Here is a 46,984-nt window from a genome sequence, read left to right on the forward strand (position 1 = left end):
GCATGCCCTCCACCAGCAAGGCAAACGCCAACGGCCCCGGCCGCTTCAGCAATTGCAGGTCGAGCCGCAAGCGCCCCATTTTCAACAATTGCCGATGCAGGCGCTCGATCTCCAGTTCTTCATTCAACACTTCGTCCCGCGCCTGGCCCAGCAGCAAGTTGCCAGCGTCATGCTTGCGGAAAACCTCGTAGAACAGTCCGCTGGAAGCCTGGATCTGCCGCAGGCTTTTCTGAGCCGCCGGGTAGCCGCCAAATACCAGCCCGGCAATCTGGGCAATCTCGCGGAAACGCCGCAATGCCATTTCTCCTGCGTTGAGGCTGGCCAGCACATCGTCCAGCAGGTGCTCGGTAGCCAGTGCCTGCGGCAGATGGGTCGCCCAATCCACCTGGCTGGGGCTGAGCAGTTCGAACCCATAGTCGTTGACGGCGATCGAAACCGACAGCGGCTGTAAGCGGCTCACCCGCCAGGCAATCAGGTTGGCCAGACCCAGGTTGGCCATGCGCCCGGCAAACGGATACAGGAACAGGTGCCAGCCCTGGCGGGATCTGAAGGTTTCGGCGAGCAAGGTGTCGACGGAAGGCAGCGCCGACCATTGGGCCTGCAAGGCCAGCAGCGGCCGTGCTGCACGCATCTCCGGGCCATCGAAGTGCCCGTGCGCTGCTGCATCGAGTTGCTCGACCAGGGCGTCGGCCAGTTCGCTGGAAAGCGGCATGCGGCCGCCATTCCAGCGGGCAACCGCCGCCTTGCGTGCGCTGCTGCGGCGCACGTAGGCGGTCATGTTCTCCACTCGCACCAGTTCCAGCACACGCCCGGCGAACACCAAGGTATCGCCAGGGCGCAAACGGGCGATGAACGCTTCTTCGACGCTGCCCAGCGCCTTGCCGCTGCCGCCCTTGCTCCAGTACTTGAGCTGCAGGCTGGCGTCGCTGACGATGGTGCCGATACTCATGCGGTGACGGCGAGCCAGGCGTTCGCTGGCAACCTGGTAAACGCCGTCGGCCTGGCGCTCGACGCGCTGGTAGTCGGGGTAGGCGCTGAGCGAGCTGCCACCATGGCAGACGAAGTCCAGCGCCCATTGCCACTGGCTGTCGCGTAACGCTCGAAATGCCCAGGTGCTGCGTACCTCTTCGAGCAGCAGTTCGGCCTGAAAGCCACTGCCCAGGGCCATGCTGACCAGGTGCTGCACCAGCACGTCCATGCACAGGCGTGGCGAATGGCGGGCCTCGATGTGCCCGGCGGCCAGGGCCCGCCTGGCGGCGGCTGCCTCTACCAGTTCCAGGCTGTGAGTAGGCACCAGGGTAACCCGCGAGCGTCGCCCCGGTGCATGGCCGGAGCGCCCGGCCCGCTGCATCAGGCGGGCAATGCCCTTGGCCGAACCGATCTGCAGCACGCGCTCGACTGGTAGAAAGTCCACGCCCAGGTCCAGGCTGGAGGTGCAGACTACCGCTTTCAGGCTGCCCTGCTTGAGGCTGCGCTCGACCCAGTCACGCGTTTCACGGGCCAGTGAGGCATGGTGCAGGGCGATCAGCCCGGCCCAGTCGGGGCGGGCTTCGAGCAGGGCCTGGTACCAGAGTTCGGCCTGGGCCCGGGTGTTGGTGAACACCAGGCAACTGCTGCTGGCATCGATCTCCCGGCTGACCTGGTCGAGCATTTTCAAACCCATGTGCCCGGCCCACGGGAAGCGTTCGATGGCGGTTGGTAGCAGAGTATCGACCAGCAGCGGTTTGTCCTGCCGGCCTTGTACCAGCAAACCACCCTGAGGCAGCAATACATCCAGTGCATGCTGCAGGTTGCCAAGGGTCGCGGACAGGCCCCAGGTGGGCAGGCCCGGGCGCCAGCGGCGCAGGCGCGCCAAGGCCAGTTGCAGTTGTACCCCGCGCTTGTTGCCCAGCAGTTCGTGCCATTCGTCCACTACTACCAGGCGCAATGTGGCGAAGTCGTTGTGGGCTTGTGCGCGGGTCAGCAGCAGGGTCAGGCTTTCGGGTGTAGTGACCAGCACGCTGGGCAGGCGCCGCGCCTGGCGGGCACGTTCGGCACTGCCGGTATCGCCGCTGCGCACGCCCACGCTCCACGGCAAGCCGAGCTCGTCCAGCGGCGCCTGCAGGGCACGGGCGGTATCGGCGGCCAAGGCTCGCATCGGCGTCACCCACAGCACCTGCAACGGCGCAGCCTGTCGCCCCTGGGCTTCGGCCTTGAAGGCACGCAGCGCGGCAAGCCATACCGCGTAGGTCTTGCCGGCGCCGGTACTGGCATGCAGCAGGCCGGATTCGCCGCGTGCCACGGCGGCCCAGACACGGCGCTGGAAAGCGAACGGCTTCCAGCCACGCTTGGCGAACCAGGCGTTGGCGAGGTCGGTAGCGGCGGGCATGGGGCATGGGTCCTTGGCGGGCTGTGTCTCTACAGACAACCCGCCAGCTGCAATGGTTTTACCCGGTCAGTTACCCAGCAGGTAGCCGCTGCGGCACACCTGCGCGCCGGCCACGTGGGCGATGACCATGCCAGCGGTAGCCATGCGCCGTACGCTGCGCGCATACAGCAGGCCTGGCTGGTGGTTGCGCACGGCAGTCACGCGGTCGCTGAGCGGGTCGATGACTTCGGCAATCAGTTGGCCAGCCTCGAGGGTTTGCCCAGGCTTTGCGTGGTACACCAGCAGCCCGCCCAACGGCGCTATCACAGGCTCGACCGCGGCCAGTGGCGTAGCAGGGTTGCGCAAGGCAGGCAGAGCAGTGGCGGCACCTTCGATGACCCCCGTGTGGGTCAGGAAATCGAGAAGCGCCTGGCAGTCCTTGCTGGCCAGCTCATGGCTGACATCGGCCTGGCCACGCAACTCGACCGTCACCGAGCAGCAGCCCAGCGGGATCGGGAAGCGCTTGCCGAAGCGCTGCTGCAACTGCCACCAGACCAGGCTGAAGCATTCATCGAACGACTGCCCGCCCGAGTCGGTGGCCAGCAGGCTGGCCTGCGCGCCCAGGTAGCGCGCCAGCGGTTCGATCTGCGGCCAGGCGTCTGGCGTGGTGTACAGATGCTCCACGGCCTCGAAGTCACAGTGCAGGTCCAGCACCATGTCGGCATCGCAGGCCAGGCGCTGCAAGATCAGGCGCTGGGCCTGCAGCGGTGTGCGCGCCGGGTGTGCGTCCAGCCCGCGGCGCAGGTACTCGCGGATCAGGGCGAGGTTATGGGCCGGGTCTTGAGTCAGGTGTTCTTCGATCTGGTCGCCGATGCTGTCCGACAGGTCGACGAAATTGCGGTTGAAGTTCTCGCCGCTTTGCAGTTCGAAACGCCCCAGCGGTGCATCTAGCAGTACCTGTTCCAGGCCGACCGGGTTGGCCACCGGCACCAGAATGATCTCCTGTAGCAGGCGGCCTTGCTGTTCCAGTTCGGCCAGGCGGCGCTTGAGGTGCCAGGCCACCAGCATGCCGGGCAGTTCGTCGGCATGCAGCGAGGCCTGGATATACACCTTGCCGCCACCACGGGGGCCGTAGTGGAAGCTGTGCAACTGGCGGGTGATACCCGGAACGGGGGAGAGCAGGTCGTGGGTTGAATGGTGCATGGTCGTCCTGATTGCGTGGCGAAAACGGTCTGCGACACGGGTCGGCACACAGATAGAAGCATAGATTCCGTGACTGCGCCTCATCCGCTACCTGCAGGGTGAGCGCGCGGGCTTTTTCGCGGTCCGAATCGTCTCAAGCCAGCAGTGCCTGCAGGGTCGCCAGGTCATCCGCCTCTTCGACTGGCTTGTCCAGCCGCCAGCGCAGCATCCGCGGAAAGCGCACGGCAATGCCGCTCTTGTGCCTGCGGGACAGGGCGATGCCCTCGAAGCCCAACTCGAATACCAGCGTCGGCGTCACGCTGCGCACCGGGCCAAAGGTTTCGACCGTGGTCTTGCGGATGATGGCGTCGACCTTGCGCATCTCTTCATCACTGAGCCCTGAGTAGGCCTTGGCAAAAGGTACCAGCGCCCGCCCCGGCGTGCCGGCCGGCGCGTCCCACACGGCGAAGGTGTAATCGCTGTACAGGCTGGCCCGCCGGCCATGGCCGCGCTGGGCATAGATCAGCACGGCATCGACGCTGAACGGGTCGATCTTCCACTTCCACCAGGTGCCCATGTCCTTGGTTCGCCCTACGCCATACAAGGCCTCGCGCTGCTTCAGCATCAAGCCTTCCACCCCCAGGCTGCGTGACTGTTCGCGCTGGCGGGCAAGGTCGGCCCAGTCCGCGCCCTCGAGCAGGGGAGAGAGCACCACGGGTGCCAATGGGTGCTCCTCAAGCACCTGCTCCAACTGGCGGCGGCGCGCGTGCTGCGGCCGGCTGCGCCAGTCCTCGCCCTGCCATTCCAGCAGGTCGTAGGCCTGTAGCACTACCGGCGCATCGCTCAGCAGTTTCTTGCCCAGGGTCTTGCGGCCCAGGCGCTGCTGCAACAGGGCAAAGGGCTGTACCGCCAGTTCATCCGCCGAACTGCCCGGTTTCCACACCAGAATCTCGCCATCGAGCACGACCCCGTCGGGTAGTGTCTGCGCCAGGCTGTGCAGCTCGGGGAAGCGCTCGGTGACCAGTTCCTCGCCACGCGACCAGACCCATAGCTGGCCTTCGCGCTTGACCACCTGGGCACGAATGCCGTCCCACTTCCATTCGATCTGCCATTCGCTCGGTGGGCCGAGCAGCGTATCGAACTGTTCGCTCGGCACTTGCAGCGGGTGAGCCAGAAAGAACGGGTAGGGCTGGCCACCACGCTGGCCATGTTCATCGTCTGATGCCGGGGCGACCAGATGCTGGTAGCTGGCGGCGGAGGGGCGGTGGCTGATGTCGGTGTAGCCGACCAGGCGCTGGGCCACGCGTTTGGCATCCAGCCCGGCCAATTGTGCCAGGGCACGGGTGACCAGCAGCTTCGATACGCCAACGCGAAAGCTCCCCGTGATCAGCTTCAGGCACAGCATCAGGCTGGGGCGGTCCAGCTTTGCCCACAGCGGTGGCAGGCGTTGCTGGAGCTGTTCGACTGGCAGACCACGTAATGGCAGCAGATGCTGTTCGACCCAATAGGCCAGGCCATCGTCGCTCACGTGGTGGCTTTCCGGCACCAGCAGGGAAATGGTTTCGGCCAGGTCGCCAACGGCCTGGTAGCTTTCCTCGAACAGCCAGTCCGGCAGCCCCGCCAATGCACTGGCCAGCTCGCGCAACACCCGGGTTGGCACCAGCTGGCGAGGGCGACCACCGGCCAGGAAGTATACGGCCCAGGCGGCATCCTCAGCCGGGGCGTTGCTGAAGTAGTCACGCAAGGCCTGCAGCTTGGCGGCGCTGGAGGTGGTTGCATCCAGCCTCAGGTACAGGTCGGCAAACGCTTTCATGCGCCTGGCTCCGTGGCGACAGCGTCGTCTTCCTCGCCGTATTCGGTTGCGAAGGCCCGGGCATCGAGGCCTTGTTCGTTCAAGTAGCGCACCAGTACGTTGACTGACCCGTGGGTGACCATTACCCGTTCCGCGCCGGTCTGGCCGATGGCCCATAGCAACCCCGGCCAATCGGCATGGTCCGAGAGTACGAAGCCACGGTCCACCCCGCGCCGTCGGCGGGTGCCACGCAACAGCATCCAGCCACTGGCGAAGGCATCGCTGTAATCACCGAAACGGCGCATCCAGCTGCTGCCACCGGCCGATGGTGGGGCCAGGACCAACGCCTGGCGCAGCAGCGGGTCGTTGCGCGGGATATCACCGGCGTAGCGGGTCTCTGGCAAGTAGACGCCAGCTTCCCGATATACCCGGTTGAGCGGCTCGACGGCGCCATGCACAAGGATCGGGCCAATGCTGGCGTCCAGCCCGTGGAGGATCCGCTGGGCCTTGCCGAAGGCGTAGCAGAACAGCACGCTGGCCTTGCCCTGTGCGCAGTTGGCGCGCCACCAGGCATTGATCCCGGAGAAAATTTCGCCTTGGCTGGGCCAGCGGTAGATGGGCAGGCCGAAGGTCGACTCGGTGATGAAGGTGTGGCAGGGCACCGGTTCGAACGGTGCGCAGGTGCCGTCCGGCTCCACTTTGTAGTCACCGGAGGCGACCCAGACCTCGCCCTGGTACTCCAGACGCACCTGCGCCGAGCCCAGGACATGCCCGGCCGGGTGCAGGCTCAGGGTAACGCCATGGTGCAGCAGGCGTTCGCCGTAGGGCAGGGTCTGCAAGTTGATGTCCTGGCCGAGGCGGCTGCGCAGGATGCCGGCGCCAGGGCTGGCGGCCAGGTAATGGCCATTGCCGATGCGGGCGTGGTCGCCGTGGCCATGGGTGATCACAGCTCGGTCCACGGGCCGCCACGGGTCGATGTAGAAATCACCGGGCGGGCAGTACAGGCCTTCGGGGCGGGCGATGACGAGGTCCATGGCTCAACGTCTGCAATAGGGCTTGCTAGCTCAGAGTGCCGAGGGCCGCGGCAAGTTCGATGTGTGAGGCAGCCCTCTGGAGGGCTGCCCGTACCGCGTCAGGCAATAGCGATCTTCCAGCCTGATTTTCGGGCTTCTTCGATAGTGATCTTGGCAATGCGGGAGATGTTCAGGCGTTTGCCATCATGCATCAGGTAGGGGGCAGTACGGAAGTAATCCCATGTGGTCTCGGCGCTGCCTGGCAGCAGGTCCTTGGTGTCATAAGAGATTTCCAGGGTGGCTGGTGAAGTAACCGCAGGGGCGCTGGCATCTCCGTCGCTGATCATGCAGTAGTCGGCGTTGGCGGTACCTACCCAAAGTTGGGCATTGACGGTGGCGCCAGCAGGAACTTTGAGGGTATCAGGCCAGGAAATCTCGATTTTCAGGGTTTCTGTAGTCATGTTGGTCATCCTCTTGATGGAAAAAAGTGCCGCAGCTGTCCGGGAACAGTGCGACACCGAGGATGCTAGGTAGCTGGGTTGCTGCGGGTAAGCGGGAACTGCTCCCTAGCGACCGGGCACCAGCGTCAAACGCTGGTTGCCATACGCCTGCCCGAAGTTCCGCTGCTGCAGCGGCAGGCTCATGAAGTGCCCCTTGAACCAGGCATCCAGCCCGTCACCGTAATGGGCACTGGCCGGGTTGCCGGACTGTCCGCTGCTGGTCAGCACCTGTAACGGCTCGGCCTGGCCGAAGTCGACGATCATCCGTGCCGAGGCCGGCAGGCGGGCATCGAAGTCGCTGCCCCAGGCGTAGGGCGTCAAGCCCAGGGTGGTGAAGTCACCACCGGCGGGCTGCGGCGAACGGTGGATGGCATCGCCCAGGCCATGGTAGGTCGGTGCTGGCCAGCGGTACTGGTGCAGCTTGCCCCACTGCCAGGCGCGGCGATCGGCCCCCAGTTGCGTGGTGCCGGCATCGATGGCGCCAGCCAGGCTGCGGGCCAGGATGGCCGGCTTGTCTTCTTTCTGCGGGGTGTTGCGGTCGTCCCACAGCGGGCTGTCGTCGCGCCCCAGCAGGTGGTCGGCTTGCGCCGAGAATGACATCCGCGCATTGCTGACGAAGGCCTGCCAAGCCGCGCCGGACTCCGGGCCGAGGTCGTCGAGGAAGGTCTGTCGCGCCACTTCCTGAAGGAACAGTTGGTACAGTGCGGCATCGGCCGACACCGGGCTCAGGCGGCCATCGAAGGCCTTGAGCCGGGCCAGTGCTTCGCGGGCCTTGTCACGCTGTGCGGCGGGGAGGGCATCGATCGCCTGCTTCAGCGGCTGGGCCATGCCAGGGGCGTCGAACACCTGCTTGAGCTTGTCGGCCAGCAGGGTGACCTGGTCGTTCTGCAGGGCCATCAGGCTGCGGCTGTCATGGCGGCCATTGCCGGCCAACTGCGCCAGGCGTTCGGCCCGCTCGGGGTAGTACCAGGTGCTGGACAGTTGCATGCCATAGCCGCGCGGCAGGCTGCGCTGGTTGGCATGGCCGATCCAGCCGGCTGGCGGGTCCTGGTCGTAAGGGTGCAGCATCGGGTCGGCAAAGCCGTCCCAGTCGTAGCGTGCGTCCCAGCCCGGCGATGGCAACAGCCCCTGGCCTTCGCGGCGGTTGGGGTAGCGGCCGCTGACTTGCCAGCCGATGTGCTCGGGCTCGGCGAAGACGAAGTTGAGGGCGGCGGCAGTCACTTCACGGGTACTGTCGAAGGCGCGCTCCACGTTCTGGGCGCGGGTCAGGTCGAACAGCGCGTCGAGGCTGCGATCCTCCTTGAACTGCGGCAGGTTCAGCGCCAGGCCCAGGCTGGCATTGCCCGGTTGCGCCAGCAGGGTGCCGTGGCGGGTGTCGTACAGGACTTCGCGCAGTGGGCGCTGGCCGCGAACGAAGAAGGTTTCGCTACGAGCGCGGGCCGGTAGCCATTTGCCGTCGGCCAGATAGCTCACCTGGCTGCCCTGGTGGCGCAGTTGCTCCAGATACAGGTCCTGGTTGTCGGCCATGACCGCGCTGCTGCTCCAGGCCAGCTTGCCGTTGTATCCGGCCAGCACGATTGGCAGGCCGGGCAACGACAGCCCGGCGACCTGGTACTTGCCGGTATGGATCTGCACCGGGCTCAGGGCCCAGGCGGCGCGGCTGTCGCTGGCCAGCAGGCTCTTGCCACTGCGGCTGCGTTGCGGCGCCAGGGCCAGGTTGGCCGAGCCGGGGCTGCCCAGCAGGCCGAGGTCGGCCAGCTTCTGGCTGGCGGCGGCCAGGGCTGGCAGGCCGGGCAACTGGCTGGCCAGGTTCAGGCCCTTGAGCTTGTCCACCTCGGCTTCGGCCAACGGCTCGTCCGGGGCACCGGGCAACAGCCAGGCCAGCTTGTCGCTGCCGGCTTTCTGCGCCAGGACCAGGGCGCTCAGTTCTTCCTGCAGGTTCACCGACTGGCTGAAGGCGTACAGGCTGAAGATCAGCGCCGAATCCTCGGGCTTCCAGTATTCCGGGCGATAACCGCTGCTGGCCAGGCTGGCGGGCAGCCTGTCGCGGTAGCGGAACAGGTAAGCGTTGACCCCGCGTGCATACACCTCGAAAAAGCGTTTGAGCCGTGGTGACGCTTCGGCGTACTGCTGAGCGGCGCTCTGTTTGAGGTTGGCGGCGCGCATCAGCCGGTCTATGTCCAGCGCGTCGCTGCCGGCCAGCTCGGCCAGGCGGCCTTGGGCGAGCAGGCGCATGGCAACCATCTGTTCGATGCGGTCACCGGCGTGCACGTAGCCCAGGCTGAACAGGGCGTCATGGAAGCTGCTGCTTTCGATCAAAGGCGCGCCCATGGCGTTGCGCCGTACCGAGACGTTCTGTGCCAGGCCCTTGAGCGGCTGCACACCGCTGGCCGGTGGTACGCTGTCCTGATAGCCGCCCGTCTGGCAGCCGGCCAGCCCGAGCATGCCGAGCAGCGTGGCAGCGGTTGCGAACCGCGGGCGGAAGGAAGGAAAGGCGGGGGCGGCCATGACAAGGGCTCCTGCAGGCGTGGCGGGTTTGGAAAGGCGCTAAGGTAGTAAGCGCGCAGGCGCCGTGCAAGGTCCCCGGGCGCTTTATTTGCCAGGGGCGGTTGAAACCTTGAAATGCAGGGCCACAGCGTCGGAAAAATGCGTGCAATTGATGCGCGCATGGCCTTGATAGGCCCGGCTGACGGCAAATGCCGAGCCTGGCATCAACATCACCTTGTGTTGCTCGAGGCGTTGCATGAAAGGTTGCAGGTCGGCCACGGCGGGGTGATAGACCCACAGGAACATGCCGCCCTGTGGCGTTACGTCGAACTGCCAGCCACGCGCCCGCAACAACTGCTGGGTTTGGGCCTGCTGCCGGATCAGGCGCTGCTGCAGGTCTTTCATGTGCCGGGCGTAGGTGCCATCGGAGAGGATGGTGTTGACGAAGCGTTCGCAGAACGCCGGCACGGCAACGCAGGTCAGCAGCTTCAGGCGCGTCAGGGGTTCGATCAGCGCAGCCGAACAGGCGATGTAGCCTACGCGCAGCGAAGCGGACAGGCACTTGGAGAAACTGCCGATGTAGATCACCCGCTCGAGGTTATCCAGTTCGGCAAGAGTCTGGCGTACGCCGGGACTGAAGTCGCCATACACGTCGTCCTCGACTATCAGGAAGTCGTGCTCGGTGGCCAGGCGCAGAATGTGGAAGGCAATGTGCGGGCTGATGTTGCCGCCGGTCGGGTTATGGAAGTTGCTGTTGCAGAAGAACGCCTTGACCTTGTGCCGGCCCAGGTGGGCTTCCATTTCCGCCACGTCCGGCCCGTCCTGGGTACGCCGCACGCCGAGCACATGGCCACCTGCCAGCTGGATCAGCTTGATCAGGTTGCCATTGCCGGGCTCGTCGACGAATACAGCGTCGCCTGGCTTGATCAGCAACCGCGCGACCAGGTCCAGCGCTTGCGTGGCACCCAACGTGGTCAGCAACTGGCTTGGCCGGGCCTCGATACGGGTCAGGCGCTGCAGGTGCATGCACAGTTGTCTGCGCATGGGCAAGTAGCCCTGGATGTCGCCATATTCCGCCAGCGAACTCTGCTCCAGCCGCGCGGTGCGGCGTATCGCCTTGGCCAGCAGCTCGGTGTCCCGCCAGGCCGGTGGCAGCCAGCCGCTGCCGAGCTTGGTGTAGCGCCGGTCACTTTGCAGCAGCGTGAACAATGGGTCGTCGGCCATGCTTGCCGGGGACTCGGCAGGGCCAGTCTCTGATGCACCTGGCTGCCGGCTGCCGCAGGCGACATAGTAGCCGCGGCCTGGGATGGCGCTCAGCACACCTTCGCTGACCAGCCTGGCATAGCTGGAGACGACATCGTGGTAACTGCAGTCGGCCGCCGCGCTCAGCTTGCGGATGGACGGCATGCGCTGGCCAGGCAGCCACTCACCGGCTTCGAGACGCTGTTTCAGTTGGTCATGCAGGTTGTTCGGGCGCATGGCGTGTCCGCCGACTGTTAGAAAAAACAGTCTAACAGTTAACCCAAAAGTGCGTCTGCTGTTTGCATCTCAGGGCCCGGCAGGTGCCACCATGCACCCGTCGGCGCCGTAGCAGGGTGCCGGATAAGCGACCGTCCACCTACCTGAGCACATGCCATGTCGAGCACACTTCCGCGGCGCACTTACCTGTATTTCACGGCGCAATCGATCAACCTGACGACTGCGGTCATGTCGGTGACCATGGCCGCCACTGTCGGGGCAGCGCTGGCGCCTGCCAGCACCTGGTCCACCGTGCCTTACGGCTTCCAGTTCCTGTGCATGATGCTGGCCACTTACCCGGTCTCCAGGCTGATGAGCCGTATCGGTCGCAAGCGGGCATTCATGCTGGGCTCGATACCGCTGGCTGTATCCGGTATCAGCGGTTACCTGGCCGTGCAGGAACAACACTTCGCGACGCTGGTGATCAGCCATTCGGCGCTGGGTATCTACATTGCGTTCGCCAACTTCAACCGCTTCGCCGCTACCGACGACCTGGCGCAACAGCTGAAGCCCAAAGCGCTTTCCCTGGTTGTGGCGGGCGGGGTGATCGCCGCCGTGGTCGGGCCGGCACTCACCCAATGGCTCCGCGACGTTGGCGGCTATCCACTGTTTGCGCTGTGTTACGCCGCCTTGCTTGGCCTCGCGGCAATGTCCTTGCTGGTCGCGGCCTGCCTGCCCGGCGATGCCGCACGGGCCAGCCTGGAGCAGGTGGAAAAACCGGCCGGCGCAAATGCCGCACCGCTCGGCCCGGTGCTGGCCCTGGCCATGGCAGTCGCCGCGCTGGGATACGGGATCATGAATCTGCTGATGATCCAGGCTTCCCTGCACATGGAACACATGCGGGAGGACTTCTCCGACGTGCGCCTGGCAATTCAGTGGCATGTGGTTGCCATGTTCGCACCCTCGTTCTTCACGGGCGCGATCATCCACAAGGTTGGGATCAGGGCGACCATCAGCGCCGGCCTGGGGCTGTTGATCGGCTGCGCGGCCATGAACCTGTGGTCGCACAGCTACGCCATGATGACCTTGTCGTTGATCGCCCTTGGCCTGGGCTGGAACCTGACCTACGTGGGCGGCGGGGCGTTGCTGGCGCAAGCGCTGCAGAACAGCCCGACAGCCATGCAGATGCAGGGAAAGAACGACCTGGCCATTGCCCTGTTCGCGACCGTTGGCGCTTTCAGCCCGTCGTTGTTGCTGGACACGGTCGGCTGGGACGCGACCAATGCCATCTGCATGGCACTGTGCATGGTGCTGCTCATGGCCGTCGGCTACGTACTGCGCGGCCCGGAGCCGGGGCGCGCAGCGGCAGTTCAGGTCAGGCGCCGTGGCACTTCTTGAACTTTTTCTGGCTACCGCACGGGCAGGGGTCGTTACGGCCAACGTCCTTCAGGGCGTTGCGTACTGGTTCCTGGTGGCCGTGGTTGCAGTGCGGGCCGTGGACGTGGCCATGATCGTGGTGGTGATCATGATCATGGTTGCAGTCAGGGCCATGGACGTGGGGTTGCTGGGACATTGCGGGGTTACTCCGGGTGATGATCGCCGGGGATTATCTCACCACTGCGCGACAAGTGCAGGTCCCGATGCAGGAGCAACCCGGTAGCCAGTTCACCCTGCAGGCTGTAATGCAGCGGCTGCCCGCTCTTGAGCAGCTTGGCCAAAGGTTTCAGGTGCTGCCACAGGTTGGTTCGCGCGGTGATCTTGAAAGTACGTCGGCCATGCCCGCCGACACTGCGCCACAGGCTGGCTTCATCCTGCACCAGCAGCAGGTCGTTGAGACGTATGGCGTACGACAGGTTGCGGATGAACAGACGGCTGTCATTGGGGTTGTCGACTTGCAGGTGCAGCACGAACTCCTGCTCCAGCAACCGGGCCTTCACCGTCTCGACCTCGACCAGGCGTACCTCGGGTTCGCGCCAATCGCCGCCACCCCAGCTGCTGCAACCCGCCAGCAGTGCCAGGCAGGCGAGCAGCGGGCCGAGCAGCAGGCGGACGCGGGCGATCATGGTCAGCTACCCACGTAGCTGGCGCAGCATTTCTTGAACTTCTGGCCACTGGCGCAGGGGCAGGGGTCATTGCGCCCGGCCTTGAGCCCGACCGTAGGGTCGATGAAGTACCAGCGCCCGGCATGCTGGACGAAGGCCGAGCGTTCGCGGTGCTGGTGATCGCCCTCCTGATCGTGCCAGCGTGCGGTGAAGGTCACAAAGGCATGCTCAGGCTGGCCACCCAACACTTCCGCCGTTTCGACCTCAAGGCCGAGCCAGGTGCTCTGGGCACTCCAGGCGGCCATGGCGGCACGGTCCAGGCCGGCTTGCTGGGCCGGTAGGGTGGTGGCCACCAGGTAGTCGACCAGGCCCAGCACATAGGCACTGTAGCGCGAGCGCATCAGCGCCTGGGCATCGGGCGCCGGGGTGCCGGCATGGTAGTGCCCGCAACAGGCGTCGAGCAGGTTGCCACTGCCGCAAGGGCAGACCGAGACACTCATCTTCACCACCAGTACTTGCCAAAGTTTTCAGGGTTGGCCCAGAACTTGGCGTTGAGCCAGTCCGGTACCTGCTTGTAGTCATGTAGATCATAGGTGAACAGGCTCAAGACCTGCTCGTCACGGCAGAATTTCTCGCTGGCCGACATGGCCAGGGCGAAAAAGTCGGTGTCCTGCCAGCCACAGGCTGCCAGGTCGGCCAGCACTGCAACCCGGCTGGCATTGAGATTGCGCACTCCGCCGAGCAGTTCCAGGCCCGTACGCTTGGGTAGATGCTCCAGGCAGTCCACCAGCAGCGCCAGGTCGAAGCGCTGGGCCGCGAGTTCGACCGGCAGCGGGCCAGGGGCTGCGGTGGCGATGGTCACCTGAGGGTGCGCCTGGGCGAAGGCGTCCAGCGCCGGAAAGCGCGTGCCCACCAGCAGCAGGCGTTGCGGGGTGAAGCGCTCGAGCAGGGCGGCCAGGGCCTGCTGCGGGGTGCGCTGGGAAAAGCGGTCGTTCATTGCAAGTCCTCTTCAAGTCGTCCAAGACTAGCGGGCCACAGCGTGTGGGCAAAGAGGCATGTGACCGCGTCGTGGCTTATTGTTGCTGGCAGGGATCGAATGCGCGGTCTTTACTCCGAGAGATCGGCCTTATGCCGATTCCCCCTAGGAGAAGCAATGAAATGAGCATAGTACGCACAGCGATACCCCTGGTCCTGCTCACCAGTGTGTTGACTGGTTGTGCAGGTTTGCAAAAGACCGACTGGCCGAAATGTGCCGCCGTCGGGGGTGTAAGCGGCGCCGCCCTGGGCGCTATCGAAAGTTCCAGCTGGGCTGGCTGGGGCGCATTGCTGGGCGGTGGCCTGGCGGCAGGCTACTGCTGGGCCCATGGCGATGGCGACGAGGATGGCGATGGCGTGCCGGACAGCCGCGACAAGTGCCCCGGCACCCCTCGCGGCGTGCAGGTGGACGCCAATGGTTGCCCGCCTGAGCCGGCGCCAGTGGTCGAGGAAGTGGTGGTGCAGAAGGAAGAAGTCATCGTCATCCGCGATGTGCACTTCGAATTCGATTCCGCGCGCCTGACCGCCAGCGACAAGGAGCGCCTCAATACCATTGCCACCCGCCTGAAACAGGAAGCACCGTCCGCCCGCCTGAGCGTCAGCGGCCATACCGATAGCGTCGGCTCCGACAACTACAACCAGAAACTGTCCGAGCGCCGCGCCCACTCGGTCACCGATTACCTGGTCCAGAGCGGCGTGCCGCGCAGCAGCTTCGTGTCGGTTGCGGGCGCCGGTGAAACCCAGCCGGTGGCAGACAACGCCACGGCCGAGGGGCGTGCCATGAACCGCCGTACCGAGATCAAGATCCAGCGGTAGGGCGGTATGCGCCCGTGCCTTGAGCAGTGGCACGGGCATACCGACAACGTAGGCTCCGACAGCTACAACCAGGCACTTTCCGAACGCCGCGGCGGCAGCGTGGCCGTTTACCTGATCAGCCAAGGGCTGGAGGCGGGCAAGGTCACCAGCCAGGGGCGCGGTGAGAGTGAGCCGCTCACCGACAACGAAAGCGAGCAGGGCCGCGCCCGCAACCGACGGGTGGAACTGCACCTCGACTGAGTGGTGCTGGCGCCTGTCTTGATATTGCGGTTAATGTTGGCCGCACGGTCCGCTCGGACGGGCCGGCTTGACATAACAACAATCCATGGGGGCGGGATATGAGGTTCATCCTGGGCTTGGGCAAGTTCCTGACTGTCGCTTTCTGGGGCGTGGTGCTGTTCAATCAGTTGATGCCGCAACCCTTGCCCTTCAATCTGCTGATCAACGCGGCCGGCATCACGTTGCTGGGCCTGCATCTGCTCGAAGTGCTGTTCTTCAATGGCAGCCTGCGCGGGCGCAGCCACCGCTGGTTCGATCGCCTGCAGATCCTGTTGACGGGTATCTTCCATGTCATGTCCATTCCCCGTGTGCAGGAGGCGCCGCGAAACGCGTAGTCTGGTGCTGGTTGCCTGGTGTACCGCACGAACTGATCCTGCAGCGCCTGTGAAGCCTCACCGTATTCCCTTGTAGGAGGGGCCTTGCGTCGCGATGGGCTGCGCAAGGCCGCTTCTGCAGGGTAGCGCAGAGTCTCAGATCATCAGCCGCGAACTGGCCACAGCTACCACCACCAGGCCTAGCAGCAGGTTGATCCCCACCATCCGCCGAATCCGCCCCAGCACTGCCGCACCCGCCGGCCAGTCCTCGACCTGCACCGCCGCCCTCAGTTCCGGCAGCAGCAACGCCTGGATGCGCATGAACAGGGCAAACATGGCGATGCCCCCGCCGATCATCACCTGCACATACTTCGGTGCAGTCTCGAAGCCGCTGAAGCGCATGTGCAACATGCCGATACCACTTATCGCCAAAATCGCCACCGCCAGCCAGACCCAAGCGAAGAAGCGTCGGAAAACTTCCACCCACAAGCGCAGCCGGGCAGGCCCTTCAAGGGCTGCAACCGTTGCCGGGCGTAATACCAGCCAGGCGAAAAACATGCCGCCCACCCACACCAGGGCGGCCAGGACATGCAATGTGTAGGGCAGGGCAAAGGCGAGCATCCGGATCTCCATGCGGCATAAAGGGCAATAGCGGGGTATGATAGCCGCCCCATGCGAAACACTGAAAATATATCCAGCCCGCCGGGCGCCTGCAGACCATGATCAGCAACGAACTCAAAGCCACCATCCAGGGCGCCTACACGCGTTTTCTCGAAGCCAAGAGCCTCAAACCACGCTATGGCCAGCGCCTGATGATCGCCGAAGTGGCCAAGGTGCTCGGCGACATCGCGTGCGATGACGAAGGCCGCCGTGCCGGCGAGCCTGCCGTGGTGGCAGTGGAGGCGGGCACCGGTACTGGCAAGACGGTGGCCTACAGCTTGGCTGCCATTCCGGCCGCCAAGGCCGCCGGCAAGCGCCTGGTGATCGCTACCGCCACCGTGGCGCTGCAGGAACAGATCGTCTTCAAGGACCTGCCCGACCTTATGCGCAGCAGCGGCCTGAACTTCAGCTTTGCCCTTGCCAAGGGACGGGGCCGCTACCTGTGTCTGTCCAAGCTCGACATCCTGCTGCAGGAGGGCCACGCTCAGTCGGCCACCGCCCAGCTGTTCGAGGAGGAAGGCTTCCACATCGAAGTCGACGAGCGCAGCCAGAAGCTGTTCAACAGCATGATCGAGAAGCTTGCCGGCAACCGCTGGGACGGTGACCGCGACAGCTGGCCCGAAGCCCTGGAAGACCAGGACTGGGCGCGACTGACCACCGACCACAGCCAGTGCACCGGCCGCCATTGTCCGAACTTCCAGCAGTGCGTTTTCTACAAGGCGCGCGAAGGCATGGGCAAGGTCGACGTGATCGTCACCAACCACGACATGGTCCTGGCCGACCTGGCGCTGGGCGGCGGTGCGGTGCTCCCCGACCCGCGCGACACCATGTATGTCTTCGATGAAGGCCACCACCTGCCAGACAAGGCCATCGGCCATTTCGCCCACTATTCACGCCTGCGCTCCACTGCCGACTGGCTGGAGCAGACCGCCAAGAACCTGACCAAGCTGCTGGCCCAGCACCCGCTGCCCGGCGACTTGGGCAAGTACATCGAGCAGGTGCCCGAGCTGGCGCGGGAAGTGCGTACCCAGCAGCAGTTCATGTTCACCCTGTGCGAGCAGGTCGCCGATTTCCGCCCCGGCGAGGACAACGAAGGCCGTGAGCGCCCGCGCTACCGTTTCGAAGGCGGTGTGGTGCCGGAGCAGATCCGCGAAGTGGGCATCGAGCTGAAAAAGGGCTTTGCCCGTCTCAACGACCTGTTCACCCGCCTGGCCGACCTGCTCAAGGAAGGCATGGACGGTGAGGTCAACATCGGCATCGCCAGCCACCAGGCTGAGGAGTGGTACCCGCTGTTCGGCAGCCTGGTAACCCGTGCCCAGGGCAACTGGGAGCTATGGACGGCCTTTACCGCCGAAGACCCGGAAGACAGCCCGCCCATGGCGCGCTGGCTGACCCTGGCCGAGAGCGGGGCACTGTTTGATATCGAGGTCAACGCCAGCCCCATCCTGGCCGCCGACATGCTTCGTCGTAGCCTGTGGAACGTTGCCCACGGCGCGTTGGTGACCTCAGCGACGCTGACCGCGCTGGGCAAGTTCGACCGCTTCCGCATGCGCTCGGGCTTGCCGCGTGACGCAGTCACCTGCGTGGTACCCAGCCCGTTCGTGCATGGCGATGCCGGCCTGCTGCGGGTACCCGACCTCAAGGCCGACCCGCGCGATGCAGCGGCGCATACCGCGGCAATCATCCGCGAATTGCCGAATATCGTGGAAGAGGCCCGTGGCGCGCTGGTGCTGTTCTCCTCACGCAAGCAGATGCAGGACGTTTTCGATGGGCTGGACCGTGACTGGCGCAAACTGGTGCTGATCCAGGGCAACCTGTCCAAGCAGGAAACCCTGAACAAGCACAAGGCGCGGGTCGACGACGGCCAGCACAGCGTACTGTTCGGCCTCGCCAGCTTTGCCGAAGGGGTCGACCTGCCGGGGGCGTATTGCGAACACGTGGTGATTGCCAAGATTCCCTTCGCCGTTCCCGACGACCCGGTCGAAGCAGCATTGGCGGAATGGATCGAGGCCCGCGGTGGCAACCCGTTCATGGAAATTGCCGTGCCCGATGCCTCGCTGCGGCTGATCCAGGCCTGCGGCCGTCTGCTGCGAACCGAACAGGATCGCGGCATTATCACCTTGCTTGATCGGCGCCTGGTCACCCAGCGCTACGGCAAGGCTATTCTCAATGCGCTGCCGCCGTTCCGGCGGGAGATTTCCTGACTGCCGGAGCAGTTGCTCCGGCGCGTTGTCCATTCCTCAGTCGTGGGCCATGAGGGCCCTGAAGGAGAGCCCAAGCCTTATGGCCAGCCGCACCCTGCCCGCCGTTCTCGCCCTGTTGTTCAGCTCACCCTTGCTGGCGGGGCAGCAGACGCTATTCAGCTTCGTGCGCCCGGCCTCGGTGGTCAATGTGCTGACCGAGGATGCCGGCCTGCCGCAGTACAATGCGGAGCAGACGGCTGAAGGCGAGGTATTGCGGCGTGTGGTGTTCAACCCGGCCCAGCGGCCGACGCTGCGCCTGAGCCCGCAAAGCGGAGTGTGGGACTGGTCCGCTGGGCAGTTCCTGACCATGCGCCTGCAAAGCGCAATGGATTGGGCGCTGACCCTGGACGTCACGGTGCAGGGCAGTGATGGCCGCACCTTGACCAGCCGCATCGACTTGCCGGCCGGCCCCGCCCAGACCGTGATGGTACCGTTGACGGCCAGCTCGCCGCTCAGCCAGGGCATGCGCGCCGGCCCACCGATGCCCTGGAACCATGATGGCCAGCGCCTGTTGCTGGCCAGCAGCGCCGGTGCTGTAGACCTCAAGCAAGTGGCCTCGGTCAGCTTGAGCATCCCCAGCCCCAAGGTGGCGCAAAGCTTGTTGATCGAGCGGGTGGGCATCCAGGATGACGACCGGGCTTACCAGGCGGCCTACCATGAGCTGATCGACGCCTATGGCCAGTCCACTCGTGGCAACTGGCCAGAAAAGGTTGTCAATGACGAACAGCTCAAGGCGGCTGACGCGCGCGAGCAGCAACAGCTCAAGGGCTGGCTGGCAGACCGTGGCAAGCAGCAACTGGATGTCTACGGTGGCTTGCTGGCCGGGCCGGCGTTCGAGGCCAAAGGCTTCTTCCGCACCGAAAAACGCAATGACCGCTGGTACCTGGTAACACCGGACGGGCACCCGTTCTACTCGTTGGGGGTGAATGCCGTCGCCGCCGATGGCGGGCGCACCTACATCACCGGGCGTGAGGGCATGTTCAAGGCGTTGCCGGGTACAGGTGATGCGCTGGCCGCCTTTTATGGCGAAGGCAACAACGACGACGGCAATGCCTCGTCGCAAGGGCGCAACTTCAAGCAGGGGCGCTGGTTCGACTTCTATGCTGCCAACCTGCAACGCACCTATGGCAAACCCTGCCCGTCCGCAACAGACGGGCAACCGGCCAATTGCCCACCGCTGGTGCTGGATGCCGCCCGTTGGCAGGGGCACGCGCTCGATCGCCTGCAAGCCTGGGGTTTCAACACGCTCGGCAACTGGAGCGAGCCGGCCCTGGGCCAGGCCAGGCGCATGCCGTACACCTTGCCGCTGTCGATCGTGGGCGACTACGCCAGCATCAGCACCGGCATGGACTGGTGGGGCCGCATGCCCGACCCGTTCGACCCGCGTTTTGCCATGGCCACCGAGCGTGCCGTGGCTATTGCCGCCCGCGATCACCGTGACGACCCATGGCTGATCGGCTATTTCGCCGACAATGAACTGGCGTGGGCCGCCCCTGGCAGTGACCCCAAGGCCCGTTACGGGCTGGCTTACGGCACGTTGCGCCTGACTACCGATGTGCCAGCCAAGCGCGCTTTCCTCAAGCAGCTGCGCGACAAGTATCGCAACCAGGAAGGCCTGTCCAGAGCCTGGGGTATCGAACTGACCGCCTGGGAACTGATGGAGGACCCAGGCTTCGAAGCACCGCTGCCGAACCCCGAGCACCCGGAGATCGAGCGCGACTACCAATATTTCCAGAAGGTATTTGCCGATACCTACTTCAAGACCATTGCCGACTCGCTGAGGTGGCATGCGCCGAATCACTTGCTACTGGGTGGCCGTTATGCCGTCAGCACGCCCGAGGCAATCAAGGCCTGCGCCGAATTCTGCGATGTGCTCAGCTTCAACTTCTATACCCTCAAGCCGCAGGATGGCTACGACTTCGCCAGCCTGGTCGAGCTGGACAAGCCGGTGCTGGTGTCCGAATTCCAGTTCGGCTCGCGTGATCGCGGCCCATTCTGGCCGGGGCCGCTGGAACTGGCGCGGGAAGAAGACCGTGGCCCGGCCTACGGCAATTTCCTCAAGGCGGCGCTGGCGCAGCCGATGATTGTCGGCGCGCACTGGTTCCAGTACCTCGATCAGCCGGCCAGCGGGCGGCTGCTCGACGGTGAAAACGGCCACCTCGGCCTGGTGGCAATCACCGATATGCCGTATCCGGGATTTGTCGAGGCCGTGCGCAAGAGCAACCTGCAGGCGATGGACAAGCTGCGCGCCGAGTTGGAAAAGCCTGCCCCATAGGTCGGCCAGGCCTGGGCAGTTGCGGCCATGGGTGGTGAAAGGGCCGCAAAGCGGTCCAGCCACTCTCCGCGCCAACGCTTCATCCCGGTGCTGCTACGCAGCCCATCGCGACACGAGGCCGCTCCTGCGGGGGCGTGGTGCGTTGCACCATTCGTCGCGACCACCCAGCCCAAGCCAGTTTGCAAAACGCCAAACTACTGAAACAATGCACACCATTTTTCGGAAATGGTCGTACGGAGAACAGCGGGTGCAGATCCAGGGTCACTATGAGCTGAAGTTCGAAGCGGTGCGTGAAGCCTTCGCTGCGCTGTTCGATGATCCCCAGGAGCGTGGCGCCGCGCTGTGCATCCGGGTCGGTGGCGAAACCGTTGTCGACCTGTGGGCCGGCAGTGCCGACAAGGATGGCCAGCAGGCCTGGCACAGCGACACCATCGCCAACCTGTTTTCCTGCACCAAGACCTTCACCGCTGTGACCGCCCTGCAGCTGGTCGGCGAGGGCAAGCTGGCCCTGGATGTTCCGGTGGCCAACTACTGGCCCGAGTTCGCCCAGGCTGGCAAACAGGCGATTACCCTGCGCCAACTGCTCAGCCACCGCGCCGGCCTGCCGGCCATCCGCGAGTTGCTGCCAGCCGAGGCCCTGTACGACTGGCAAACCATGGTCGATGCCCTCGCTGCCGAGACGCCCTGGTGGGTGCCTGGCACCGAGCATGGCTATGCCGCCATTACTTACGGCTGGCTGATCGGCGAGCTGATCCGTCGTGCCGACGGCCGTGGCCCTGGTGACTCGATCGTGGCCCGTACCGCGCGCCCGCTGGGGCTGGATTTCCATGTCGGGCTGGCGGACGAGGAGTTCCACCGCGTGGCGCATATCGCCCGTGGCAAGGGCAACCCCGGGGATGCAGCGGCGCAGCGCCTGCTGCAGGTCACCATGCGTGAGCCCGAGGCGCTGTCGACACGTGCCTTTACCAACCCACCGGCGATCCTGACCAGCACCAACAAGCCGGAATGGCGGCGCATGCAACAGCCGGCGGCCAATGGCCATGGCAACGCGCGCAGCCTGGCGGGCTTCTATGCCGGGCTGCTGGATGGCAGCCTGCTCGAATCCGAACTGCTCGATGAACTGACCCGCGAACACAGCCTCGGCCAGGACCGCACCTTGCTCACCCAGACCCGTTTCGGCCTGGGCTGCATGCTCGACCAGCCCCAGGTGGCCAATGCCACCTTTGGTCTCGGCGCTCGTGCCTTCGGCCACCCTGGCGCCGGCGGTTCGGTCGGTTTCGCCGACCCGGAGCACGACGTGGCCTTCGGCTTCGTGGTCAATACCCTTGGCCCTTACGTGCTGATGGACCCGCGAGCCCAGCATCTGGTGCGTGTACTTGCAAGTTGCCTTTGATCGGGTAATGCGGGTGTTGCCTCATGCCTTTGACTATCCTCAATGCCAACGCCTGAAGTGTGTAGGCAAAATTTCTTTCTATTTCATGGTGTATCGCTGATGTCTTCACATAAAACCTTAGCACTCGCCCTGTGCCTGACCGCCGTTACCGGCTGCGCCAGTCACTCCCAGGACGCCTCGAAGGACAGCGGCTCGAGCTGGTGGCCCTTCGGTTCGGACAAGGTTGCCGAGCAGGAAGTGAAGCAAGCCGTGACTGAAGACGTCGCCAAGGCCGACGCCAAGTCCGAAAGTGCCAGCCGTTGGTGGTGGCCATTCGGTGCTGAAGAGAAGCAGACCAAGGGCCCGGTAGTACCGAAGATCGACGAGAAGGCCACCCAGGCCTGGCTCGACGAATACGAGCCCAAGCTGCGGGAAGCGATCAAGGGCAGCAAGCTGGAGCTCGAGCGTCGTGACAACGTGCTGGCCGTGACCATTCCGGTGGACGGCTCGTACAACCCTGACCGCCCGAACATGCTGCTGCCGATGACACTGGGCCCGATTACCCGCGTGGCCAAGACCGTCGAAGGCGACGCCAAGACCGCCGTTCTGGTGCTCGGCCATGCCGACAGCAGCGGTGTCGCTGCCGCCAACCAGAAGCTCAGCCTGGAGCGCGCCGCTTCGGTGTCGGCGATCTTCCGCCTCAGCGGCCTGCAGCGTGACCGCCTGAACCTCAAGGGCATGGGTTCGGTCATGCCGCGCGCCGCCAACGACAGTGCCGAGGGCCGCGCCTTGAACCGCCGTGTGGAAATGCTGCTGACCCCGCAGAACACCATGGTTGCCCTGTTGGCCAAGTACCAGCAGGCGGCGCCGGCCCCGGTACCCGCGTCGATGGTGGCGGTGCAGGATACCAAGGCGCCAGCCGCCAAGGCTGCTGACAGCAAGCCGGCGGCCAAGGCTGCGGCGAAGAAGCCTGTAGCCAAGGCCAAGGCCAAGACGCCAGCCAAGACCACCGCCAAGAAAAAGGCCGCGGCAACCAAGCCTGCGGCGAAGAAAGCTACCGCTGACAAGAAAGTAGCTGTCAACAGCCCTGCGAAGACCAACTGATCGTCAAGGAACGCAGCAATGACCCAATCCCTGGCTGATATGCGCCGCGACTACACCCGTGATGGCCTGGCCGAAGCCCAGGCCCCGGGGGAGCCGTTCGCCCTGTTCCACCAGTGGTTCGCCGATGCGGTGAAAACCGAGCAGGCCCCGGTGGAAGCCAATGCCATGACCCTGGCCACCGTCGATGCCGACGGCCGCCCCCATTGCCGCGTGTTGCTGCTCAAGGGGCTCGATGAGCGTGGTTTCACCTTCTTTACCAACTACGACAGCGCCAAGGGCCAGCAATTGTTGGCAAACCCCTACGCCGCCATGACCTTCTTCTGGCCGGCGTTGGAACGTCAGGTGCGCATCGAAGGGCGGGTGGAAAAGGTCACAGCCGAGGAATCGGACGCCTACTACCAGGTACGCCCTCTGGGTAGCCGCCTGGGGGCCTGGGCTTCGCCGCAGAGCCGGGTGATTGCCGGGCGTGAGGAACTGGAAGGTCTGGTCAAGGCTACCGAGGCACGCTTCTCCGACACCCAGCCGCATTGCCCGGAACACTGGGGTGGCTACCGCTTGCTGCCTGGGCGAATCGAGTTCTGGCAGGGCCGGGCCAGCCGGTTGCATGACCGGCTGAACTACCGGCTGGTTGATGGGCAATGGCTGCGCGAGCGCCTGGCACCCTGACATTCCGGGGCCGCCTTGCGGCCTTTCAGGCCACCGGCCGGTATCGCCTCCCTTACTGTTCCCTGCAGGGGCGGCCTTGTGCGGCCATGGGCTGCGCAGCAGCCCCGCCAATCAATCAGGCTACCCCGTATACTCCGCCGCCTCGCGCTGCAGCCACACCGCCAACTGCTTGCGCCCAACCTTCTCGCTCCGTGCCTGTTCCAGCTTTTGCAGCATGTACGCCCGCTTGCCAGGGTCCGCCCCGGCCAGCGACAACGCCAGGTCACGCTCTATCCAGCGGCGCATGCGCACATACAACCATCCGTGGAAATACAACCCTGCAAGGGTGGTGACCACGACGATGAAGTAATCCATGGCTATCCTTGGTCTCACTTGAAAAGGCATTGGCACAGCCACGCTGGCTGTACCTCGGCTGAATAAAAACAATTTTATTGCGCTTGTACCGTGACAGTCGTCAACGTGCAGCGTCTAATGAGCACCTGACTTATGGAGACATTACCCATGCGTAAATCCGCTTTGCTGGTGGCGACCTTCACCACCATGTCGTTGTTGCTGGGTGGCTGTGCCTCTAGCCTGACCGGTGACAGCTACTCCCGTGATGAGGCCCGCCGCGTGCAGACCGTGCGTATGGGCACCATCGAATCCCTGCGCCCGGTCAAGATCGAGGGTACCAAAACCCCGATCGGCGGTGGTGCTGGCGCCATCGTTGGTGGCGTGGCCGGTAGTGCCGTGGGTGGTGGCCGTGGCAGCATCGTCGCCGCCGTGATCGGTGCCGTAGCCGGTGGCCTGGCCGGTTCTGCAGCCGAAGAAGGCCTGACCCGCACCCAGGGCGTGGAAATCACCGTACGTGAGGACGACGGCAGCATGCGTGCCTATGTCCAGGCCGTGCAGGAGAACGAAATCTTCCGCGTTGGCGACCGCGTGCGCATCATGACTGTCGACGGTACCAGCCGCGTCACGCACTGATTTCGCGCAGCAACGAAAACCCCGACATGGCTGCACGCCAGTCGGGGTTTTTCATGTAGTGGCCAGGTCAGCCTGCGCTGGGCTTGCGGCTGGCCATGGCGGTTACGGCGTAGCCGAGAACAGCAGCAAGGAACGAACCGGTAAGAATACCCATGCGGTCCATTCCGGCGTATTCACTGCTGCCTGGCACGAAGGCCAGGGAACCAACGAACAGGCTCATGGTGAAGCCGATGCCGCACAGGATCGCCACGCCCAGCAACTGCCCCCAACCGGCGCCTGCTGGCAACGTAGCCAGGCGCAGTTTGACGGCGACCCAGGTCAGGCCGAAGACCCCGACGGTCTTGCCCAGCAGCAACCCGACGGCAATGCCCAGCGGCACCGGGTGGGTGAAGCTGTCTACGGTCATGCCAGCCAGCGAAACACCGGCATTGGCAAAGGCGAACAATGGCAGGATGGCATAGGCGACCCACGGGTGCAGGGCATGTTCCAGAGCGTGCGATGGCGAGCGTTCGCCATGGCCAGTGCGCAGCGGGATGCACAGCGCCAGGGCAACGCCAGCCAGCGTGGCGTGCACGCCGCTCTTGAGCACGCAGACCCACAGGACCAGACCCACGATCATGTAAGGCCCCAGCTTGACCACGCCAAGCCGGTTCATCGCCACCAATACCACCAGGCACGCCGCTGCCAGCAGCAGCGACACGCTCGACAGGGTGCCCGAATAGAACAGCGCGATAACGATGATCGCACCCAGGTCATCGATGATTGCCAAGGTCATCAGGAACAGTTTCAGCGATACCGGCACGCGCTTGCCCAGCAGGGCCAGCACACCAAGAGCGAAGGCGATGTCGGTAGCGGTGGGGATTGCCCAGCCGGCCACTGCTGGCGGGTTATCACGGTTGATGAACCAGTAGATCAATGCCGGTACCACCATGCCGCCCACGGCGGCGGTAGCCGGCAGGATCACCTGGGACGGTCTGGACAGGTGGCCGTCGACCACTTCGCGCTTGACCTCCAGGCCAATGAGCAGGAAGAACAGCGCCATCAGGCCGTCGTTGATCCACAACAGCAGCGGCTTGGCGATCTGCAAAGCGCCGACCTGAACGGCGACGGGCACGTCGAGCAGGCCGCTGTACAGGTAGGACAGCGGCGAGTTGTTGATGATCAGGGCCAGTACGGCCGCGGCGATCAGCAGCAGGCCGCTGGCGGCTTCGAGCTGCAGGAAACGGGTTAACAGGCTACGCACGGGCTATGGGCTCTCCATGGGCAGTTACGGATGGAACGGGCGTACACCCTAGCCTGTGAAGATATGCTTTCAAACAAAAACTATATTCTTTTTTGTTATATGTTGTTGCTGGGCTGGGCTGGAGGAAGCCTAGATGCAGAATGGGAAAGATGGAGTAGGGGAAATCTGATGGTTTTCGGATTTCTCTGGCGTTTATGAGGGCGTTTTCGCGGTTTGCCTGAGAAAACGCCCTCGTAGGCCGGGAGTGGTCAGAGGCCGAGCATATCCCGCGCCACCGCCTCGGCAATGCGAATACCATCGACACCTGCCGACAGGATCCCACCCGCATACCCGGCCCCTTCACCCGCCGGGAACAGACCCTTGAGGTTCAGGCTCTGGAAGTCATCACCGCGAGTGATGCGCAACGGCGACGAGGTGCGTGTCTCGATCCCGGTCAACACCGCATCGTGCAGGTTGTAGCCCTTGATCTGCCGGTCGAATGCCGGCAATGCCTCGCGGATCGCTTCGATGGCGAAGGCCGGCAGGCTCGGCGCCAGGTCGCCCAGGGTCACGCCCGGCTTGTAGGATGGCTCGACACTGCCCAGCGCAGTCGATGGCCGGCCGGCGACGAAGTCACCCACCAGTTGCGCCGGGGCCTGATAGTTGCTGCCGCCCATCACATAGGCGTGGGCTTCCAGGCGCTCCTGCAGCTCGATGCCGGCCAGCGGGCCGCCGGGGTAGTCGCGCTCAGGGTCGATACCAACGACGATCCCGGAGTTGGCGTTGCGCTCGTTACGCGAGTACTGGCTCATGCCGTTGGTCACCACCCGGCCTGGCTCGCTGGTGGCAGCGACCACGGTGCCACCTGGGCACATGCAGAAGCTGTACACCGAGCGGCCATTGCTGGCGTGATAGACCAACTTGTAATCGGCGGCGCCGAGTTTCGGGTGACCGGCGTATTTGCCCAGGCGCGCCTTGTCGATCAGCGTTTGCGGGTGCTCGATACGGAAGCCCACCGAAAACGGCTTGGCTTCCATGTACACGCCCTTGGCGTGCAGCATGCGGAAGGTATCGCGGGCACTGTGACCCAGGGCCAGCACCACGTGGCGTGAGTGCAACTGCTCGCCGCTTTCCAGCACCACGCCGGTCAGTTGGCCATCTTCGATCAGCAGGTCGGTGACCTTCTGCTGAAAGCGTACTTCAGCGCCCAGGGCGATCATGTCCTGGCGCATCTGCTCGACCATGCCGGTCAGGCGGAAGGTGCCGATGTGCGGCTTGTTGATGTACAGGATTTCGTCCGGCGCACCGGCCTTGACGAATTCTTCCAGCACTTTGCGGCCGTGGTGTTGCGGGTCCTTGATCTGGCTGTACAGCTTGCCATCGGAGAAGGTGCCGGCGCCGCCTTCGCCGAACTGCACGTTGGACTCGGGGTTGAGCACGCTCTTGCGCCACAGGCCCCAGGTGTCCTTGGTGCGTTGGCGCACTTCCTTGCCGCGTTCGAGGATGATCGGCTTGAAGCCCATCTGGGCCAGCAGCAGGCCGGCGAAGATGCCGCATGGGCCGAAGCCGACCACGATCGGGCGCTCCTGCAGGTTGGCCGGGGCCTGGCCGACGAACTTGTAGGTCACGTCAGGCGCCGGGCCAATGTTGCGATCGTCGGCGAACTTGTTGAGCAGTTCGGCTTCGTTGCTGGCTTCCAGGTCGATGGTGTAGATGAACAGCAGTTCGCTGTTCTTCTTGCGCGCATCGTAGCTGCGCTTGAACAGGTTGAAGCTGAGCAGTTGCTCGTCGCGGATGCCCAGGCGCTGGACGATGGCTTCACGCAGGGCTTCGTCGGGATGGTCCAGGGGCAGCTTCAGTTCGGTGATTCGTAGCATGGCAGGGTCCAGTATCCCGGCCATGGGCGGCCGGCGGCTTTACACAAACCGCCAAGTATAAGCTGTTCGCCGCCCCGACTGGCAGGATAAAAGCACCCGGCGATCAGTTGTCGCGCGCACCACCGAAGTAACCGCAGCCGCGCAGGGTCTGGCCGTCGATGCGCAATTCGGCGCGCAGGTGACGCACGGCGCCAGTGGCGCCATCGAGGCAGCGTTGCGGGGCGACCCACAGTTCAACGTGCTGGCTGTTGGCTTCACTCGTCAGGGTCAGGCCGCCGCCGGGCACTTCTTCTTCGAGGAATGGCAGGGGCAGCGGGTCCTTGCCGACGCGGTTGAGCACCATGCCCTTGCCGCTGGCCTTGATGTCCCATTCCGGTTCGTGGCCGCTGGCGCGCAGCGTCAGCTGCTTGAAGTTGGGGTCTTCACAGGCGCGGGTGGAAGGTTCCAGGCGGTACAGTTGGCGCACTTCGAGCTGGCCGTCGTTGCTCGCCTGCTTGCTGCCGGTGAGGCGCCCACGGACGTCGGCGAACAGCTTGTCGTTGGCGTCCTTGGCCAGGTTTGCAGCCTCTTGCAGGACACCGGTAGCAGCAACGTCGTTGATCACGAAGGTACGGTTTTCAGTGCATGGTTTGAACAGCAACTGGCCACCAGCGGCGCGCAGTTCACCCTGCATGCGTGTGGTGCCGATGTTCGGGTCGCTGGGGGCGGCGGCCATGAACTGGCAACCACCGAACAGGGGCAGCAGGGCACTGAGCAGCAGGGTAGGGGTGAGGCGCATGGGACGGGCTCCGCAGAATCTTTGCCAAAGAGCTGGCCACGTTACTCAGGCTGGCGGCTGATCTCAAGCTAATGGTTGCCTGTGCCGGCCTCTTGCGGATGCAGGCATTACATGCCTGGCAGGCATGAAAAAGGGCCCGAAGGCCCTTTTTCCGATCATCCCCCCAGGTACGCGTCGCGCACCTTCGGGTCGGTCAGCAGTGCTTCACCGGTCCCCTGCATCACCACTCGGCCGTTTTCCAGCACGTACGCCCGGTCTGCGATCTTCAGCGCCTGGTTGGCGTTCTGCTCCACCAGGAACACGGTCACGCCATCACGGCGCAGCTGTTCGATGATGTCGAAGATCTGTTGGATGATGATTGGCGCAAGGCCCAGCGAAGGCTCGTCAAGCAGCAGCAGCTTGGGCTTGCTCATCAGTGCCCGGCCAATGGCGAGCATCTGCTGCTCGCCACCGGACATGGTGCCGCCCCGCTGGATATAACGCTCCTTCAGGCGCGGGAACAGTTGCAACACTTTGTCCAGCTGCTCCTGGTAATCGCCCTTGTCGGTGAAGAATCCACCCATCGCCAGGTTTTCCTCGACAGTCAGGCGCGAGAACACGCGGCGGCCTTCCGGCACCACCGCGATGCTCTTGCGCATGATGTGCGAGGACGGCTGGCCGACCAGTTCTTCGCCCAGGTACTTGATGCTGCCGCTGTGCGCCTGCGGCGAGCCGCACAGGGTCATCAGCAAGGTCGACTTGCCGGCACCGTTGGCACCGATCAGGGTGACGATCTCGCCCTGGTTGATTTCCACATTGACGCTGTGCAGCGCCTGGATCTTGCCGTAGAAGGTGGAAACGTTCTCGAACTTCAGCATTTACGCTTCCCCCAGGTAGGCTTTGATCACATCAGGGTTGTCGCGGATCTCTTCCGGCGTGCCATGGGCCAGGGGGGTGCCCTGGTTGATCACCACGATATGGTCGGAAATGCTCATCACCAGTTTCATGTCGTGCTCGATCAGCAGCACGGTGACGTTGTGCGACTCACGCAGGTAGGCGATCAGAGCCTTGAGGTCTTCGGTTTCCTTCGGGTTCAGGCCCGCTGCCGGTTCGTCGAGCATGATGATGCGCGGCTGGGTCATCATGCAGCGGGCGATTTCCAGGCGGCGTTGCTGGCCGTAGGCGAGGGTGCCGGCGGTACGGTTGGCGAATTCGGTCAAGGCGACCTTTTCCAGCCAGTACTGTGCGCGTTCCATGGCCTCCTTCTCGCTGCGGCGGAAGCTCGGGGTCTTGAACAGGCCGGCGAAGAAGTTGGTGTTCAGGTGGCGGTGCTGGGCGATCAGCAGATTTTCCAGTGCGGTCATTTCCTTGAACAGGCGCACGTTCTGGAAGGTCCGCACCACGCCCTTGCGGGCGATCTGGTGGCCGGCCAGGCCCTGGATCGGCTGGCCATCGAGCAGGATGGTGCCGCCGCTGGGCTTGTAGAAGCCGGTCAGGCAGTTGAATACAGTGGTCTTGCCGGCACCGTTCGGGCCGATCAGTGCCACCACCTGTTTCTCCTTGACGGTCAGGCCCACGCCGTTGACCGCCAACAAGCCGCCGAAGCGCATGCTCAGGCCGCTGACTTGCAGAATTTCACGGCTCATCGATGCAGCTCCATGTGTGGTCGTTGCATAGGCAGCAAGCCTTGCGGACGCCAGATCATCATCAACACCATCAGCGCACCGAACATCAGCATCCGGTATTCGCTGAACTCACGCATCAGCTCGGGCAGCAGGATCATCACGATGGCCGCGAGAATCACGCCCAGCTGCGAGCCCATGCCGCCGAGCACGACGATGGCGAGGATGATCGCCGACTCGATGAAGGTGAACGACTCCGGGGTCACCAGACCTTGGCGCGCGGCGAAGAAGCTGCCGGCGAAACCGGCGAAGCAGGCACCCAGGGTGAACGCCGAAAGCTTGATCACGGTTGGGTTCAGGCCCAACGCACGGCAGGCGATCTCGTCTTCGCGCAGGGCTTCCCAGGCGCGGCCGATCGGCATGCGCAGCAGGCGGTTGATCACGAACAGCGCCAGCAGGGCCAGCAGCAGGGCCACCAGATAGAGGAAGATGACCTTGTTGATCGAGTTGTATTCCAGCCCGAAGAACTCATGGAAGGTCTGCATGCCCTCGGCGGCACGGCGTTCGAAGGTCAGGCCGAAGAACTCCGGCTTGGGGATGTTGCTGATGCCGTTGGGGCCGCCGGTCCAGTCGGTGAGGTTACGCAGGAACAGGCGGATGATCTCGCCGAAACCGAGGGTCACGATCGCCAGGTAGTCACCGCGCAGGCGCAGCACCGGGAAGCCGAGCAGGAAGCCGAAGGTAGCGGCCATCAGGCCGGCGATCGGCAGACACACCCAGAAGCTCCAGCCCAGGTAGTGCGAGAGCATCGCGTAGCTGTAGGCACCGACGGCGTAGAAACCGACGTAGCCGAGGTCGAGCAGGCCCGCCAGGCCGACCACGATGTTCAGGCCCAGGCCCAGCAACACGTAGATCAGGATCAGCGTGGCAATGTCGACCGCACCGCGCGAACCGAAGAACGGCCACACCAGCGCGGCGACGATCAGGCCCAGGATGACGTAGCGCTGGGTCTTCGGCAGGGTCAGGTAGTTGCTGACGGCCGGCGGGATCAGCTTGCGATCCGAACGGCGGCCCATCACCGCGCTCCACTGCTTGTCGAACAGCACGCGCAGGAACATCAACACCGAACACACGGCGATGATACTGATGGTGAACGAACCCTGGCTGTGCACCGCCAGGCTGATGCCGTCGATGCTCAGTTTCAGGCCCAGCACCGGGAAGGCCACGGCCCAGACCAGCAAGGCGCTGAAGAACGCCTGTTTGAGATTTCTGTTCATACTTTTTCAACCTCCGGGCGGCCCAGGATGCCGGTCGGCCGGAATAGCAGGACAAGAACCAACAAGCCGAATGCCACCACGTCCTTGTACTGGTCGCCGAAGATATCGGCACCGAACGCTTCGGCCACGCCCAGCACCAGCCCGCCGAGCATGGCGCCCGGGATGCTGCCGATGCCACCCAGCACCGCCGCGGTGAAGGCCTTCAGGCCCACCAGGAAACCGGCGTTGGGGTTGATCACCCCGTACTGCATGCTCAGCAGCACGGCCGCCACCGCCGCCAGGGCGGCACCGATGACGAAGGTGAGGGCGATGATGTTGTTGGTGTTGATGCCCAGCAGGTTGGCCATCTTGATGTCCTCGGCACAGGCGCGGCAGGCGCGGCCCAGGCGGGAACGGGAGATGAACAGGGTGAGGCAGGTCATGGCCACCAGGGTGACCACGAACACAAGGATCTGCATGTAGCTGATCAGTACTTCTTCAGCACCGCCTGGCCCGAAGGAGAAGCTTCCGGGGATCAGGTTGGGGATGGACTTGTCCTTGGAGTCCTGCGACAGCAAGACGGTGTTCTGCAGGAAGATCGACATGCCAATGGCGGAAATCAGCGGGATCAGGCGGTTGCTGTTGCGCAGGGGGCGGTAGGCAACCCGTTCGATGCTGTAGCCATAGGCACTGGTGACGAAGATCGTCGCGACGAAGGCGACGGTCATCAGGATCGGCAGCGAATGGATACCCATCATGGCCAGGCCCGCCAGGGCAATGAAAGCCACGTAGGAACCGATCATGTACACCTCGCCGTGGGCGAAGTTGATCATGCCGATGATGCCGTACACCATGGTGTAGCCGATGGCGATCAAGGCATAGGTGCTGCCAATGGTCAATCCATTAACCAGTTGTTGGAAGAAATGGTAGATCTCAGGCATTACAGCGCTCCTAAAAACCTGATTTGCATTTCGCTGGCGCGGGTACGGCCAGGAAACCGCGGGTGACGGTTTTAAGATTTTCAGGTGAACCCGCCCCCGGATCGCGGGGATCAGGCCCATGAACCTCGTAAAACAAAGCCCACTGCTCGCACAGTGGGCTCCTAGGTCAGCTATTAGTCACGCAGTTACTGAGGGGAGACTTCGGTCTTCGGCTTGCCGAAGTGCCATTCGTAGACCACGAACTTGAAGTCTTTCAGGTCGCCTTTGTCGTCGAACGACAGGGTACCGGTCGGGGTCTTGAAGGAACCGGCGTGGATGGCCTCTGCCACCTTCTCGGCGTCTTCGGACTTGGCTTGCTTGATACCCTGGGCGATCAGCTCCACAGCCGAGTAGGCCGGGAACACGAACGGGCCGCTTGGGTCCTTGCCGTCAGCCTTGATGGCATCGACGATGGCCTTGTTCTCGGGGTCGGCGTCGAACGACTTCGGCAGGGTCACCAGCAAGCCTTCGGAGGCGTTCTGGGCGATCTGCGAGATGGAGTCGTTACCCACACCTTCCGGGCCCATGAACTTGGCTTTCAGGCCTTTTTCCTGAGCCTGGCGCAGGATCAGGCCCAGCTCCGGGTGGTAGCCGCCGTAGTAGACGAAATCGACGTTGTTCTGCTTGAGCTTCTGGATGATCGAGGAGAAGTCCTTGTCACCGGCGTTCAGGCCTTCGAACACGGCAACCTTGGTGCCTTTCTGCTCGAGGGTCTGCTTGACCGCGGTGGCGATGCCTTCACCGTACTGTTGCTTGTCGTGCAGCACCGCGACCACCTTCGGCTTGACGTGGTCGGCGATGTAGTTCCCGGCGGCCGGGCCCTGGGCGCTGTCCAGGCCGATGGTGCGGAAGATCAGCTTGTAGCCACGGGCGGTGATTTCCGGCGAGGTGGCGGCCGGGGTGATCATGATCACGCCTTCGTCTTCGTAGATGTCGGACGCCGGTTGGGTAGAACTGGAGCACAGGTGGCCGATGACAAACTTGACGCCGTCGTTGACCACTTTGTTGGCGACTGCCACGGCCTGTTTGGGGTCGCAGGCGTCGTCGTATTCCTTGGCTTCGAGCATCTTGCCATCGACGCCGCCCTTGGCGTTGATATCCTTGATGGCTTGCTTGGCGCCGATGAACTGCATGTCGCCGTACTGGGTCACAGGGCCGGTCTTGGGACCTGCAATCCCGATCTTGATGGTATCGGCGGCAAACGAATGGCTGGCTACCCCGGCCAGGACCATTGCGGCGAACAGCTTGGAAATCTTGATCATAGTGCTCCACTCATTCTGTTGTAATTCTTATAGTCCTGGCGGCCAGGGCTACAGACCGGGCGGGATTCGCGGCTGGCCATGCCAACGCGCAAGCCCACCTTCCCCCGGAACATGTCCCGGAACTGTACCGGTACAGTGTAGAGCGCTGTTCAAGCGCTTGAAAAGCGTTCGAAAAGTGCCTGTTTCCTGGGTTGTCGCTTGATCGACATAAAGATACAAAAAGGCGCCATCAATCTGCCTGTATGATCCCGCCCCATAAAATCGGGATCGATCGACCAAATTACATATTTGAAACCGGGTTTTTCTGCAAAAATGCCGGCCTTTTTATCGATCGACTTTTGCGGAAACGGCCCATGACTGATCACACAAGCACCCTCTATGCCAAACTGCTTGGCGAGACGGCAACCATCGAGTGGAAAGCACTGGAGCGTTTCTGGGCCAAAGGTGACCTGATTTGGGTCGACCCAAGCCTGGACCTGATCACCGTTGCCGAGGCGATGGCCGAGAATCGCAGCGAGATCTTCGCCAAGTGGCGTAGTGATGGCACTGTCGGCCCGGTGACTGCCGAGCAGGCTCAGGACCTGCAAAGCCGCGACCCAGAGATCTGGGCGGTGGTGGTTTCGCCGTTCATCGTGATCCAGGTGAAGCGTCCGGCCAACGCGTGATCATTTTTGGTGCGCGAAAATGCGCAGCAGCTCCGTTATGGTGCTCGAAGGCGCTCAGCACGGGTAGAGGTAAGTAACAATTCGGCGTGGCGGTAACAGTTTACGGGATGCGTAATGCGCACCAGTCTGCCAGGTGAAGCGCAACCGTGTAGCCAGGATAATCTTCGAACTAGCCAGGAGTGATTGATGAGCACTGAACTACCTTCGCTTGGGTTCGCCGGGATCGGCCTGATGGGGTTGCCCATGTGCCGGCGCCTGCTCGCCGCAGGCTACACGCTGACGGTGTGGAATCGCAGCCCGGACAAGTGCGCCGCCCTGGTCGCCGCTGGTGCGCGCCTGGCCAGCAGCCCAGCCGAACTGTGCCGCAACAGCGATATGGTGTTGCTGTGCTTGGCCGACACCGCTGTCGTGCGCGAGGTAGTGTTCGGTGAACAAGGCATTGCCCTGGGCGGGCACAGCGGCCAGTTACTGGTCGATTTCTCCAGCCTTGATCCGACCGCGACGCGGGAGATGGCCGCCGAGCTGGCGGCGCTGTGCGGCATGGCGTGGCTGGATGCGCCAGTATCTGGCGGCACACCTGGTGCCGAAGCCGGTAGCTTGGCGATCATGGTCGGTGGCGCGGCGGCCGACCTGGAACGCGCGCGCCCTGTGCTGCAGGTACTGGGCCAGCGCGTGACGCACATGGGCGCGGTGGGGGCAGGCCAGGTAACCAAGGCCTGCAACCAGATGATCGTGGCCTGCAATGCCCTGGTCATCGCCGAAGTGGTGGCATTGGCCGAACGGTCGGGGGTGGATGCGACCCTGATTGCCGAAGCACTGGCTGGCGGTTTTGCCGATTCCAGGCCACTGCAGATCCTCGCGCCACAGATGGCCGAAAGCCGCTTCGAGCCGATCAAATGGCACGTGCGTACGCTGCTCAAGGATCTTGATGGTGCGGTGAAGCTATCCCGCGAGCAAGGCTCGGCGACGCCACTCAGTGGCCTCGCTGCCCAACTGATGCGTTTGCATGCAAGCCAGGGCTACCAGGAAAAAGACCCGGCGACCCTGGTCGAACTGTACCGCAGCGAGGGTTGATCACCCCGCTGGGTGACCTGGCAGGCTAGCCTGCCACCAGCACGCGGATGGCTTCCAGGCGCAGGGCCGCTTTTTCCAGCATCGCCAGGCCTTCTTCACGCTGCTTGCGCAGCGCCTCGATTTCACTGTCGCGCACGCTCGGGTTGACCGCTTGCAGCGCGACCAGGCGGGCCAGCTCTTCGTCGGCTTCCGCCGCCAGGCGGCGCTGGGCTTCGGCCACGCGCTCGACGTGGGCCGGCAGGATCTTGGCCTCACCACTGCTGATGCGCTTGGCCAGCACGTCGCGCTGGGCCTGGACAAACTTGTTGGCGCTGGCGCGCGGTACGCTTTCGAGCTGGTCGTTGAGGGTTTCGAAGGCCACGCGGGAAGCCAGGTCGTTGCCGTTGGCATCGAGCAGGCAACGCAAAGCAGCCGGTGGCAGGTAACGGCCCAGTTGCAGGCTGCGCGGCGCCACCACCTCACTGACGAACAGCAGTTCAAGCAGCACGGTACCCGGCTTGAGCGCCTTGTTCTTGATCAGCGCCACGGCGGTGTTGCCCATCGAGCCGGACAGCACCAGGTCCATGCCGCCTTGCACCATCGGGTGTTCCCAGGTGAGGAACTGCATGTCCTCGCGTGACAGCGCCTGGCCACGGTCGTAGGTAATGGTCACGCCTTCGTCGTCACCCAGCGGGAAGCTGGCGTCGAGCATCTTCTCGCTCGGCTTGAGGATCAGAGCGTTCTCGGAATGGTCTTCGCTGTCGATGCCGAAGGCGTCGAACAGGGTTTCCATGTAGATCGGCAGGGCGAACTGGTCATCCTGTTCGAGAATGGCCTCGACCAGTGCCTGGCCTTCACCGCCACCGCCGGAGTTCAGCTCCAGCAGGCGGTCACGGCCAGTATGCAGTTCGGCTTCCAGACGTTCGCGCTCACTGCGGGCATCGGCCACCAGTGCATCCCAGGCCTTGCTTTCGCCGGTTTCGAGCAGCGGCAACAGGCGTGGGCCGAACTGGTGCTGCAGGGCGTTGCCGGTCGGGCAGGTATTGAGGAAGGCGTTGAGGCCTTCGTGGTACCACTGGAACAGGCGTTCCTGTGGGCTGCCTTGAAGGTAAGGGACATGCAACTGGATGGTGTGCTTCTGGCCGATACGGTCGAGGCGGCCGATGCGCTGTTCCAGCAGGTCCGGATGCGCTGGCAGGTCGAACATCACCAGGTGATGGGCGAACTGGAAGTTGCGGCCTTCGCTGCCGATTTCGGAACAGATCAGCACCTGCGCGCCGAACTCTTCGTCGGCAAAGTAGGCAGCGGCCCGGTCACGTTCGAGGATGCTCATGCCTTCATGGAACACCGAGGCCGGGATGCCGGAGCGCACGCGCAGGGCGTCTTCCAGGTCCATCGCGGTCTCGGCATGGGCGCAGATCACCAGCACCTTGGTGCGTTTGAGCATCTTCAGGGTGTCGATCAGCCAGTCGACGCGTGGGTCGAAACGCCACCAGCGCTCGTCGTCGGCCACCTCGCCCTGGGCCTGGAAGGCGACTTCCGGGTACAGCTCGGCATGCTCGCCGGCTGGCAGGTCGCGGTACTGCTCGGGCGTAGCCAGCGGGTAAGGGTGCAGCTGACGCTCCGGGAAACCCTGGATGGCCGCACGGGTGTTGCGGAACAGCACGCGGCCGGTGCCGTGGCGGTCGAGCAGCTCGCGGATCAGGCGCGCGCTGGCCTGGGTATCGCCGTCGCTGACGGCGGCCAGCAGGGCCTCGCCTTCGGCGCCGAGGAAGCCCTGGATGGTGGCGTGGGCCGTGGGTGACAGGCGGCCTTCGTCGAGCAGTTCCTGAACGGCTTCAGCCACCGGGCGATAGTGTTCACTCTCGGCGCGGAAGGCCGCCAGGTCATGGAACCGGTTGGGGTCGAGCAGGCGCAGGCGGGCGAAGTGACTGTCCTGGCCGAGCTGTTCGGGGGTGGCAGTGAGCAGCAGAACGCCCGGGATCACCTGCGCCAATTGTTCGACCAGGCCGTATTCGGTACTGACCTGATCTTCGTGCCAGACCAGGTGGTGGGCTTCGTCGACCACCATCAGGTCCCAGCCGGCGGCGAACAGCGCGTCCTGGGCCTTTTCGTCGTCGACCAGCCATTCCAGGGCCACCAGCGCCAATTGGGCATCTTCGAACGGGTTGCTGGCATCGCTTTCGATGAAACGTTCGGCGTCGAACAGCGCCACCTGCAGGTTGAAGCGACGGCGCATTTCCACCAACCACTGGTGCTGGAGGTTTTCCGGCACCAGGATCAGCACGCGGCTGGCGCGGCCCGACAGCAGCTGGCGGTGGATCACCAGGCCGGCCTCGATGGTCTTGCCCAGGCCCACTTCGTCGGCCAGCAGGACACGTGGCGCGCTGCGGTCGGCCACCTCGCGGGCGATGTGCAACTGGTGGGCGATGGGCTGGGCGCGGCAGCCGCCCAGGCCCCACAGCGCCGATTGCATCTGCTTGCTGGTGTGCTGCAGGGTGTTGTAACGCAGGCTGAACCACGACAGCGGGTCGATTTGCCCGGCGAACAGGCGGTCGCTGGCCAGGCGGAACTGGATAAAGTTCGACAGCTGGGTTTCCGGCAGGGTGCGCGGCTGGTTCTGCCCGTCCAGACCGTGGTAGACCATCAGCCCGTCGACGTCCTCGACCTCGCGCACGGTGAGCTTCCAGCCTTCGAAGTGGGTGATCTGGTCACCGGGCGAGAAACGTACGCGGGTCAGCGGCGCATTGCGCAGGGAATACTGACGGGTGTCGCCAGTGGCCGGGTAGAGCACGGTCAACAGGCGGCCATCCTGCGCCAGGATGGTACCCAGGCCGAGCTCGGCTTCGCTGTCGCTGATCCAGCGTTGCCCCGGTTGATACTGCTGCGCCATACTGCCTGAACTCCCGCGATGAAAAAGCCGATTATGTTAACGGATCGGCCGGTCGGACCAAAGTGCCGAGCGCACCGAAAGATGCGCAAATGCCGCAACAGGCCTCCACAGGCCATGCAACAGTCTAGTCGTTTCATCGCCCATACCGTGTTGCTGAAGAGGGCTTCGGATCGCCATGTCTGCCAAGCACCGCTGGTTGCGTACTTCGATAGCCGTGGGCAGCCTGGTGCTGCTGGTCGCCTGCGAGCAGAAAAACTTCGAGCCCCTGCCTGCCATCCCGATGGAGCAGCTCGAAGTGCTGGGCGTGCAGACGCCGATCAAGAGCGTGCATTTTCGTGACCGCAACGGTGAAGGCCTGCTGGTGCTGAGCCGTAGCGATGGCCAGGCCAGCGACCCGGAAAGCGAACAGGAAGTGGACAAAGTAGTACTCAAGGCCACGTTGTACGGGCGTAGTGCCGAAAACGACGCGTTCAAGGCGCGCTGGCAGATCGAACAGGAAACCAGCTGCCCGGGCCTGGATCTGGATGTGGATTTCTATAACGACGTCAGCGATGTCAGCGACCTGAACAAGGACGGTGTCGCCGAGGTTACGGTCGCCAGCCATGCCTTCTGCGGCGGCGGCATCGACCCGCACGACATCGCCATCGAAATGCGCGAAGGGCAGGCCAGTTACACCATCACCGGCCAGTCGCTGATCACCCCGGCAGGTGAAGAGCCGATCGGCGGTGAACGTGCGGACAGCGCCTCGCTCAAGGCAGCACCGCAGGTGCTGCGCGAGCACTTGGACAAGGTCTGGCAGCAGGTGTACAAGCGGCCCTGGAGCGAGGTCAGCGCACCAGCCGACGACGACCCTGACGACGAAGCTGAATAAAACTTGTCCATGTCTTCAAGGTAAGTCTTCGCCTGCCGATACAGAGGGCATAGGAGAACGTCCATGTTGCCACCGATCATTCCGCTCAGCGCCGCTCCGGTGACTTCACAACAGGATCCGGTCAAGCCGACCCCCGATATCAAACCGGTGGTACCGGCGCAGCCTGCATCCGGGGAAAGTGCCATCGACCTCAAGCGCCAGCGGGACCCGCAGGAGCAGGCGCTGCTGCTGCGCGAAGAGCAGCGTCGTCAGCAACGCCGGCACAAGGGCAGCGACGAGCGCTACAGCGCGATGCCGGGTGATGAGGTCAACGCCGACAACACCGTGCCGGTAGCGCCGTTGATGGGCGAGCATGAACGCCAGGGACTGCTGGTGGATATCGAAGTCTGACGTGGGGCTGGTCAGCGTCTGCGCCTGGCTTCATCATGCAAGCCTCAGTTGATCGTCGAGCCCACCCATGAGCCAAGACAACCTCATCGATTTCGATGCCGAACGCGCCAAGCGCGTCCATGACCTCAAGGAAAAGCGCCTGAACGAAATGCGCAACGCATTCGAACAGGCCCTGCCATTGAGCACCAGCAAGAAAAAGAAACCCAAGGGCAAGCCGAAGAAGCGCTGAAACTTGATGCAGGTCAACCTTGCACCCGCCTTGCGTGCCCGGCCCCGGGCACTATTGACACCGATCAATTTTTCCGCCCCTGACATTGGTTAACGTGCACCCATCGGATAACGGCAGACGAATGGGGAGGCCAGCATGTTCTTCGACAATGTGGTTATCGCCGGGGTGGTAACGGTCGGGTTGATGTTTGCATTCTTTGCCGGTCTGGGCATTTTCATCTGGAAGGACTCGCACAAGCGCAAGCCGCGCTGACCTTCCAAGTACACGAGCACGCAAGGCATTTGGGGCGACTTCGGTCGCCCATTTTTTTGCCTGCGATTTGGCGCCACCAGGGGCGCGAGTCCGTGAGAGTTGGCTGGTTCTGGAAAAGGCCGAAGCGGAAAAGCTTTTCACCACAAAGATGATTAGCTAGCTAATTAATAGGTTTCGCTTTATTCTTTCTCTCGTTGTCTATCTTTGAACAAGTCATCCCCGCAAGGTCCGCCTCGTGCCTATCACCCTCCAGGCCCTGTTCGCCCCCAGCAGCCTCGCCCTGAAGTTCGCCATCAAGACCCTGTTTGGTGGCGGCCTGGCATTGTGGCTGGCGATGCGCTGGGGCCTGGAACAACCAGCCTGGGCATTGATGACCGCCTTCATCGTCGCCCAACCGCTGTCGGGCATGGTGGTGCAGAAGGGCCTGGCGCGGCTGGCGGGGACCTTGGTCGGTACGCTCATGTCGGTGCTGTTCATCGGCCTGTTCGCCCAGGCCCCGTGGCTGTTCCTGCTTACCCTGGCGCTGTGGCTGGCCCTGTGCACCGCCGCTTCCACCCAATTGCGTAGCGCCTGGGCCTATGCCTTCGTGCTGGCCGGTTACACCGCCGCGATCATCGCCTTGCCGGCCATTGACCACCCGTTGCAGGTGTTCGACCAGGCCGTCGCACGCTGCACCGAGATCTGCCTGGGAATCTTCTGTGCCACCGCCAGCAGTGCTCTGCTCTGGCCCATGCGCGTCGAACAGCAACTGAGCGGGCAGGCCCGCCAGGCCTGGCAGAATGGCCTGCAGGCTGCGAGTGCCATGCTGGGCGGTGAGGATGAGGCGCGCAAAGGCTTGCTGGAGAGCCTGGGGCGTATCGTTGCCATCGACAGCCAGCGCGAACACGCCTGGTTCGAAGGCAGCCGTGGCCGCCAGCGTGCCCGCGCCATTCGTGGCCTGAGCCAGAAACTGATGGTACTGCTGCGCATTTCCCGCTCGGTGCGCCGACAATGGCGACAACTTGACGAACACGAGGCCGGACGCCTGGCGCCTTGGCTGGAGCAGGTGCGGGCGTTGCTCGGCAAGCCCGACTCGCCCAGCCTGCTGGTGCTGCGTCAGCGCCTCTGGGATGCAGCCCACGATGAACAGATCAGTTCCACCGAGCACTACTGTCTGGCGCGCATGGCCTTGCTGCTTGACTACGCCATGGCCGCCAGCCAGGCACTGGAGGATGTGGAGGCGGGCAGGGCGCCGAAAGATGTGGCCCAGGGCCTGGCAGTGCATCGTGACTGGTCGCTGGCCTTGCTGTTCGGCTCACGCAGTGCGCTGGCCTTTCTGGTAATGAGCGGCTTCTGGCTGGCCACGGCGTGGCCATCAGCACCGGGAGGGCTGGTGCTGACCTGTGTTGTGTGCAGCCTGTTCGCCAGCCGCGAGAATGGCGCCCAGATCGGCCTGAGCTTTTTGCGCGGAATCTTTCTGGCGATTCCTGCCGCGTTTCTGGTCGGGCAGATACTGTTACCGCAATGGAGCAGCTTCGCGATGCTCTGCCTGGGCATGGGCGTGCCGCTGTTTCTGGGTGCCCTGGGCATGGCGCATCCACGCACCGGGGCCACCGCTACCTCCTATTGCCTGCACTTCATCGTGCTGGTTTCGCCGCTTAATGCCATGCAGTTCGGTGTGGCCACGTTGCTCAACAGCGCGCTGGCCATGCTGGTCGGTGTGTCAGCCGCGGTAATGGCCTTCCGCTTGCTGGTATTTCGCCACCCTGCCTGGCTGGGCCGGCGCCTGCGTGCAGCGACCCAGAGTGACCTGGCGCGCCTGACCCGGCGCGACCTGCGCGGTGCCGACACCTGGTTCGGTGGGCGTATGGCCGACCGTCTGATGCAGCTGGCGCGGCATGCCGGCGAACTGCCCGATAGCGAGCGCAAGCGCTGGGATGACGGCCTGCACGGGCTGGATATCGGTGATGAGCTGGTACATCTGCGCATGTGCCTGGCCGTTGCCCAGGCCCCGTTGGGCCAGGCCGAGCGCGACTATCTGCAGCAGCTGGAAGCGGTGCTGGCCAAGGGGCCGGCGCCCGGGCGTGGTCATAATCTGGACGCCACCAGTGAGGCATTCATAGGTGCTCTGCGCCGGCAACCCTCGAGCGACCCGCTGCGGTTGGCCGAAGGGGCAGTGTTGCAATTGCAGAAAAGCTGGCGCAAGTGGTGCCACTGGCAGGAGGAAGCCCATGGGATTGCGTGAATGGGAAGTCGGCGGCGTGCTGTTCAGCCCGTTCCTGGTCTATGTGTTGCTGGCGCTGGTGCTCACCGGCGTGCTGCGCCTGGTGGTGCAGGCCACGCCGCTGGGGCGCTGGATCTGGCATGAAGCGCTGTTCGATGCGGCGTTGTTCGTTTGTGTGTTGTTCCTGGTGGTGCGACTGCTGGGAACTCTATAAAAGGAGTGTTTCGATGCGTGCGGCCGTACGTATTCTGGTGACCTTGTGTGTGGTGGCCCTGGCCGTGTTCGCCGGCTACCAGCTGTGGCAGTACTACATGCTCACGCCCTGGACGCGTGACGCCCGGGTGCGCGCCGATGTGGTGGTGATTGCCCCCGACGTATCTGGCTGGGTACGCGAGCTCAAGGTGCATGACAACCAGCAGGTCAAGGCAGGTGACCTGCTGATGACCATCGACCGCGAACGCTTCCAGGCGGCTTTCGACCAGGCCAGCGCAGTGACCGAGACCCGCGCCCAACAGTTGCGCTTGCGCGAACGTGAGGCTGCCCGGCGGACTGCCCTTGGGCCAGAGGCGATCAGTGCCGAGCTACGCGAGAACGCCCAGATCAACGCGGCCATCGCACGTGGCGAATTGCACGAAGCCGAGGCACAGTTGCAGATTGCCAGGATCAACCTGGCGCGCAGTGAGGTGCGCGCACCTCGCAGCGGGCATATCACCAACCTGCGGCTGGCCCAAGGCAACTATGTGAACGCCGGGGAGTCGGTGATGGCGCTGGTGGATGATTCAACCTTCTATATCCAGGCCTATTTCGAGGAAACCAAGCTACCGCGCATTCGCGTAGGGGACACGGTGAAAGTCTGGCTGATGGGGGCGGGCGAACCGATGCAAGGGCATGTGCAAAGCATCAGCCGCGGCATCACCGACCGCAACAGCAATCCGGACAGCCAGCTGCTGCCGGAGGTGGAGCCGACCTTCAACTGGGTGCGGCTGGCGCAGCGCATCCCGGTACGTATTCGCCTGGACCAAGTACCGCAGGGCGTAGCACTGAGTGCCGGGATGACGGCGAGTGTGCAGGTGCATGAGGACCAGAAGTAGGCCCCGAGGCCGTTGCGCAGTGGTTTTCGTATTGCTGCAGAAGCGGGCTGGCGTCGCGATGGGCCGCAACGCGGCCCCCAATTTCCCGTTTCAGAGGAACATTCCGCCCGACACCTCCAGCCGCTGCCCGGTTATCCAGCCATTCCCGTCTTCCAGCAACAGCGCAATCGCCGCGCCGATATCATCCGGCAAGCCCACCCGCCCCAGCGCCGTGTTGCCAGCAATGTGTTCATTCACCTGGCGGTTGTCCCTTACCACGCCCCCGCCGAAATCGGTCTCGATTGCCCCCGGCGCCAGAATGTTCACCCGAATGCCGCGTGCGCCAAGTTCCTTGGCCTGGTAGCGGGTCAGCACTTCCATCGCCCCCTTCATCGCGGCGTAGGCGGCATACCCCGGCAGGGCAAAGCGCGCCAGGCCGGTGGAGATGTTGATGATGCGGCCATTATCCACCAACAGCGGCAACAGGCGCTGGGTAAGGAAGAACGGGCCTTTCAATTGAATGTTCAGCAACTGGTCGAACTGCGCCTCGCTGGTCTCGGTGTACGGCACGTTCAGACCGATGCCGGCATTGTTCAGCAGAAAGTCGAAACGCTCGCGACCAAACTGCTGTTGCAGAGTGCTTTCCAGACGCTGGGCGAAGTCGGCGAAACTGCTACTGTCACCAACGTCCAGCTGCAACATGGCTGCCTTGACTCCTGCCTGTTCCAGGCGGGCGGCCACGCCCTGCGCTTCCTCCGCCTTGCTGTGATAGGTGCCGATCACGTCGATACCGCGTGCGGCCAGGTGTTCGGCGGCATTGCGGCCGAGGCCGCGGCTGGCGCCAGTGATGAGGGCGATCTTGCGGGTCATGGCGAAAACCTCCTGTGGGTGGATGAGCACAGGTTATTGGTCAGCCGATTGCTGTTAAATCCAGCAAATATGGAAATACTGTTCGGTAAAACCGGATAGTTGGAGGTTCGAGTGAACAAGCTGGAGCTGTTGCGTACCTTTGTGCGGGTCAGTGAAGTCAGTAGTTTCACCTTGGCGGCGGAAAGCCTGGGGCTGCCGCGTTCGACCGTGTCGGAGCAGGTGAGGACGCTGGAACGCATGCTGGGTACGCAGCTACTCAACCGGACCACACGGCGGGTACGAACGACCCAGGATGGTGCCTTGCTGTACGAACGCAGCAAGGACTTGCTGTCGGGCATGGAGGAGATCGAAAGCCTGTTCTGCGCTGACGATGCCGAGCTGGCCGGGCGCCTGCGCATCGACCTGCCGACCATGATGGCGCGTCGGGTCATCATCCCGCAGCTGCCGCAATTTCTACAGCGCTTTGCGCGCCTGGAGGTGGAGCTCAGTTGCACCGACCGCCAGGTCGATCTGCTGCGCGAAGGCTTCGACTGCGTGATGCGTATCGGCGCCCTGCATGATCTGGATGTAGCGGCGCGGCCGGTCGGGCAACTGAGCATGCGCAACTGTGCCAGCCCCGCCTACCTGGCCCGCTACGGCGTGCCCCGCACACTGCAGGACCTGGCCGGGCACCAGCTGGTGCACTATGTGCGCAACCTGGGCGGGCGCAGTGCCGGTTTCGAATACCAGCATGGCAATGAGCTTCGCTACCAGGCCATGGCCGGTGTGGTGACGGTCAACAATGCCGAGGCGTATTCGGCCGCCTGCCTGGCCGGGCTGGGGCTGATCCAGGTGCCGGCGGTGGGCGTGGCCGAGCACCTGAAGCGCGGCGAGCTGGTTTCTGTGCTGGAAGACTGGCAGGCCCCGGCCATGCCGGTATCACTGCTGTATGCCCGGCAACGGCACGTGCCGCGCCGGGTGCAGGTATTCATGCAATGGCTGGGCGAGGTGCTGCACTCGCAGGTCGATGGCGGCCACTGATTGGTTAAAAACCATGGCGGCCGTGTGGCGGCTTGCGTTAGGCTTTCGCCCACCAGTCGCCCGCAGAGGCGACTCTTCCCCGCCAGGCGTGCGTATCTTTCAATTTGATTGCGAGGTTACGTCATGGCCATCACTTCCCAGGACATCTGCAACGCTGCCGACCAGCTCAAGGGCTTTGTCGGGTACAACGGCAAGCGTGGCGTGCATATCGTGCGTTTTTCCGAAGACGCGTTCGGCATGGACGTGGCCGATGCCAGCATCACACCTTGTGGCGAGTTTGTCTGGCGACCCACTCAGGGGCAGCGCATGGCGCTGTGCCGCGAACGGCTGGCGCTGTTGTTTGAACAACATATGGATGACCGCTTGAACATCGGTGAGCCGCTGCGTGCCTACATGCGCCGCCGCGACCTGCCGGAGATCGTCGCCGAGCGCAGCCTGCAACAACCTTGCTGAAACGCCCGTAGCGACCGCGTTACACGGGGCGGGCGATCGCCCGCGGACTGCGCGACATGGCGAAACAGGTACAACATGACCAGGCGCAGTATCAGCAAAGCCCCGGCCAGCGGCGGCACCGCATGCAACAACTGGTGACCCGGCAGCGGATTGCTCCAGCTGGAAGCCGATGTGGCCGAGGTCGATGTGCAGATGCTCGTGGTCCTGCATCACGCTTTTCCACGTGCAAGCCGTTCAGGCGGAAACCGCTGTCCTGCCGCGCCAGCTTGAGCGCGGCAGCTGGCTGCCGGCAAAATTGCAGGCAACCTGGTGAACGAGCGCGTTTCGGCTCATTGCTGGCCGTTCTTGCGGTGACGGGCGCCTGCCGGGTTGTCTTCCAGTAAGCGCGAAGGCGACTTGCCGCTGTCGCTGCGCACCTGCGCATGGCTGATCAAACCGAAGATGAAGCTGCCACCGATGATGTTTCCGGCCAGGGTTGGCAGGGCGAACTCCAGCCAGAAGCTGCGCCAGGTTTCATCGCCGGCCCACACCAGGTAGGACACTTCGACCGAGCCGACCACGATATGGGTGAAGTCGCCAAGGGCCATCAGGTAGGTAATCATCAGGATGATCCAGATCTTGGCGTGTTCCATCGACGGAATCATCCACACCATGGTGGCGATCATCCAGCCCGACACGATGCCTTTGGCGAACATCTGGCTGATGTCGTTCTGCATGACCTTGCGGCCTACTTCGAGGAAGGCAACGTCGGTCTTGCTGTCGAAGATCGGCAGTTCCAGCATGACCCAGGCCACCAGCAGGGTGCCGGCCAGGTTGCCAAGCAGTACCACGCTCCACAGCCGCAGCAGGCGCCCGAAGTTGGCCAGGGTAGGGGCGGTCATGACGGGCAGGACGGCGGTCAGGGTGTTTTCCGTGAACAGTTGCTGACGTGCCAGGATCACGGCCAGGAAGCCGGCGCTGTAGCCAATACTGGCGACCACCTGAGAACTTTCACCTTGCGGAAGCCGGGCGTAGAAGAGGCCCATGGCCATGAGCGAGAGTCCCATGGACAATCCGGCAGCGAGGGCTGACCACCATAGTGCTGCGAGGGTACGCTCCAGTTCCTGATCGCCCTGGTAACGAATGATCTCGTGCAACACTGCTGCGCGCGGCGGTTGGTTCAGGCTGACTTCCTGCTCTTCATCCGCCGACAGGCCCGGGGTTTTCTCGCTTTGCGCATCGCTCATGGCCGCTCCGCTCCGTTGGGGTGTTCCTCTACAGATTCGCGGCGCTTCCATTAGTTGCCGGCATGCCGCCGGCGCTGCAAAAAAGTTTTTAGATCAAGGTGTTGACTCTGATTTCAAAGCGCGTATTATTCGCCTCCTCGCAGCGATGAACGCTTCGGGGTAGGCGGTAAGCTGTTGAAGTTAAAAGGTTTCGAAAGAAACCGGATGTAAAAAACTTCAAAATAAACGCTTGACAGCCAGCGAGGAAAGCGTAGAATGCGCG

Annotated in this window: 44 protein-coding genes and 1 pseudogene (1 of these 45 cut by a window edge); 21 read left to right on the forward strand and 24 right to left on the reverse strand. The window is 63.8% G+C overall.

Features of this window, described 5'->3' with window-relative positions; genetic code table 11:
• From B4L76_RS01565 to B4L76_RS01595, 7 genes are all read right to left on the reverse strand, one after another.
• On the reverse strand, window positions 1-2,368 hold the 5' portion of the coding sequence (locus tag B4L76_RS01565) for a ligase-associated DNA damage response DEXH box helicase (RefSeq protein WP_296230005.1). Its footprint begins 86 nt before the window's first position; the window shows 2,368 of its 2,454 coding nt (coding positions 1-2,368); it begins with the start codon at window positions 2,366-2,368; its stop codon lies beyond the left edge, outside the window.
• A gap of 66 nt (window positions 2,369-2,434) precedes the next feature.
• Window positions 2,435-3,550: a succinylglutamate desuccinylase/aspartoacylase family protein gene (locus B4L76_RS01570; protein WP_296230006.1), complete on the reverse strand. Its 1,116-nt coding sequence runs from the start codon at window positions 3,548-3,550 to the stop codon at window positions 2,435-2,437.
• Window positions 3,551-3,683: 133 nt separating this feature from the next.
• Window positions 3,684-5,342 (reverse strand): ATP-dependent DNA ligase, encoded by a 1,659-nt coding sequence (locus B4L76_RS01575; protein ID WP_296230007.1) that lies wholly within the window; start codon window positions 5,340-5,342, stop codon window positions 3,684-3,686.
• Window positions 5,339-6,355 (reverse strand): ligase-associated DNA damage response exonuclease, encoded by a 1,017-nt coding sequence (locus B4L76_RS01580; RefSeq protein WP_296230008.1) that lies wholly within the window; start codon window positions 6,353-6,355, stop codon window positions 5,339-5,341. Before B4L76_RS01580 ends, B4L76_RS01575 begins: the two co-directional genes overlap by 4 nt.
• A 98-nt stretch (window positions 6,356-6,453) precedes the next feature.
• The gene (locus B4L76_RS01585) at window positions 6,454-6,795 is read right to left on the reverse strand and encodes a hypothetical protein (protein ID WP_296230009.1); all 342 of its coding nucleotides are present in this window, start codon (window positions 6,793-6,795) and stop codon (window positions 6,454-6,456) included.
• A 105-nt stretch (window positions 6,796-6,900) separates the two neighbouring features.
• Window positions 6,901-9,342, reverse strand: a complete 2,442-nt coding sequence (locus B4L76_RS01590) for a penicillin acylase family protein (protein WP_296230010.1) — start codon at window positions 9,340-9,342, stop codon at window positions 6,901-6,903.
• 84 nt (window positions 9,343-9,426) lie between these two features.
• The gene (locus B4L76_RS01595) at window positions 9,427-10,800 is read right to left on the reverse strand and encodes a PLP-dependent aminotransferase family protein (protein WP_296230012.1); all 1,374 of its coding nucleotides are present in this window, start codon (window positions 10,798-10,800) and stop codon (window positions 9,427-9,429) included.
• 156 nt (window positions 10,801-10,956) lie between these two features.
• On the opposite strand from B4L76_RS01595, the gene B4L76_RS01600 reads away from it, so the two are divergent.
• Window positions 10,957-12,177 carry an MFS transporter gene (locus B4L76_RS01600; RefSeq protein WP_296230014.1) on the forward strand — a complete coding sequence of 407 codons (1,221 nt, stop codon included), beginning with the start codon at window positions 10,957-10,959 and terminating at the stop codon, window positions 12,175-12,177.
• Here B4L76_RS01600 and B4L76_RS01605 read toward each other — a convergent pair.
• The 4 genes from B4L76_RS01605 to B4L76_RS01620 are packed head-to-tail and all read right to left on the reverse strand — an operon-like array spanning window position 12,155 to window position 13,818.
• Window positions 12,155-12,352 (reverse strand): SEC-C metal-binding domain-containing protein, encoded by a 198-nt coding sequence (locus B4L76_RS01605; RefSeq protein WP_003258907.1) that lies wholly within the window; start codon window positions 12,350-12,352, stop codon window positions 12,155-12,157. The two genes, B4L76_RS01600 and B4L76_RS01605, sit on opposite strands and share 23 nt — an antisense overlap.
• Window positions 12,353-12,359: 7 nt before the next feature.
• Window positions 12,360-12,842 carry an LEA type 2 family protein gene (locus B4L76_RS01610; protein ID WP_296230017.1) on the reverse strand — a complete coding sequence of 161 codons (483 nt, stop codon included), beginning with the start codon at window positions 12,840-12,842 and terminating at the stop codon, window positions 12,360-12,362.
• A gap of 2 nt (window positions 12,843-12,844) precedes the next feature.
• Entirely contained in the window at window positions 12,845-13,321 is a 477-nt protein-coding gene (locus B4L76_RS01615; protein WP_296230018.1) for a YchJ family protein, read from the reverse strand.
• Between the two features lie 2 nt (window positions 13,322-13,323).
• The gene (locus B4L76_RS01620; RefSeq protein WP_296230019.1) at window positions 13,324-13,818 is read right to left on the reverse strand and encodes a DUF6231 family protein; all 495 of its coding nucleotides are present in this window, start codon (window positions 13,816-13,818) and stop codon (window positions 13,324-13,326) included.
• Window positions 13,819-13,979: 161 nt separating this feature from the next.
• Between B4L76_RS01620 and B4L76_RS01625 the strand changes: the two genes are divergently transcribed.
• The 3 genes and pseudogenes from B4L76_RS01625 (at window position 13,980) to B4L76_RS01635 (ending at window position 15,286) form a co-directional block, all read left to right on the forward strand.
• The gene (locus B4L76_RS01625) at window positions 13,980-14,672 is read left to right on the forward strand and encodes an OmpA family protein (protein ID WP_296230020.1); all 693 of its coding nucleotides are present in this window, start codon (window positions 13,980-13,982) and stop codon (window positions 14,670-14,672) included.
• Between the two features lie 33 nt (window positions 14,673-14,705).
• Window positions 14,706-14,912, forward strand: a pseudogene (locus B4L76_RS01630) (OmpA family protein); the annotation flags it as partial.
• Between the two features lie 98 nt (window positions 14,913-15,010).
• Window positions 15,011-15,286, forward strand: a complete 276-nt coding sequence (locus B4L76_RS01635) for a DUF1145 domain-containing protein (protein ID WP_296230021.1) — start codon at window positions 15,011-15,013, stop codon at window positions 15,284-15,286.
• Window positions 15,287-15,421: 135 nt separating this feature from the next.
• On the opposite strand, the gene B4L76_RS01640 is transcribed toward B4L76_RS01635, so the two are convergent.
• The gene (locus B4L76_RS01640) at window positions 15,422-15,886 is read right to left on the reverse strand and encodes a CopD family protein (protein ID WP_296230023.1); all 465 of its coding nucleotides are present in this window, start codon (window positions 15,884-15,886) and stop codon (window positions 15,422-15,424) included.
• Between the two features lie 98 nt (window positions 15,887-15,984).
• Here B4L76_RS01640 and dinG point away from each other — a divergent pair, with 98 nt between their 5' ends.
• The 5 genes from dinG (at window position 15,985) to pdxH (ending at window position 23,585) form a co-directional block, all read left to right on the forward strand.
• Window positions 15,985-18,129, forward strand: a complete 2,145-nt coding sequence (gene dinG, locus B4L76_RS01645) for an ATP-dependent DNA helicase DinG (RefSeq protein ID WP_296230024.1) — start codon at window positions 15,985-15,987, stop codon at window positions 18,127-18,129.
• Between the two features lie 79 nt (window positions 18,130-18,208).
• Window positions 18,209-20,443: a beta-galactosidase gene (locus tag B4L76_RS01650; protein WP_296230025.1), complete on the forward strand. Its 2,235-nt coding sequence runs from the start codon at window positions 18,209-18,211 to the stop codon at window positions 20,441-20,443.
• Between the two features lie 247 nt (window positions 20,444-20,690).
• Window positions 20,691-21,836 carry a serine hydrolase domain-containing protein gene (locus B4L76_RS01655; RefSeq protein ID WP_296230026.1) on the forward strand — a complete coding sequence of 382 codons (1,146 nt, stop codon included), beginning with the start codon at window positions 20,691-20,693 and terminating at the stop codon, window positions 21,834-21,836.
• A gap of 99 nt (window positions 21,837-21,935) precedes the next feature.
• The gene (locus tag B4L76_RS01660; protein ID WP_296230027.1) at window positions 21,936-22,919 is read left to right on the forward strand and encodes an OmpA family protein; all 984 of its coding nucleotides are present in this window, start codon (window positions 21,936-21,938) and stop codon (window positions 22,917-22,919) included.
• Window positions 22,920-22,937: 18 nt separating this feature from the next.
• Window positions 22,938-23,585 carry a pyridoxamine 5'-phosphate oxidase gene (gene pdxH / locus B4L76_RS01665; protein WP_296230028.1) on the forward strand — a complete coding sequence of 216 codons (648 nt, stop codon included), beginning with the start codon at window positions 22,938-22,940 and terminating at the stop codon, window positions 23,583-23,585.
• Between the two features lie 120 nt (window positions 23,586-23,705).
• On the opposite strand, the gene B4L76_RS01670 is transcribed toward pdxH, so the two are convergent.
• Window positions 23,706-23,939, reverse strand: a complete 234-nt coding sequence (locus B4L76_RS01670) for a hypothetical protein (RefSeq protein ID WP_296230029.1) — start codon at window positions 23,937-23,939, stop codon at window positions 23,706-23,708.
• 147 nt (window positions 23,940-24,086) lie between these two features.
• On the opposite strand from B4L76_RS01670, the gene B4L76_RS01675 reads away from it, so the two are divergent.
• Window positions 24,087-24,551, forward strand: coding sequence for a glycine zipper 2TM domain-containing protein (locus tag B4L76_RS01675; RefSeq protein ID WP_144170910.1), 465 nt, complete (start codon window positions 24,087-24,089; stop codon window positions 24,549-24,551).
• A gap of 67 nt (window positions 24,552-24,618) precedes the next feature.
• Here the strand turns inward: B4L76_RS01675 and nhaA are convergent, their stop codons facing one another.
• From nhaA to B4L76_RS01715, 8 genes are all read right to left on the reverse strand, one after another.
• On the reverse strand, window positions 24,619-25,794 hold the full coding sequence (gene nhaA, locus B4L76_RS01680; RefSeq protein WP_296230031.1) for a Na+/H+ antiporter NhaA: 1,176 nt from the start codon (window positions 25,792-25,794) through the stop codon (window positions 24,619-24,621).
• A gap of 248 nt (window positions 25,795-26,042) precedes the next feature.
• Window positions 26,043-27,650 (reverse strand): NAD(P)/FAD-dependent oxidoreductase, encoded by a 1,608-nt coding sequence (locus tag B4L76_RS01685; protein WP_296230032.1) that lies wholly within the window; start codon window positions 27,648-27,650, stop codon window positions 26,043-26,045.
• A 103-nt stretch (window positions 27,651-27,753) separates the two neighbouring features.
• A complete protein-coding gene (locus tag B4L76_RS01690) occupies window positions 27,754-28,428 on the reverse strand; it encodes a COG3650 family protein (protein ID WP_296230033.1) in 675 nt (224 codons plus the stop codon).
• Window positions 28,429-28,583: 155 nt separating this feature from the next.
• Window positions 28,584-29,285, reverse strand: coding sequence for an ABC transporter ATP-binding protein (locus B4L76_RS01695; protein WP_013973921.1), 702 nt, complete (start codon window positions 29,283-29,285; stop codon window positions 28,584-28,586).
• Window positions 29,286-30,053, reverse strand: a complete 768-nt coding sequence (gene livG, locus B4L76_RS01700) for a high-affinity branched-chain amino acid ABC transporter ATP-binding protein LivG (RefSeq protein ID WP_170031819.1) — start codon at window positions 30,051-30,053, stop codon at window positions 29,286-29,288.
• A complete protein-coding gene (locus B4L76_RS01705) occupies window positions 30,050-31,306 on the reverse strand; it encodes a high-affinity branched-chain amino acid ABC transporter permease LivM (RefSeq protein ID WP_289130253.1) in 1,257 nt (418 codons plus the stop codon). Before B4L76_RS01705 ends, livG begins: the two co-directional genes overlap by 4 nt.
• Window positions 31,303-32,226, reverse strand: a complete 924-nt coding sequence (livH, locus tag B4L76_RS01710) for a high-affinity branched-chain amino acid ABC transporter permease LivH (RefSeq protein WP_025340356.1) — start codon at window positions 32,224-32,226, stop codon at window positions 31,303-31,305. Before livH ends, B4L76_RS01705 begins: the two co-directional genes overlap by 4 nt.
• Window positions 32,227-32,411: 185 nt before the next feature.
• Entirely contained in the window at window positions 32,412-33,527 is a 1,116-nt protein-coding gene (locus B4L76_RS01715; RefSeq protein ID WP_296230037.1) for a branched-chain amino acid ABC transporter substrate-binding protein, read from the reverse strand.
• Window positions 33,528-33,880: 353 nt separating this feature from the next.
• On the opposite strand from B4L76_RS01715, the gene B4L76_RS01720 reads away from it, so the two are divergent.
• Both B4L76_RS01720 and B4L76_RS01725 read left to right on the forward strand, forming a co-directional pair.
• Window positions 33,881-34,192 carry a DUF2288 domain-containing protein gene (locus B4L76_RS01720; RefSeq protein ID WP_296230038.1) on the forward strand — a complete coding sequence of 104 codons (312 nt, stop codon included), beginning with the start codon at window positions 33,881-33,883 and terminating at the stop codon, window positions 34,190-34,192.
• Window positions 34,193-34,378: 186 nt separating this feature from the next.
• Window positions 34,379-35,266, forward strand: a complete 888-nt coding sequence (locus B4L76_RS01725) for an NAD(P)-dependent oxidoreductase (protein WP_296230039.1) — start codon at window positions 34,379-34,381, stop codon at window positions 35,264-35,266.
• Window positions 35,267-35,291: 25 nt separating this feature from the next.
• On the opposite strand, the gene rapA is transcribed toward B4L76_RS01725, so the two are convergent.
• Window positions 35,292-38,138: an RNA polymerase-associated protein RapA gene (rapA, locus tag B4L76_RS01730; protein ID WP_296230041.1), complete on the reverse strand. Its 2,847-nt coding sequence runs from the start codon at window positions 38,136-38,138 to the stop codon at window positions 35,292-35,294.
• Between the two features lie 175 nt (window positions 38,139-38,313).
• Here rapA and B4L76_RS01735 point away from each other — a divergent pair, with 175 nt between their 5' ends.
• The 7 genes from B4L76_RS01735 to B4L76_RS01765 all read left to right on the forward strand — a co-directional run bounded on the left by B4L76_RS01735 (window position 38,314) and on the right by B4L76_RS01765 (window position 43,174).
• The gene (locus tag B4L76_RS01735; protein WP_296230043.1) at window positions 38,314-39,009 is read left to right on the forward strand and encodes a M949_RS01915 family surface polysaccharide biosynthesis protein; all 696 of its coding nucleotides are present in this window, start codon (window positions 38,314-38,316) and stop codon (window positions 39,007-39,009) included.
• 63 nt (window positions 39,010-39,072) lie between these two features.
• The gene (locus B4L76_RS01740; protein ID WP_296230044.1) at window positions 39,073-39,399 is read left to right on the forward strand and encodes an aspartate-semialdehyde dehydrogenase; all 327 of its coding nucleotides are present in this window, start codon (window positions 39,073-39,075) and stop codon (window positions 39,397-39,399) included.
• Between the two features lie 67 nt (window positions 39,400-39,466).
• The gene (locus B4L76_RS01745; RefSeq protein ID WP_003254864.1) at window positions 39,467-39,628 is read left to right on the forward strand and encodes a hypothetical protein; all 162 of its coding nucleotides are present in this window, start codon (window positions 39,467-39,469) and stop codon (window positions 39,626-39,628) included.
• A 135-nt stretch (window positions 39,629-39,763) separates the two neighbouring features.
• A complete protein-coding gene (gene ccoM / locus B4L76_RS01750; RefSeq protein ID WP_027918924.1) occupies window positions 39,764-39,880 on the forward strand; it encodes a cytochrome c oxidase subunit CcoM in 117 nt (38 codons plus the stop codon).
• 235 nt (window positions 39,881-40,115) lie between these two features.
• Window positions 40,116-42,104, forward strand: a complete 1,989-nt coding sequence (locus B4L76_RS01755; protein ID WP_296230048.1) for an FUSC family protein — start codon at window positions 40,116-40,118, stop codon at window positions 42,102-42,104.
• Window positions 42,091-42,297: a DUF1656 domain-containing protein gene (locus B4L76_RS01760; RefSeq protein WP_296230050.1), complete on the forward strand. Its 207-nt coding sequence runs from the start codon at window positions 42,091-42,093 to the stop codon at window positions 42,295-42,297. The genes B4L76_RS01755 and B4L76_RS01760 overlap by 14 nt, the downstream gene beginning before the upstream one ends.
• Window positions 42,298-42,310: 13 nt before the next feature.
• On the forward strand, window positions 42,311-43,174 hold the full coding sequence (locus B4L76_RS01765) for an HlyD family secretion protein (RefSeq protein ID WP_296230051.1): 864 nt from the start codon (window positions 42,311-42,313) through the stop codon (window positions 43,172-43,174).
• A 90-nt stretch (window positions 43,175-43,264) separates the two neighbouring features.
• Here the strand turns inward: B4L76_RS01765 and B4L76_RS01770 are convergent, their stop codons facing one another.
• On the reverse strand, window positions 43,265-44,023 hold the full coding sequence (locus tag B4L76_RS01770; protein WP_296230052.1) for an SDR family NAD(P)-dependent oxidoreductase: 759 nt from the start codon (window positions 44,021-44,023) through the stop codon (window positions 43,265-43,267).
• A 111-nt stretch (window positions 44,024-44,134) separates the two neighbouring features.
• Here B4L76_RS01770 and B4L76_RS01775 point away from each other — a divergent pair, with 111 nt between their 5' ends.
• A complete protein-coding gene (locus B4L76_RS01775; RefSeq protein WP_296230053.1) occupies window positions 44,135-45,043 on the forward strand; it encodes a LysR family transcriptional regulator in 909 nt (302 codons plus the stop codon).
• Between the two features lie 123 nt (window positions 45,044-45,166).
• A complete protein-coding gene (locus B4L76_RS01780) occupies window positions 45,167-45,496 on the forward strand; it encodes a DUF2025 family protein (protein ID WP_296230054.1) in 330 nt (109 codons plus the stop codon).
• 329 nt (window positions 45,497-45,825) lie between these two features.
• Here B4L76_RS01780 and B4L76_RS01785 read toward each other — a convergent pair whose 3' ends face one another.
• Entirely contained in the window at window positions 45,826-46,722 is an 897-nt protein-coding gene (locus B4L76_RS01785) for a formate/nitrite transporter family protein (protein ID WP_296230055.1), read from the reverse strand.
• Window positions 46,723-46,984: the final 262 nt, after the last annotated feature.

Source organism: Pseudomonas sp. UBA4617 (genome assembly GCF_002386445.1).
Lineage (GTDB): Bacteria > Pseudomonadota > Gammaproteobacteria > Pseudomonadales > Pseudomonadaceae > Aquipseudomonas.

Excerpts from the sequence above, each read along its gene's own strand:
- B4L76_RS01670 (WP_296230029.1), bottom strand. The coding sequence starts at position 23,939 with ATGGATTACTTCATCGTCGTGGTCACCACCCTTGCAGGGTTGTATTTC.
- B4L76_RS01580 (WP_296230008.1), bottom strand. The coding sequence starts at position 6,355 with ATGGACCTCGTCATCGCCCGCCCCGAAGGCCTGTACTGCCCGCCCGGT.
- B4L76_RS01650 (WP_296230025.1), top strand. The coding sequence starts at position 18,209 with ATGGCCAGCCGCACCCTGCCCGCCGTTCTCGCCCTGTTGTTCAGCTCA.
- B4L76_RS01575 (WP_296230007.1), bottom strand. The coding sequence starts at position 5,342 with ATGAAAGCGTTTGCCGACCTGTACCTGAGGCTGGATGCAACCACCTCC.
- B4L76_RS01585 (WP_296230009.1), bottom strand. The coding sequence starts at position 6,795 with ATGACTACAGAAACCCTGAAAATCGAGATTTCCTGGCCTGATACCCTC.
- B4L76_RS01600 (WP_296230014.1), top strand. The coding sequence starts at position 10,957 with ATGTCGAGCACACTTCCGCGGCGCACTTACCTGTATTTCACGGCGCAA.
- B4L76_RS01745 (WP_003254864.1), top strand. The coding sequence starts at position 39,467 with ATGAGCCAAGACAACCTCATCGATTTCGATGCCGAACGCGCCAAGCGC.
- B4L76_RS01735 (WP_296230043.1), top strand. The coding sequence starts at position 38,314 with ATGTCTGCCAAGCACCGCTGGTTGCGTACTTCGATAGCCGTGGGCAGC.
- livH (WP_025340356.1), bottom strand. The coding sequence starts at position 32,226 with ATGCCTGAGATCTACCATTTCTTCCAACAACTGGTTAATGGATTGACC.
- B4L76_RS01715 (WP_296230037.1), bottom strand. The coding sequence starts at position 33,527 with ATGATCAAGATTTCCAAGCTGTTCGCCGCAATGGTCCTGGCCGGGGTA.
- B4L76_RS01725 (WP_296230039.1), top strand. The coding sequence starts at position 34,379 with ATGAGCACTGAACTACCTTCGCTTGGGTTCGCCGGGATCGGCCTGATG.
- B4L76_RS01785 (WP_296230055.1), bottom strand. The coding sequence starts at position 46,722 with ATGAGCGATGCGCAAAGCGAGAAAACCCCGGGCCTGTCGGCGGATGAA.
- rapA (WP_296230041.1), bottom strand. The coding sequence starts at position 38,138 with ATGGCGCAGCAGTATCAACCGGGGCAACGCTGGATCAGCGACAGCGAA.
- B4L76_RS01625 (WP_296230020.1), top strand. The coding sequence starts at position 13,980 with ATGAGCATAGTACGCACAGCGATACCCCTGGTCCTGCTCACCAGTGTG.
- dinG (WP_296230024.1), top strand. The coding sequence starts at position 15,985 with ATGATCAGCAACGAACTCAAAGCCACCATCCAGGGCGCCTACACGCGT.
- B4L76_RS01720 (WP_296230038.1), top strand. The coding sequence starts at position 33,881 with ATGACTGATCACACAAGCACCCTCTATGCCAAACTGCTTGGCGAGACG.
- livG (WP_170031819.1), bottom strand. The coding sequence starts at position 30,053 with ATGAGCCGTGAAATTCTGCAAGTCAGCGGCCTGAGCATGCGCTTCGGC.
- B4L76_RS01660 (WP_296230027.1), top strand. The coding sequence starts at position 21,936 with ATGTCTTCACATAAAACCTTAGCACTCGCCCTGTGCCTGACCGCCGTT.
- B4L76_RS01765 (WP_296230051.1), top strand. The coding sequence starts at position 42,311 with ATGCGTGCGGCCGTACGTATTCTGGTGACCTTGTGTGTGGTGGCCCTG.
- B4L76_RS01675 (WP_144170910.1), top strand. The coding sequence starts at position 24,087 with ATGCGTAAATCCGCTTTGCTGGTGGCGACCTTCACCACCATGTCGTTG.
- B4L76_RS01685 (WP_296230032.1), bottom strand. The coding sequence starts at position 27,650 with ATGCTACGAATCACCGAACTGAAGCTGCCCCTGGACCATCCCGACGAA.
- B4L76_RS01760 (WP_296230050.1), top strand. The coding sequence starts at position 42,091 with ATGGGATTGCGTGAATGGGAAGTCGGCGGCGTGCTGTTCAGCCCGTTC.
- B4L76_RS01780 (WP_296230054.1), top strand. The coding sequence starts at position 45,167 with ATGGCCATCACTTCCCAGGACATCTGCAACGCTGCCGACCAGCTCAAG.
- B4L76_RS01640 (WP_296230023.1), bottom strand. The coding sequence starts at position 15,886 with ATGCTCGCCTTTGCCCTGCCCTACACATTGCATGTCCTGGCCGCCCTG.
- B4L76_RS01635 (WP_296230021.1), top strand. The coding sequence starts at position 15,011 with ATGAGGTTCATCCTGGGCTTGGGCAAGTTCCTGACTGTCGCTTTCTGG.
- B4L76_RS01590 (WP_296230010.1), bottom strand. The coding sequence starts at position 9,342 with ATGGCCGCCCCCGCCTTTCCTTCCTTCCGCCCGCGGTTCGCAACCGCT.
- B4L76_RS01705 (WP_289130253.1), bottom strand. The coding sequence starts at position 31,306 with ATGAACAGAAATCTCAAACAGGCGTTCTTCAGCGCCTTGCTGGTCTGG.
- B4L76_RS01690 (WP_296230033.1), bottom strand. The coding sequence starts at position 28,428 with ATGCGCCTCACCCCTACCCTGCTGCTCAGTGCCCTGCTGCCCCTGTTC.
- B4L76_RS01695 (WP_013973921.1), bottom strand. The coding sequence starts at position 29,285 with ATGCTGAAGTTCGAGAACGTTTCCACCTTCTACGGCAAGATCCAGGCG.
- B4L76_RS01595 (WP_296230012.1), bottom strand. The coding sequence starts at position 10,800 with ATGCGCCCGAACAACCTGCATGACCAACTGAAACAGCGTCTCGAAGCC.
- B4L76_RS01740 (WP_296230044.1), top strand. The coding sequence starts at position 39,073 with ATGTTGCCACCGATCATTCCGCTCAGCGCCGCTCCGGTGACTTCACAA.
- pdxH (WP_296230028.1), top strand. The coding sequence starts at position 22,938 with ATGACCCAATCCCTGGCTGATATGCGCCGCGACTACACCCGTGATGGC.
- B4L76_RS01610 (WP_296230017.1), bottom strand. The coding sequence starts at position 12,842 with ATGATCGCCCGCGTCCGCCTGCTGCTCGGCCCGCTGCTCGCCTGCCTG.
- B4L76_RS01620 (WP_296230019.1), bottom strand. The coding sequence starts at position 13,818 with ATGAACGACCGCTTTTCCCAGCGCACCCCGCAGCAGGCCCTGGCCGCC.
- B4L76_RS01570 (WP_296230006.1), bottom strand. The coding sequence starts at position 3,550 with ATGCACCATTCAACCCACGACCTGCTCTCCCCCGTTCCGGGTATCACC.
- B4L76_RS01605 (WP_003258907.1), bottom strand. The coding sequence starts at position 12,352 with ATGTCCCAGCAACCCCACGTCCATGGCCCTGACTGCAACCATGATCAT.
- B4L76_RS01770 (WP_296230052.1), bottom strand. The coding sequence starts at position 44,023 with ATGACCCGCAAGATCGCCCTCATCACTGGCGCCAGCCGCGGCCTCGGC.
- ccoM (WP_027918924.1), top strand. The coding sequence starts at position 39,764 with ATGTTCTTCGACAATGTGGTTATCGCCGGGGTGGTAACGGTCGGGTTG.
- B4L76_RS01615 (WP_296230018.1), bottom strand. The coding sequence starts at position 13,321 with ATGAGTGTCTCGGTCTGCCCTTGCGGCAGTGGCAACCTGCTCGACGCC.